This is a genomic window from Bacteroides clarus, from assembly GCF_015555825.1.
Lineage (GTDB): Bacteria > Bacteroidota > Bacteroidia > Bacteroidales > Bacteroidaceae > Bacteroides > Bacteroides clarus.
Map to the genome: position 1 here is coordinate 54,553 of NZ_JADNLF010000009.1, position 57,671 is coordinate 112,223.

At 52.0% G+C, this 57,671-nt stretch carries 44 protein-coding genes and 3 riboswitches (2 of these 47 only partly in view); of the genes, 26 read left to right on the top strand and 18 right to left on the bottom strand.

The window, feature by feature from the left end; all coding sequences use genetic code 11:
* The 5 genes from I2F54_RS11055 to I2F54_RS11075 all read left to right on the top strand — a co-directional run.
* On the top strand, window positions 1-1,014 hold the 3' portion of the coding sequence (locus I2F54_RS11055) for a TolC family protein (RefSeq protein ID WP_195501227.1). 387 nt of this gene lie to the left of the window's left edge; the window shows 1,014 of its 1,401 coding nt (coding positions 388-1,401); its start codon lies beyond the left edge, outside the window; its stop codon occupies window positions 1,012-1,014.
* Window positions 1,015-1,092: 78 nt separating this feature from the next.
* On the top strand, window positions 1,093-2,088 hold the full coding sequence (locus I2F54_RS11060; protein ID WP_087426487.1) for an HlyD family secretion protein: 996 nt from the start codon (window positions 1,093-1,095) through the stop codon (window positions 2,086-2,088).
* A gap of 30 nt (window positions 2,089-2,118) precedes the next feature.
* Complete coding sequence (locus I2F54_RS11065) at window positions 2,119-4,521, top strand: ABC transporter permease (protein ID WP_195501228.1); 2,403 nt, start codon at window positions 2,119-2,121, stop codon at window positions 4,519-4,521.
* Between the two features lie 239 nt (window positions 4,522-4,760).
* Window positions 4,761-5,924, top strand: coding sequence for a nicotinate phosphoribosyltransferase (gene pncB, locus I2F54_RS11070; RefSeq protein ID WP_022218954.1), 1,164 nt, complete (start codon window positions 4,761-4,763; stop codon window positions 5,922-5,924).
* A 33-nt stretch (window positions 5,925-5,957) separates the two neighbouring features.
* A complete protein-coding gene (locus I2F54_RS11075; protein WP_129618405.1) occupies window positions 5,958-6,665 on the top strand; it encodes a TapB family protein in 708 nt (235 codons plus the stop codon).
* Here the strand turns inward: I2F54_RS11075 and I2F54_RS11080 are convergent.
* Together I2F54_RS11080 and I2F54_RS11085 are read right to left on the bottom strand one after the other, a co-directional pair.
* Window positions 6,660-7,229, bottom strand: coding sequence for a cob(I)yrinic acid a,c-diamide adenosyltransferase (locus tag I2F54_RS11080; RefSeq protein ID WP_195501229.1), 570 nt, complete (start codon window positions 7,227-7,229; stop codon window positions 6,660-6,662). The two genes, I2F54_RS11075 and I2F54_RS11080, sit on opposite strands and share 6 nt — an antisense overlap.
* A 3-nt stretch (window positions 7,230-7,232) precedes the next feature.
* Window positions 7,233-8,609, bottom strand: a complete 1,377-nt coding sequence (locus I2F54_RS11085; RefSeq protein ID WP_195501230.1) for a cobyrinate a,c-diamide synthase — start codon at window positions 8,607-8,609, stop codon at window positions 7,233-7,235.
* Between the two features lie 137 nt (window positions 8,610-8,746).
* Here I2F54_RS11085 and I2F54_RS11090 point away from each other — a divergent pair, with 137 nt between their 5' ends.
* On the top strand, window positions 8,747-10,177 hold the full coding sequence (locus I2F54_RS11090; protein ID WP_195501231.1) for a RapZ C-terminal domain-containing protein: 1,431 nt from the start codon (window positions 8,747-8,749) through the stop codon (window positions 10,175-10,177).
* A gap of 3 nt (window positions 10,178-10,180) precedes the next feature.
* Window positions 10,181-10,942, top strand: coding sequence for a sugar phosphate nucleotidyltransferase (locus I2F54_RS11095; protein ID WP_195501232.1), 762 nt, complete (start codon window positions 10,181-10,183; stop codon window positions 10,940-10,942).
* Here the strand turns inward: I2F54_RS11095 and I2F54_RS11100 are convergent.
* The 5 genes from I2F54_RS11100 to I2F54_RS11120 all read right to left on the bottom strand — a co-directional run bounded on the left by I2F54_RS11100 (window position 10,939) and on the right by I2F54_RS11120 (window position 16,510).
* Window positions 10,939-12,624, bottom strand: a complete 1,686-nt coding sequence (locus tag I2F54_RS11100) for a putative transporter (RefSeq protein ID WP_009120856.1) — start codon at window positions 12,622-12,624, stop codon at window positions 10,939-10,941. The genes I2F54_RS11095 and I2F54_RS11100 overlap by 4 nt on opposite strands.
* Before the next feature lie 106 nt (window positions 12,625-12,730).
* On the bottom strand, window positions 12,731-14,263 hold the full coding sequence (locus tag I2F54_RS11105; protein ID WP_009120855.1) for an acyl-CoA carboxylase subunit beta: 1,533 nt from the start codon (window positions 14,261-14,263) through the stop codon (window positions 12,731-12,733).
* A gap of 2 nt (window positions 14,264-14,265) precedes the next feature.
* Window positions 14,266-14,781 carry an acyl-CoA carboxylase biotin carboxyl carrier protein subunit gene (locus I2F54_RS11110; protein ID WP_009120854.1) on the bottom strand — a complete coding sequence of 172 codons (516 nt, stop codon included), beginning with the start codon at window positions 14,779-14,781 and terminating at the stop codon, window positions 14,266-14,268.
* Window positions 14,782-14,793: 12 nt separating this feature from the next.
* Window positions 14,794-16,305 carry an acetyl-CoA carboxylase biotin carboxylase subunit gene (gene accC, locus I2F54_RS11115; RefSeq protein ID WP_148359728.1) on the bottom strand — a complete coding sequence of 504 codons (1,512 nt, stop codon included), beginning with the start codon at window positions 16,303-16,305 and terminating at the stop codon, window positions 14,794-14,796.
* Window positions 16,271-16,510 (bottom strand): cysteine-rich CWC family protein, encoded by a 240-nt coding sequence (locus tag I2F54_RS11120; protein ID WP_073212646.1) that lies wholly within the window; start codon window positions 16,508-16,510, stop codon window positions 16,271-16,273. Before I2F54_RS11120 ends, accC begins: the two co-directional genes overlap by 35 nt.
* 62 nt (window positions 16,511-16,572) lie before the next feature.
* Window positions 16,573-16,782, bottom strand: a riboswitch (cobalamin riboswitch).
* A gap of 54 nt (window positions 16,783-16,836) precedes the next feature.
* A riboswitch (cobalamin riboswitch) is annotated at window positions 16,837-17,040 on the top strand.
* 140 nt (window positions 17,041-17,180) lie between these two features.
* Here I2F54_RS11120 and I2F54_RS11125 point away from each other — a divergent pair.
* From I2F54_RS11125 to I2F54_RS11165, 9 genes are all read left to right on the top strand, one after another.
* Window positions 17,181-19,241, top strand: coding sequence for a TonB-dependent receptor plug domain-containing protein (locus tag I2F54_RS11125; RefSeq protein WP_009120851.1), 2,061 nt, complete (start codon window positions 17,181-17,183; stop codon window positions 19,239-19,241).
* 74 nt (window positions 19,242-19,315) lie between these two features.
* Entirely contained in the window at window positions 19,316-20,515 is a 1,200-nt protein-coding gene (locus I2F54_RS11130; RefSeq protein WP_195501233.1) for a sirohydrochlorin cobaltochelatase, read from the top strand.
* 779 nt (window positions 20,516-21,294) lie between these two features.
* Window positions 21,295-21,578, top strand: a riboswitch (cobalamin riboswitch).
* A 52-nt stretch (window positions 21,579-21,630) separates the two neighbouring features.
* On the top strand, window positions 21,631-23,865 hold the full coding sequence (locus tag I2F54_RS11135; RefSeq protein WP_195501234.1) for a TonB-dependent receptor: 2,235 nt from the start codon (window positions 21,631-21,633) through the stop codon (window positions 23,863-23,865).
* A 40-nt stretch (window positions 23,866-23,905) separates the two neighbouring features.
* Window positions 23,906-24,856, top strand: coding sequence for a sirohydrochlorin cobaltochelatase (locus I2F54_RS11140; protein ID WP_195501235.1), 951 nt, complete (start codon window positions 23,906-23,908; stop codon window positions 24,854-24,856).
* Window positions 24,857-24,966: 110 nt separating this feature from the next.
* A complete protein-coding gene (gene cobJ, locus I2F54_RS11145) occupies window positions 24,967-26,391 on the top strand; it encodes a precorrin-3B C(17)-methyltransferase (protein WP_195501236.1) in 1,425 nt (474 codons plus the stop codon).
* Between the two features lie 42 nt (window positions 26,392-26,433).
* Entirely contained in the window at window positions 26,434-27,666 is a 1,233-nt protein-coding gene (gene cbiE, locus I2F54_RS11150) for a precorrin-6y C5,15-methyltransferase (decarboxylating) subunit CbiE (RefSeq protein ID WP_195501237.1), read from the top strand.
* A gap of 67 nt (window positions 27,667-27,733) precedes the next feature.
* Window positions 27,734-29,587, top strand: coding sequence for a precorrin-4 C(11)-methyltransferase (gene cobM / locus I2F54_RS11155; protein WP_195501284.1), 1,854 nt, complete (start codon window positions 27,734-27,736; stop codon window positions 29,585-29,587).
* A gap of 4 nt (window positions 29,588-29,591) precedes the next feature.
* Complete coding sequence (gene cbiD / locus I2F54_RS11160) at window positions 29,592-31,487, top strand: cobalt-precorrin-5B (C(1))-methyltransferase CbiD (RefSeq protein WP_195501238.1); 1,896 nt, start codon at window positions 29,592-29,594, stop codon at window positions 31,485-31,487.
* Window positions 31,484-32,158 (top strand): outer membrane beta-barrel protein, encoded by a 675-nt coding sequence (locus I2F54_RS11165; RefSeq protein ID WP_195501239.1) that lies wholly within the window; start codon window positions 31,484-31,486, stop codon window positions 32,156-32,158. Before cbiD ends, I2F54_RS11165 begins: the two co-directional genes overlap by 4 nt.
* 14 nt (window positions 32,159-32,172) lie before the next feature.
* On the opposite strand, the gene I2F54_RS11170 is transcribed toward I2F54_RS11165, so the two are convergent.
* The 6 genes from I2F54_RS11170 to I2F54_RS11195 form a co-directional block, all read right to left on the bottom strand.
* Window positions 32,173-33,195, bottom strand: coding sequence for an ABC transporter ATP-binding protein (locus I2F54_RS11170; RefSeq protein ID WP_195501240.1), 1,023 nt, complete (start codon window positions 33,193-33,195; stop codon window positions 32,173-32,175).
* Window positions 33,196-33,297: 102 nt separating this feature from the next.
* Entirely contained in the window at window positions 33,298-34,362 is a 1,065-nt protein-coding gene (locus tag I2F54_RS11175) for an iron ABC transporter permease (protein ID WP_009120841.1), read from the bottom strand.
* Window positions 34,359-35,528 carry an ABC transporter substrate-binding protein gene (locus tag I2F54_RS11180; protein ID WP_195501241.1) on the bottom strand — a complete coding sequence of 390 codons (1,170 nt, stop codon included), beginning with the start codon at window positions 35,526-35,528 and terminating at the stop codon, window positions 34,359-34,361. Before I2F54_RS11180 ends, I2F54_RS11175 begins: the two co-directional genes overlap by 4 nt.
* A gap of 92 nt (window positions 35,529-35,620) precedes the next feature.
* The gene (locus I2F54_RS11185) at window positions 35,621-36,976 is read right to left on the bottom strand and encodes an FAD-dependent oxidoreductase (protein WP_195501242.1); all 1,356 of its coding nucleotides are present in this window, start codon (window positions 36,974-36,976) and stop codon (window positions 35,621-35,623) included.
* Between the two features lie 4 nt (window positions 36,977-36,980).
* The gene (locus tag I2F54_RS11190; protein WP_195501243.1) at window positions 36,981-37,571 is read right to left on the bottom strand and encodes a DUF417 family protein; all 591 of its coding nucleotides are present in this window, start codon (window positions 37,569-37,571) and stop codon (window positions 36,981-36,983) included.
* Between the two features lie 94 nt (window positions 37,572-37,665).
* Complete coding sequence (locus I2F54_RS11195) at window positions 37,666-38,523, bottom strand: AraC family transcriptional regulator (protein ID WP_195501244.1); 858 nt, start codon at window positions 38,521-38,523, stop codon at window positions 37,666-37,668.
* A 122-nt stretch (window positions 38,524-38,645) separates the two neighbouring features.
* Here I2F54_RS11195 and I2F54_RS11200 point away from each other — a divergent pair, with 122 nt between their 5' ends.
* From I2F54_RS11200 to I2F54_RS11225, 6 genes are all read left to right on the top strand, one after another.
* Complete coding sequence (locus tag I2F54_RS11200; RefSeq protein ID WP_195501245.1) at window positions 38,646-39,353, top strand: precorrin-2 C(20)-methyltransferase; 708 nt, start codon at window positions 38,646-38,648, stop codon at window positions 39,351-39,353.
* A 91-nt stretch (window positions 39,354-39,444) separates the two neighbouring features.
* Window positions 39,445-39,840 carry a DUF1573 domain-containing protein gene (locus tag I2F54_RS11205; protein ID WP_009120834.1) on the top strand — a complete coding sequence of 132 codons (396 nt, stop codon included), beginning with the start codon at window positions 39,445-39,447 and terminating at the stop codon, window positions 39,838-39,840.
* 251 nt (window positions 39,841-40,091) lie between these two features.
* Complete coding sequence (locus I2F54_RS11210; RefSeq protein WP_195501246.1) at window positions 40,092-42,083, top strand: OPT family oligopeptide transporter; 1,992 nt, start codon at window positions 40,092-40,094, stop codon at window positions 42,081-42,083.
* Between the two features lie 109 nt (window positions 42,084-42,192).
* Window positions 42,193-43,059 carry an alpha/beta hydrolase gene (locus tag I2F54_RS11215; protein ID WP_009120832.1) on the top strand — a complete coding sequence of 289 codons (867 nt, stop codon included), beginning with the start codon at window positions 42,193-42,195 and terminating at the stop codon, window positions 43,057-43,059.
* Between the two features lie 67 nt (window positions 43,060-43,126).
* Entirely contained in the window at window positions 43,127-46,342 is a 3,216-nt protein-coding gene (locus I2F54_RS11220; protein WP_195501247.1) for a glycoside hydrolase family 2 TIM barrel-domain containing protein, read from the top strand.
* A gap of 11 nt (window positions 46,343-46,353) precedes the next feature.
* Entirely contained in the window at window positions 46,354-47,181 is an 828-nt protein-coding gene (locus I2F54_RS11225) for an N-acetylmuramoyl-L-alanine amidase-like domain-containing protein (RefSeq protein ID WP_410518267.1), read from the top strand.
* Between the two features lie 90 nt (window positions 47,182-47,271).
* Here the strand turns inward: I2F54_RS11225 and dnaB are convergent, their stop codons facing one another.
* On the bottom strand, window positions 47,272-48,846 hold the full coding sequence (dnaB, locus tag I2F54_RS11230; protein ID WP_009120828.1) for a replicative DNA helicase: 1,575 nt from the start codon (window positions 48,844-48,846) through the stop codon (window positions 47,272-47,274).
* Window positions 48,847-49,061: 215 nt separating this feature from the next.
* Here dnaB and ispE point away from each other — a divergent pair, with 215 nt between their 5' ends.
* Entirely contained in the window at window positions 49,062-49,892 is an 831-nt protein-coding gene (ispE, locus tag I2F54_RS11235; RefSeq protein WP_195501248.1) for a 4-(cytidine 5'-diphospho)-2-C-methyl-D-erythritol kinase, read from the top strand.
* Between the two features lie 102 nt (window positions 49,893-49,994).
* Window positions 49,995-50,480 carry a PepSY-like domain-containing protein gene (locus I2F54_RS11240; RefSeq protein ID WP_195501249.1) on the top strand — a complete coding sequence of 162 codons (486 nt, stop codon included), beginning with the start codon at window positions 49,995-49,997 and terminating at the stop codon, window positions 50,478-50,480.
* An 84-nt stretch (window positions 50,481-50,564) separates the two neighbouring features.
* Here the strand turns inward: I2F54_RS11240 and purT are convergent, their stop codons facing one another.
* Together purT and I2F54_RS11250 are read right to left on the bottom strand one after the other, a co-directional pair.
* Window positions 50,565-51,731 (bottom strand): formate-dependent phosphoribosylglycinamide formyltransferase, encoded by a 1,167-nt coding sequence (purT, locus tag I2F54_RS11245; RefSeq protein ID WP_009120825.1) that lies wholly within the window; start codon window positions 51,729-51,731, stop codon window positions 50,565-50,567.
* A 182-nt stretch (window positions 51,732-51,913) separates the two neighbouring features.
* Window positions 51,914-53,431, bottom strand: coding sequence for a DUF4301 family protein (locus I2F54_RS11250; RefSeq protein WP_009120824.1), 1,518 nt, complete (start codon window positions 53,429-53,431; stop codon window positions 51,914-51,916).
* 105 nt (window positions 53,432-53,536) lie between these two features.
* Here I2F54_RS11250 and I2F54_RS11255 point away from each other — a divergent pair, with 105 nt between their 5' ends.
* A complete protein-coding gene (locus tag I2F54_RS11255; RefSeq protein WP_087426341.1) occupies window positions 53,537-55,759 on the top strand; it encodes a RelA/SpoT family protein in 2,223 nt (740 codons plus the stop codon).
* Window positions 55,760-55,893: 134 nt separating this feature from the next.
* On the top strand, window positions 55,894-56,259 hold the full coding sequence (locus tag I2F54_RS11260; protein WP_195501250.1) for a diacylglycerol kinase family protein: 366 nt from the start codon (window positions 55,894-55,896) through the stop codon (window positions 56,257-56,259).
* 22 nt (window positions 56,260-56,281) lie between these two features.
* Here the strand turns inward: I2F54_RS11260 and I2F54_RS11265 are convergent, their stop codons facing one another.
* Both I2F54_RS11265 and panB read right to left on the bottom strand, forming a co-directional pair.
* Window positions 56,282-57,259: an MFS transporter gene (locus tag I2F54_RS11265; protein WP_195501251.1), complete on the bottom strand. Its 978-nt coding sequence runs from the start codon at window positions 57,257-57,259 to the stop codon at window positions 56,282-56,284.
* On the bottom strand, window positions 57,240-57,671 hold the 3' portion of the coding sequence (gene panB, locus I2F54_RS11270) for a 3-methyl-2-oxobutanoate hydroxymethyltransferase (RefSeq protein ID WP_009120820.1). 390 nt of this gene lie beyond the right edge of the window; 432 of the gene's 822 nt are visible here — the last part of the coding sequence; its start codon lies off the right edge, out of view — the gene reads right to left on this strand; it ends in the stop codon at window positions 57,240-57,242. Before panB ends, I2F54_RS11265 begins: the two co-directional genes overlap by 20 nt.

Here is a 57,671-nt window from a genome sequence, read left to right on the forward strand (position 1 = left end):
CTGACAGCCGAATGGATTGTCTTCTCCGGTGGAAAACGTATCCGTGCCGGTAAAATAGGAAACACGATGATTGACATGGCACGCGAAAACCGTGAGCAAACCGACGCCACCCAACGTACCCTTTTAGCGGAGAGTTATTTCGGACTGCGTCTGGCACAAGAAGTGGCGCACGTGCGCCAAGATACCTACCGCAGCCTGCAACGCCATTACGAGAATGCACTGAAACTGGAATCCGCCGGAATGATAGACAAAGCCGGACGGCTCTTTGCGCAAGTAAACATGGACGAAGCGCAACGCTCGTTGGAAGCCTCGCAAAAAGAAGTCGCTGTTTTGCAAAACGCATTGCGCACATTGCTCAATATGGACGACACCTGCGACATACAGCCTACTTCCCCACTCTTCATAAATGCCGTCCTACCCGCCAAGGAAGAGTTCCTGCAAACCATGCGAACCGAGAACTACACCGTCAACCAATTGCAATTACAGTCGCACATCGCCAAGCAACAGCTCCGTATCGACCAAAGCGGATACCTGCCCGACATCGCCGTATTCGGCAAACAGACATTGTACGCCCACGGCATCCAAAGCAACCTCGTCCCCCGCACCATGATAGGAGTAGGATTCACCTGGAATCTTTTTGACGGCTTGGCACGGGAGAAACGGATACGCCAATCCAAGATAGCCCAACAAACCCTTACCATAGGACAAGAAAAAGCCAAAGACGATTTAAGCGTGGGCATCGACAAGCTCTACACGCAGATGCAGAAATCCCAGGACAATGTACGTGCACTGAATACCACTATCGAACTGAGTGAAGAGCTGGTGCGTATCCGCAAGAAATCGTTCACCGAAGGCATGGCTACGAGTACCGAAGTAATAGATGCCGAAACGATGCTGGCTACCGTACGTGTCGCCCGTTTGGCTGCCTATTACGAGTATGACGTGGCGCTGATGAACCTTCTGGCGCTATGCGGCATACCGGAACAGTTTGATAAATTGAGAATTGAGAATTAAAAATTGAGAAACAGGCTGCGCAATGGGAGTTTTAATTCCTTGGGCAATCCTATGTTATACTTTATAATTGTAATAAAAATGAATATCAACAATAAAACCATCAGCATTACATTCATCGTCATATTAGCCGTTACCGTAGCAGTGTCGGCCATTGGAATGTTACTTATGAGCCGGCAGCCCATGGTGCTGCAAGGGCAGATAGAGGCCACCGAGATACGTATCAGCGGAAAGCTTCCGGGACGCATCGACTCCTTTCTTGTAGAGGAAGGCAAATGGGTAAAAGCCGGTGACACGCTCGTTGTCATCAACAGCCCCGTCATCGAAGCCAAGTACCGCCAAGTCAATGCGCTGGAACAGGTGGCCCAAGAACAGAACAAAAAGATTGACGCCGGTACACGACGGCAGATTGTCGCCACAGCCCGGCAGCTATGGAACAAAACGCAAAGCGACCTCACTCTTGCCCAAACCACCTATCAGCGTATCCTCACCCTCTACAAGGACAGTGTCGTCACCTCGCAGCGCAAGGATGAAGTAGAGGCCATGTACAAAGCCGCTCAAGCTGCCGAACGCGCCGCCTACCAACAGTATCAAATGGCAGTAGACGGTGCGCAGAGTGAAGACCGTGCCGCCGCCCGCAGTCTTGTAGATGCCGCCCGCAGTACTGTCGATGAAGTCTCCGCCCTCTTGGTAGACTCCAGACTCACCGCTCCCGAAGACGGGCAAATAGCCACTATCTTTCCCAAACGCGGCGAACTGGTCGCTCCGGGTACCCCTATTATGAGTTTGGTTGTGATGAATGATGTACACGTAGTCCTGAATATCCGGGAAGACCTGATGCCCCGATTCAAAATGGGCGGTACATTCAAGGCCGACGTTCCCGCCCTCGACCGAAAAGGTATCGAATTCCGCATCTATTACATCAGTCCTTTGGGCAGTTTTGCCACCTGGAAGTCCACTAAACAAACAGGCAGCTACGATATGCAAACCTTTGAAATACACGCACGCCCTGTACAAACGGTAGAAGGATTGCGACCGGGAATGTCCGTACTGCTGGCAATCGACGCAAAGCAGTAGTCGTCCGTCTCACCATACAAACCCCTTATTATGAATTTATTATATAATACTTTCTTCCGCGAATATCACCGTATCACCTCACGCCGTCTTTATCTCGGCGTGTGCATTATCCTGCCCTTGTTCTGTCTGTTCTTCATGGCCACCATTTTCGGCAACGGACAAATGGAAAACATCCCCATAGGCATTGTAGACCAGGACAACACAGCCACTTCACGCAACATCTCCCGCCGCATATCGGCAACCCCCACATTCAGCGTTACGGAGCATTTTACCGATGAAGCCTCTGCACGCCAGGCATTGCAGCGGAAAGAAATATACGGCTACCTGTCCATCCCGCCCCGGTTCGAGCAGAAAGCCGTCAGCGGAACGGATGCGTCACTGACCTATTACTACCACTACGCCCTGCTTTCGGTAGGAAGCGAACTAATGGCTGCCTTTGAAACCACGCTTGCCCCCGTAGCCCTATCTCCTATCATCGTCCAGGCAGAAGCGTTGGGAGTGGGACAAGAACAAATGCAGACCTTCCTTCTTCCGGTAGAAGCCAGTACGCATCCGCTCTATAACCCGGATATGGATTACTCTATCTATCTGAGCCAGCCATTTTTCTTCGTCCTGTTCCAAATACTGATTTTGCTTGTAACCGTCTATGCCATAGGCAGCGAATTCAAGTTCGGTACAACCCGGGACTGGCTTCGGGCTGCCATACCCGCAGGAAAAGACCCCGACAATCCGCAAAATGCCGACATCCTGACTGCTGTTGCAGGAAAGCTGTTGCCCTACACCCTTATATTCTCAATCATAGGTATACTGGCAAACTACGTTCTGTTCGGCCCTTTGCATATCCCCTTTCACGGCAGCCTGTGGGTGATGAACGTCGTAACAATACTGTTTATCATGGCTACGCAGGCATTGGCAGTGCTGATATTCTCTATCTTCCCTAAAATAGCTTATATCATCAGTGTCGTTTCAATGGTAGGTTCATTGGGAGCTACCCTGTCCGGGGTCACCTTTCCGGTAACGGCCATGTACGCGCCTGTCCATGCCGCATCCTATCTGTTTCCGGTACGCCATTTCACCGAAGCGGCACAAGCCATGATTTATTTCAATGCAGGCTTTGCTTATTTCTGGCAATCGGTAGCCATACTACTGATATTCCTACTGCTGGCGATACTGATTCTGCCTTTATTGAAATGGTGGATAAAGAGAACGGTAGAGAGCGAAGAAACCCTTCATGTCAGTGAAGAAGATAATGTAATCCACCGCGAATGGAAAGCCATCTCCACCAATCCCGCCATCCTGTTGGTATTGGCGGGCGGTATATTCCTCTACGGCTTGCTCTACAACTATATGTATGCTCCCAATCTGGTGCGTAAAGCCCCCGTTGCCGTAGCAGACCTCTCCCACTCCGCGCTCAGCCGGGAGTATGTGCGCTGGCTGGATGCCGCCCCGCAGACATCGGTCTATGCCCAAACGTCCAATATCCTCGAAGCCCGCGAATGGATGAAGAAAGGCGAAGTTGCCGGCATACTCTATATTCCTGCCGACTTCGAGATGCGTGTGGCACGCGGCGAAACGTCCGTATTCACCCTTTACGCCTCTACCGCCGCATTTCTCAACTTCAAGGGATTGCAAGAAGCAAGTTCACGCGTCATGCTTGCCGTAAACGACGCCCACCGACCTGCCGGAGCTGTTTTCCTGCCACCGCAAGGGTTGCTGGCCGTTGCATCATCCGCTCCCGTCAGCGTATCGGGAACAGCTCTCTACAATTACACCGAAGGGTATGGCTCTTATCTGATTCCTGCCGTAATGATTGTCATCATCTTCCAGACGATGCTGATGGTGATTGCCATGCTTACAGGCGAAGAGGCGGAAAAAAGACGAAAAGGGATCTTTCCCATGAACGCCCGTTCTTTGGGAAATGCTCTGTGCATCGTGTCGGGAAGAACTTTCGTATATGTCATGCTGTATGTTGTGTTCTCCATATTCCTGTTGGGACTTCTTCCGCATATTTTCAGCATACCCAACATAGGAAACGGTTGGGACATTGCCACTATGATGATTCCTTTCCTGCTTGCCACAAGTTTCTTTGCGCTTGCCGTATCCCGCTGGTTTACCGACTCCGAAGCCCCGCTGCTGATGATAGCTTTCTTTTCAGTGGGCTACATCTTCCTTTCCGGCGTTTCCTATCCGTTGGAGTTGATGCCCTGGTATTGGCAAGCGGCGCATTACGTCTTCCCTGTGGCTCCCGCAGTACTCGCTTTCGTAAAATTAAATTCAATGGGTGCCGACCTTGCCGACATCTGGCCTCAGATGCTGACGCTATGGATACAAGTAATCGTATACGGCGCATGGGCGGTGCACACAACAAGGCGGGTTTATAAACGAAGTAACATCAAGACAGGTAACATAAAGACAGGTAACATAAAGGCATAAAAAAAGGCTATCTATCCCAGACAGCCAATCTTTTTGTTAACCTTAAATCTAATACTATGAAAAACACATTGCAAATATACGGACATTTCGGGAATCTCCAAATTATTCGGGGGCTGCAGCCCGACTTATAACATGGTTTAATAGGAATACGCTGTTGTTAACAAATTGATACCCGAAAATTAAGAAAAAGTTACTATCTTCACCCCCAATTTAAATGCAGTGACTAAAAAAGCAATACAATGATTCATACCATCCTCGATACAGACCTCTACAAGTTTACAACGTCATACGCCTACATCAAGTTGTTTCCTTATGCTTTGGGAACCTTCAGCTTCAAAGACAGGGACGAGACAGCGTATACGGACGAGTTTCTGCGGCGACTGAAAGAAGCGGTTGCCAGGCTGTCCGAAGTGACGCTGACCCGTGAAGAACTGGAATACATGACGAAGCATTGCCGCTTCCTGCCCGGAGTTTACTGGGAATGGCTGTCCTCTTTCCGTTTCCGGCCGGACAAGATTGATATCTCTCTGGACAAAGACCGCCATCTGAGCATCGAAATTACCGATTATCTATACAAAGCAACCCTCTACGAAGTACCCCTTCTTGCCATTGTATCTGAAATCAAGAATCAGGTTCTCGGCAACGTCGCGGATATGGACGACATTATCTGCAAACTGTCGGAAAAGGTCACGCTGTCCAACGAGCACCGGCTTTCTTTCTCGGAGTTCGGCACACGCAGGCGTTTCTCATTCGATGTACAAGACAAGGTTATCGACTGCCTGAAACAGACCGCCCATTATTGCACAGGAACATCCAACTGCCACTTCGCCATGAAATACGGTCTGAAGACAATGGGAACGCACCCGCACGAATGGTTTATGTTTCATGGAGCGCAGTTTGGTTACAAACACGCCAACTACATGGCTTTGGAGAACTGGGTAAACGTGTACGACGGAGATTTGGGCATCGCCCTGTCCGACACCTATACATCCGGTGTGTTCCTGACCAATTTAAGCCGCAAGCAGGCAAAGCTCTTCGACGGTGTGCGCTGTGACTCCGGAGATGAGTTCGAGTTTACCGACAAGCTGGTTGCCCGCTATCGCGAACTGGGCATAGACTCCACTACCAAGACAATCGTATTCAGCAATGCTCTGGACTTCGGCAAAGCCCTCGACATACAGGAACACTGCCGCGGCAAAATTCGCTGCGCTTTCGGCATCGGTACCAACCTGACCAACGACACCGGCTTCAAGCCCTCGAACATCGTGATGAAGCTGACGCAATGCAAAATGAACGTCAACCAGGAATGGCGCGAATGTGTAAAGCTGTCCGACGATAAAGGAAAACATATCGGCAGCAAAGAAGAAGTACGCGCCTGCCTGTACGATTTACGGCTGCTATAAAACTGTTTCCGGCACCATTCAAAACATAATACCATGAAAAAAGCCCTGTTCATCTTCCTATCGGCAGCATTGGGAAATATCCTCGCCGCAAACGCCCAGTATTATAATACCACCGGCAAACACCTGTACTATGAAACCCACAACAGCCGGAACAACATCACACGTCAGTCCCTGTCCTTCGTCAAGCAGACCGAAGCCGGAAATGATACGCTGCACATCACGCTGGCGGATTCCGTCCTTCCTCTCAACGAAGAAAAGAAAGGCTTCATGTCCCGACAAAAGATAGCCTATACCCAAGACAACACCATTGTGTATATGATGGATGAAACATCCATGAGCGATGACATGAAAATCATCATGGACAACAAGGAAAAGGAAGAGGAAATCATGAAAAAGCTCAGTTCCGAAGGATGTATCTATATTGTGCTGCACAACCGCGTCAGGAAAGGCGAGAAGATGAAGAAAAGCAAATACACCTTCAAGGCCGGACCAATCAAGATGACAACCACCCTAAACGGAGAATACCAGGGTTTTGAACGGCTCAAAACGCCTGCCGGAGAATTCGACTGCATAAAGCTGACCTATACCATGAAAGCGAACATGCTCCTTTTCTTCTCCGAAACGGTTAATATCACCGAATGGTATGCCCAAGGCATCGGCTTGGTAAAGAGCGAGGAGTACGAAAACAAAGAAAAGACAAAGACAGTCAAGACCTTAATCGATATAAAGGAACCGTTATAGCCTCTTCCTCTTATAAGCAAACTCCTGCCATTTCTCTTCCGGCCAGTCCTGTCGCTGCATCTCCGTGCGTGCCATGACAAAGAAGAGATCCGACAGGCGATTCACGAAGCTCAAAATATCCTCATTCAGCGGAGATTGGCGGTGAAGCGTCCATAAGCGTCTTTCGGCACGCCTTGCCACCGTGCGGGCAAAATGCAGTTGCGCCGAAACGGGCGTACCGCCCGGCAGAAGGAAATAACCGTTCTCTGTCAGCCCGGCAGTCATGGCATCCATTTCCTGTTCGCAGCGTATGGTCAGTCCGGCGGCAGAAAGAAGATTAGGATTCAATACATCATCGGGAGTAGCCACATGGCTCATCACTACCATCAGTTCCTTCTGAATAGTGTGCAGCAATTCCTGCCGGTCATCCCCGGCAGAGAGCATGGAACGCACAATGCCTATCACAGCATTCAGCTCGTCCAGGCAACCGTTTGCCTCGATGCGAATATCATCTTTGGGGACACGTGCTCCGCCATGAATTCCGGTTGTCCCCTTGTCTCCCGTACGGGTATATACTTTTTTCATCTTTTATTCAAATAACTTCATTATATCCGTCTCTCCCCAATAAAGGTGCGTATAACTCGCTATCGTGTTCTTATAACGGAATACGGGCGTGCTCACCGGCTGCCCTTTGGCGTTATACACCTGCGCGACGGTAGGCGGCATATACAGCTCTTTCCGGCTGTCATCGGGAGCCGTCCCCGGCTTTCCAAACTGCGTATAATGAAACTCGTGTCCCCGCAAACGCTGCCCCTTATAGTCGAAGCTGCGATACCCCAATGTCAGTTTCCGGTATGCACTCTCATTGGAAATATAAAAAGGAAATACACCCGCCATTCTGTCGAACCCGCAACCGCCACCCTCATGTTCCCGTTTGTCATAACCTATGGCATACGAAAGGTAAATCAGTCCGCCACACTCCGCCAGTGTCCTGCCACCGGACTCTATATACTCCCGAACGGATTCTTTCACCTGACGGGCTCCGGCGAGCGTCACGGAATGCTTTTCAGGATACCCGCCCGGCAAGTACAACAAATCGATATCCCGCGATATGGGAACATCCTTTTCAGGATCGAAGAAAGAGACACTCCCCATTTCGCGCAATATCTCCAAATGTTCCTCATAAATGAAAGAGAAAGATTCCTCATTACGCGCCACCGATATACGCAGACCGCCCGGTTTCCGACCGCCGACCCTATCCTGCCCCTTTCCCCTCATTTCCCGCAACGGAAGCGCCGTCTTTTCCAGCAACAGTTTCCAATCCACGTATTGCTCCAGCAACCCTGTCAGAGTACCGATGGCATCCGTACCTTCGGATCGGCTGAAATCAAGCCCCAAATAACGCGATTCCTGCTCCAGCGCTTTCGTCTTCGGAAGGTAGCCCAAACAGGCAACGCCCACCTCGTCACACACTTCCCGAAGCATTTCATAATGCCGGGGCGACCCCACACGATTGAATATCACCCCCGCAATCCGTATCTCCGGACGAAAATGAATGAATCCCGACAGCAAAGGAGCCATCGAATAAGCGGCAGACTTGGCATCCACCACCAGCACGACAGGAAGCTGCAACAACCGCGCTATCTCCGCCGAAGACCCCCGGTCGCGATCGTACCCGTCGAACATCCCCATCATCCCTTCCACAATGCAGGCGTCCGCAGAAGCGGCGCGGCGCGCATAAAGCTCGCGCACATGTTCACCGGAAGCCATAAACGTGTCCAGATTAACGGACGCGCGTCCGCATACAGCCGTATGGTACTTGGTATCGATATAATCCGGTCCGCATTTAAAAGGCTGTACCGCCAACCCTTTTTGCGTCAGCAGAGCCATCAGGCCGCGGCTTACGGTAGTCTTTCCACTACCCGATGTAGGGGCTGCTATGAGAAATTGAGGAATGTGGCGCATGTCGCTTGAATTTAAATATAAGGTATAAAGTATAAGCAGGCTCTCCGTTACAGACTGACTTACGGATTTTATTCGGCAAAGGTAAAAATATCTCCGACAAAAACCTTATCTTAGCTGCCAAATATAAAAAAACCGCTATGATAACCGAAGAACTTAAAAAACTCTACATCGCGCATACCGGGCACGAACCCGAAGCCATCGACGAACTTCCCTCTTCCGGCTCCAACCGCCGTTATTTCCGCCTCACAGGCACGCCTACACTGATAGGCGTCAGCGGCGAATCCGTCGAGGAAAACCGTGCCTTTCTCTATATGGCAGAGCATTTCCGCCAAAAGGGCTTACCCGTACCCCAAGTATTTATCCGTTCCGAAGACGACGTGTACTACCTTCAGGAAGATTTGGGAGACACTCTCCTGTTCAATGCCATCGAGAAAGGGCGCAAGACGAGCGTATTCGGAGAAGAGGAGAAGCAATTGCTGCGTAAAACCATCCGCCTGCTGCCCGCCGTACAGTTTGCCGGAGCCGACGGCATGGACTTCTCCTATTGCTATCCGCAGGCGGAGTTCAACAGCCGCAGTATCCTGTGGGACTTGAACTACTTTAAATACTGTTTCCTCAAGGCAACCGGCATGGATTTCCAGGAAGACCGTCTGGAAGATGATTTCCAGAAGATGGCGGACGTACTCCTTCGCAGCAGTTCCGCCACTTTCATGTATCGCGACTTCCAGAGCCGCAACGTAATGATTAAGGACGGCAAACCCTGGCTTATCGACTTCCAAGGCGGACGCAAAGGCCCTGTCTACTATGACGTGGCTTCGTTCCTGTGGCAAGCCAAAGCCAACTATCCCGACAGTCTGCGCCAAGAGCTCCTGAAAGAGTACATCGAAGCCTTGCGCAAATACCAGCCGGTGGATGAGAACTACTTCTATGCCCAGCTCCGTCATTTCGTACTGTTCCGCACCATGCAGGTGTTAGGCGCCTACGGTTTCCGCGGTTACTTCGAGAAGAAGCCCCACTTCATCCAAAGCGTGCCTTTCGCCATTGAAAACCTGCGCCAGCTGTTGCAAGAACCTTACCCCGAATATCCGTATCTCTGCAAAGTGCTGCACGAACTGACCGAGCTGAAACAATTCACCGACGACCTGCAAAAACGCCGTCTGGTGGTAAAAGTCACCAGCTTTGCCTATAAAAAAGGCATCCCCGAAGATTCTTCCGGCAATGGCGGCGGCTTCGTATTCGACTGTCGCGCCGTGAACAACCCCGGTAAATACGAACGTTACAAGCCTTTCACCGGCCTCGACGAACCCGTTATCCGCTTTCTTGAAGAGGACGGAGAAATCGCCGTCTTCCTCGAGCACGTATACGCCCTGGTGGATGCATCCGTAAAACGGTATATGGAACGCGGTTTCACCAGCCTGTCCGTATGTTTCGGCTGTACAGGCGGTCAGCACCGTTCCGTATATTCGGCACAGCATCTTGCCGAGCACCTGAACAAGAAATTCGGCGTGCAAGTGAACCTGATGCATAGAGAACAGAACATAGAACAAAGCTTTAGCGCAAAAAAGTAAACAGTGAAAGCAATGATATTCGCTGCCGGACTGGGTACCCGCCTTCGTCCGCTGACAGACCACACCCCGAAAGCGCTCGTCTCCGTAGCCGGAAAGCCGATGTTGGAACGGGTGATTCTACGACTGAAAGAGGCCGGATTCAATGACATTACGGTCAACATCCACCACTTCGGAGAACAGATTATCGGGTTTCTCCGCGCCAATAACAATTTCGGCGTCACTATCCACATCAGTGATGAGCGGGATATGCTGCTCGACACCGGTGGCGGGATAAAGAAAGCCCGTCCTTTTCTGGACGGCGACGAGCCGTTCTTAGTACACAACGCCGACATCCTTTCCGATATAAATCTCGCAGAGTTTTACAGGCATCACCGGGAGAGCGATGCGGAAGCTACACTGCTCGTCAGCCGGCGGCAGACATCCCGTTACCTGTTACTGGATGACGCCAACCGTCTGCATGGCTGGATTAATAAATCCACAGGCGAAACCAAGCCCGAGGGGTTCTCTTTCCGGGAAGACCGATACAAGGAAATGGCTTTCGGCGGTATTCACGTCATATCCCCTTCCCTTTTCCGCTATATGGAAAGGGGACAATGGAAAGAAAAGTTCTCCATTATCCCCTTCTACCTGTCTGTCTGCGAAACAGCCCGTATACAGGGCTATCCGCTTCAAGACCGCCATTGGTTCGACATCGGCAAACCGGAAACACTGGCTAAAGCCGAAGCGTACTATTCGTCAGACCGGCAAGCGTCCCCTTCTTTTTAAGCCAATGCCAATATCAGAAGTTGTGCGGTCAGCACCCGTAGGAACATAGCCAGCGGATAAACCGTAGCATATCCCACGGCGGGCGCATCGCACGAAGTCAGTTCCGAAGAATAAGCCAGTGCCGGCGGATTGGTATTCGTTCCTGAAAGTACGCCTATCAGTGTATAGTAGTTCAGTTTCCAGGCATAGCGTCCTATCAGTCCGCCCACCAGCAACGGAACTATCGTTATAATCGCGCCGTATGCTATCCACACATAGCCGCCCTCGTGGATAATGGTATCTACGAAGCCTTTACCCGCTCCCAATCCCACACATGCAAGGAAGAGGGAGATACCTATTTCACGTATCATCAGATTGGCGCTCATGGTGGTATACGTTATCAGTTTATACTGGGGGCCGAAACGGCTGATAAGTATGGATACAATCAGCGGACCGCCTGCAAGCCCCAGCTTGACCGGTTGCGGAATGCCCGGAAACATGAAAGGCAGACTTCCCAAAATACATCCCAACGCTATGCCCAGGAAGATGGGAATCAGGTTCGGATGGTTCAAACGTTTCAAGGAGTTGCCCAGTACCTTTTCCGTATGGCTTACAGCCAGTTCGCTACCCACAATCGTTACCCGGTCGCCCATTTGCAACTGCAGGTGAGGAGTTGCCACCAAATCCACTCCCGAACGGTTGATACGGGTGATGCTTGCACCGAAGTTATTACGGATTTTCAGCTGCGCCAGCGATTTCCCATTCAGTTCCGGCTTGGTAATCAAGATACGGCGGGAAATCAGTTTCTTGTCCTGCTCCCACTCCGCGCTGATCTGCCTGCCGAAAAAGGCGATGATGGCTTCCATATCTTTCGGGTTGGAGATGAACAGAATTTGGTCTTGCAGATGCAATACCGTATCGGCATTCACCAATTCCACCTCGTTTTCCGAATCACGGTGACGGATACGCGAGATGACAAACGCACGGTTCAACAACGGTTTTATCTCCTTTATCGTCTTGCCGTCCACCGCCTCGTTTCGTATCTCCACGGAAACGGGGCGTACGGTCAGCTCCTGCAGATGCCCCAGCCCCTGTTCGGCTTCCGCCTCTTCTTTCCGGGTATTGATATGGAGCAGATATTTCAACGCCAGCAAAGCCAGAATACATCCGATAACACCCAAAGGATACGCCACCGCATAGCCCAATGCTATCTCCGGCGCGTCAATCCCGTTCAAATCGCTGTTGGCCTGCTGCGCAGCGCCCAGTCCCGGAGTGTTGGTCACCGCTCCCGACAAGATGCCGACCATTGTAGTAATAGGTATTCCCGTTATGAAATGAAGCGCCACCGTAATCAGGACACTGATAAACACAACCAGTACCGCCAGCACGTTCAGCGTAAATCCCCCTTTCTTAAAGGCGGAGAAAAAGCCGGGCCCCACCTGCAGACCGATAGAATAAACAAACAGAATCAATCCGAACTCTTTCAGGAAGTGGAGTAAGTGTTCATCCAGATTCAGGTCGAAATGACCGAATACGATACCTACGAACAATATCCAGGTAACGCCCAGCGATATTCCGGCAACCTTTATCTTGCCAAGCATAATGCCGAACGCGATGACAAGCGACAAAATAAGTACGGAGTGCGCCACCCCGCCACCCCACAGATTGGGGTATCCCTCAAAGAGATTTCTTAATAATTCCATAGTTTCAACGTATAATAACAGGGTAATCGGTAATCAAGTAAAAAAAGTACCCCCACAGAAATCACTTCTCCGGGGATACAAGTTTTCACACATTAAAAATAACTATTTATAAAGGCATATTGCCGTGTTTCTTCGGCGGATTGCTCTGGTTCTTGTTATGAGCCATTTCCAATGCCTGTACCAGCTTATAGCGGGTGTTGCGGGGCATGATTATCTCATCGATGAAGCCTCGTTCGGCAGCACGGTAAGGATTGGAGAACTTCTCCTCGTATTCCTTGATAATCTCTTCCTTCTCTTCGGGAGAGGACTTTCTGTACAAGATATTCACGGCTCCTTCCGCGCCCATTACGGCAATCTCGGCCTGCGGATAGGCAAGATTCACGTCAGAGCCGGTAGGCTTGCTGGACATTACGATGTACGCGCCGCCATAAGCCTTGCGGGTTATCAGCGTTATCTTGGGCACGGTAGCCTCTGCATAGGCATAGACAATCTTGGCTCCATGACGGATGATGCCGTTGTGCTCCTGTACCGTGCCGGGCAAGAATCCCGGAACGTCCTCAAACGTTATCAGCGGAATATTGAAACAGTCGCAGAAACGTATAAAGCGGGCCGCCTTGTCCGAAGCGTCGATGTCGAGCACGCCTGCCAGATAAGCCGGCTGGTTGGCTACAATACCCACCGAACGTCCGTTCAGCCGTCCGAAGCCCACCACCACGTTCTTGGCGAAGTGAGGCATCACCTCAAAGAAATACTGGTTATCCAGTACCGGTTCGATAATGTCCTTGATGTCATAAGGCATATTCGGGTCTTCCGGTATGATGGTCTGCAACGCTTCCGTCTGGCGATGAATATCATCCGTACAAGCTGCGAACGGAGCGTCTTCCATATTGTTGGACGGCAGGAAACTCAGCAGTTCACGGATGCTCATCAGCGTCTCCTCTTCCGTATTGCACATAAAGTGGGTGACGCCGCTCTTGCTGCTATGCGTATAGGCGCCGCCCAGTTCTTCCTTGTCCACTTCCTCGTGCGTAACGGTCTTTACCACGTCCGGACCCGTGATGAACATATGGCTCTGCTCCTTCACCATGAAGATAAAGTCCGTCAGTGCCGGCGAATAGCATGCGCCACCCGCACAAGGGCCCAGGATAGCCGAAATCTGCGGGATTACTCCCGAAGCTATCGTATTCTGATAAAAGATGGAAGCATATCCCGCCAGGCTGTTCACGCCCTCTTGTATGCGTGCGCCGCCGGAATCATTCAGGGCGATGACGGGAGCGCCGTTTTTCAATGCCAACTGCTGCACTTTTACAATCTTGGCCGCATTCGTCTCGCTCAGCGAACCGCCATGCGCCGTAAAGTCGTAGGCGTATACAAACACCTGACGTCCGTCAATCTTTCCGTAACCGGTCACCATGCCGTCGCCCGCTATCTGTTTCTTCTCCATGCCGAAGTTCGTGCAACGGTGGGTAACGAACTTATCCAATTCATTGAAAGTGCCCTTGTCCAGCAGCATGTCGATGCGTTCGCGCGCCGTCATGCGCCCGGAGGCGTGTTGCTTCTCTATCTTGTCTACTCCGCCACCCAGCGAGGCGCGTTTATCCAGTTCCTCAAAACGCGCGTATATTTCTTCTCTATTCATGATTATTCTTCTTTAATAAGTTCCAATTCTACCAATACCTGATTCGCGTTTACCGGCTCGCCTTCGTTCACCAATATGTTTTTCACGACGCAGTCCGCATTAACCTTGTAATTGCTCTGCATCTTCATGGCTTCCAGCACTACGGCAATGTCTCCGGCCGCCAGGCGGTCGCCCGCCTTCACGGGAATGCTCACTACCTTACCCGGCATCGGGGCGATAATCTTGTCACCCTGTTTCTCGTCCGCCCCTTTCTTCATGTGCAGATACTTGGCTTGCGTATCCACGATATCCACATGATACGAACGGTAGAACATACTCACGTCATAGCTCTTTCCGCCTTCTCCACGCACCAGTCCCGCGTTGAACGAGTTCCCGTCGTGCAGAATGGAGCAGCTTCCGTTTTCCGCCATTACGATATCCACTTCGTACGGCTTCCCGTCGATGGTGAGCTGTACCTTATTTCCCTCTTTACTGACCAGCGTAACGTCCGCCACACGGTCTCCGATATGTATTTCCATAAACAATTTCCTTTAAATTCTCAGCACACCCTTCTGCAATCCGAACTCGCGCCAGCGGCTGATAGGACGGCCGTCGGGCAACTGTGTCGAAGCGTTCTCTTCCAGGTTCACCAGATAATCCATATAAGCCGCAATCATGGCGACGTTCTCTATCTCTTCGTTGCTGCCGTTGGAGCGTACCAGCATGCGCGCGTTCTTCTCGATGAACAGCGTGTTGTACTCGCCCTTCACAAAATCGGGCACGTGCATGATACGTTTCAGATAGGCAAGGTTGGTTTTCAGTCCGGTTATCTTATACTCGTACAGCACACGGCGCATACGCTCGATGGCGTATTGGCGGGTGGTGGCCCATACGATGAGCTTACCTATCATCGGGTCGTAGTAGACGGGGATTTCGTATCCCTCGTACACGTTACTGTCAATGCGCACGCCGATACCGTTCGGTTCGGTCAGTTGCCTGATGATACCCGGCGAAGGCATGAAGTTGTTCTCCGTATCTTCGGCGCAGATACGGCACTCTATGGCATGACCGCGCTGGAAGATGTCTTCCTGGCGGAGATGCAGCGGCTGGTTGTCGGCTACAAAAATCTGCTCTTTCACCAAGTCCACGCCCACCACTTCTTCCGTGATGGGATGCTCCACCTGCAAACGCGTATTCATTTCGAGGAAGTAGAAGTTCCTGTTCTTGTCCACCAGAAATTCGATGGTACCCGCACCCGAATAGTTTACGGCCTTGGCGGCGGCAACCGCCTTCTCTCCCATCTCCTTGCGCAGCTCTGGCGTCAGGAACGGTGACGGGCTTTCTTCCACAATCTTCTGGTTGCGGCGTTGCACCGAACACTCGCGGTCGAACAGATGAATCACATTGCCGTGGTTATCACCCAAAATCTGGAACTCTATGTGATGCGGTTCTTCCACAAACTTCTCCAGATACACCGTGTCGTCGCCGAATGAGGACATCGACTCCGAACGCGCCGTATTATACGCTTCCACCACTTCTTCTTCCTTGTGAATAAGGCGCATGCCTTTGCCGCCACCGCCCATAGACGCTTTCAGCATCACCGGATAACCGATTTCGTTACAGATGCGTACGGCCTCTTCGGCACTTTGCAAAGGCTGTTCCGTACCCGGCACTACGGGTACGCCGGCCGCAATCATCCGCTTGCGGGCGGCTATCTTGTCGCCCATGGCTTCCATGGTTTCCGCCGAAGGGCCGATGAAGATAATGCCTTCTTCCTTGCAACGGCGGGCAAACTCCGAATTCTCCGACAAGAAGCCGTAGCCCGGATGAATAGCATCCGCACCGCAATGCTTCGCCACTCCGATTACTTTCTCTATGTTCAGATAACTCTCTTTGGCCGCGGCCGCTCCTATCGGATAGGCTTCGTCGGCGTACGCTACATGATGCGAAGTACGGTCGGCTTCGGAAAATATAGCCACGGTCAGTATTCCCATTTCCTTGCAGGAGCGCATCACGCGCAGGGCAATCTCACCTCTGTTCGCTATCAATACTTTCTTTATCATTTTCTCTTGATTTATTTATATAAGGAATATTTCCGGCCGCCAATTGCGTCAGACAAGCATGACACAAGCAATCCGGATAGGTTTCTTTCAAATAAGCGTGTTGCTCCGGGCTCAGCCGGACGGACGCGCAATGACACTGTAATATATCATTGTGCATGCACTCGAATGTTGCACCACAACGCGGACATACCTTTTGCATAGGCATCTCTTTTTTTATAGTTAAACGTTAACTTGGGCTTCGTACTGCTTTCCTATCCCACGAGAAAAGACAGACTTTAATGAATGGCAGGTCTTCTGACTGACTCCTTATCTTGATGCCTTCCCGATATATAAACGCATATCAGTGGCAAAGGTTCTTATCAAGACTTCGTTTGACGGAGCTTCACAGCAGCGGGACTGTCCGGGATTTACACCCGGTTCCCTTTTAATCCGAACGGCAGATACGTCCGTCCGGAACCGATTCGGGGGGCAAAGATAAAGAAAAACTAAAATAATTAGGAATAAAAGACAAAATAATGTATAAAAGTCTTTATCTTTGCTCCCGGAATTGGCAATCGGGAAGGCATATCCGCCTGCCGATGTAAGGGAATCCGGTGCAAAACCGGAGCTGTACCTGCAGCTGTAATCCTCAGTAAAAGACGCTTGTATCCGCAAAAGCCACTGTCGCAGCAATGCGATGGGAAGGCAATACAAGCAGAGGAGAGCCAGAATACCTACCAGTTTCCGTAACTTGAGCACTGAGCTTCCAGGATTAGAAGCGATGTCCCCCATACTGATACGATAGGATTCCTATTTTACTCTTTCGGGCCATTATCCCTTTCGCACACAGAAGCGACGTGCCGTTTTATTTTATTCAACGTAAAAATCGGTAGACGATGAAGCACAAGTATTGGCTTGAAGCGGTACTGCTGTGCGGTGTGATGCAATCAGCCACAGCGCAAAGTATCCTTAAAAACAAAGATGAGAAAGAACTCTCGTTACTGCTCAACGAAGTAGTGGTAACAGGTACGGGAACCGAACACTACCTGAAAGACGCCCCCGTGCAGACAGAAGTGCTCACAGGAAAAGCATTGGAGCAATACCAGGCGCGCAGCATCGACGACCTTCTCAGCGGTCTCAGCCCTTCCCTCACCTTCCATGACGGCGATATGGGCAGTCACATTCAGCTCAACGGACTGAACAACGACTATATCCTCATCATGATAAACGGCAAACGCATGAACGGGGACATCGGCGGACAGAACGACCTCAACCAACTGAATCCCGCCAACATAGAGCGCATCGAGATTGTGAAAGGCGCCGCCTCTTCGCTCTACGGCAGCGATGCCATCGCCGGAGTCATCAATATCATCACCAAGCAGAGCAGGGAGAAGATGGAACTCACCAATACCACTCGTGTGGGCGAGCATGGCGACGTACGGCAGAGCACCAGTTTCGGCTTCAGCTACGGCAAACTGAAATCGGTGACCGGCATCAACTTCCGCCATACCGACGGCTGGCGCAATACGGACATGCAATGGGACCAGAACCAACTGAAGTCCGGCTCTACCATGCTTACCGTCAACCGTTCCAGCAACTACACCCTCTCCGAGAATCTGGAGTGGCAGGTAAACAAGAGACTGAACCTCACCGCCGAAGGAACGTACTACGAACGCTGGGTGATGCGTACGCACGGCCCGTGGAAGTACCTGCCCAACGACTTCTACTACCGCAACTACACCTTTGCCGCCGGAAGCAGGTACAAGCTGAACGGGCGCAACTACCTCACCGCCGACCTCTCATACGGCCGCTACGGTTACTTCTACGACTATAAGCTGAAAGACATCACCGACTACTTCAAAGACGGCGACCGCATCACCTACTACCCCGGCCAGCGCATCAAACAGAGCATACAGCAACAAGTGCTGGCGCAGGTGAAAGGCATCTTCTACTTCGGCGACCGGCACATCCTCAATACCGGTATAGAGTACCAGTACAACCGCCTGGAATCGCCCCACCACATAGCGGGCGACCTCGCTTCCGTCTATACGCTCGCCGCCTACGCGCAGGAAGAATGGACTGCCACGGACAGCTTTATACTGACCGCCGGCGTGCGCGGCACGCAGCACAAGGAAACCGGACTGAACCTCAGCCCCAAAGTATCCGCGCTCTACAAGGCCGGCGACTTCAACCTGCGCGCTTCCTACGCCATGGGCTTCAAAGCGCCTACCATCAAAGAGCTCTACTACGAATACACAGGCAGCATCGGCGGCGGCTCTCTCACCGCCTATCATGGCAATACCGGCCTCAAGGCGCAAACCTCACAATACGCTTCCGTCAGCGTGGAATACGTGGGGAGCAAGTTCCAGGCGAGCCTGACAGGTTACGCCAACTTCATCCGCAACATGATAGAGCTGGTAGAGATAAAAGTCACCCCCGAAGAGAAACTCCTCGAGATAGAGAAAAGCAAGAGATACACCAACCTCACGAAAGCCCGCATCTACGGAATGGACTTCACCTTCAACTACCGCCCCGTAAAAGACATCATGCTGGGCGGCGGGTACAGCTATGCCGATCCGAAAGCGCAGTATGCCGCCGATAAGGGCGACAACTACATGAAATATCTCTACATCGACGCCACATCCAACCATAACGCCACGCTCAACGCCACCTGGCAGCACACGTGGAACCGTTACCGCCTCGGCTTGGGAGTGTACGGCCGATACCAGTCAACCCGCCACTACGTCAACGACAACAATGCCGACGGCTTCCAGACATGGCGCGTCAACACCGCCCATACCCTGATGAAAATGCGGTTCTGGACGCTGACGATGAACATAGGCGTAGACAACCTCTTCGACTACGTAGACCGCACTCCTTTCGGACGCAACCGGGCTACCAGCACGCCGGGAAGGAATTTCTACGCATCGGCGCTCATAAAGTTCAAGAATAAGTAAGGAAGTCCGCTTCATTAACTCCTGAATTCCCAATAACAAAATATCTTTTTTATTAATCAATTTACAAACAAAGTATGAAAAGTTTCAAGTTTTATCTGATGGCGGCTCTCGTAGCGGCCGCAACTTGCGCGGGATTCACTTCCTGCAGTGACGACGACGATGCGGAAAGTACCGTAAATCCCGCAACCAGGGTAGTAGCCGAAACCAAGAAGCATGATACCGCTATCCTGCTCTGTACGTTCGGAAGCACTTATAACGAGTCGTTGGATGTATACAACGACATCATCGCCGATTTTCAGAAGCAGTTCCCTCAAACAGACATCTACATGTCGTTCACCTCACGTACCTGTATCGGCCGTGCAGAGGCTTCTACCGGCGAGGCGCGCTACAAACTGGACCAATGGCTGAAAGCTATCGGCGATGCGGGATATGCACGCGTAGCCGTACAGTCGCTTCACGTTATCCCCGGTGAGGAATACCTCTCGCTGATGAATACCGATATCAAGAAAAACTTTATGATTGACTGGTACCCGCACATCGACGTACTGAAAGGCGCCAACCTGCTCTCTACCGATGACGATACGGAAGAAGTGGCACGGGTTCTTTACACTCATTACAAGGACAAACTGGCCGACAAGAAGAACATCGTTCTCCTGATGGGACACGGTAACCCCGATGTGAACTACAATGCCAACATCAAGTACTCCGAAACCCAAACCGCCTTGCAAGCCCTCGCCGCGAACAAGAATATCTTCGTAGGTACCGTAGACTACGGCGAAATGCTTTTCTGGCCGAAAGAAGAGGAAGAGAAAGCCGCAGACCGCATACCGGTAGCCTCTCCCGACCAAATGATAAGCAGCTATCCCGGCTGCATCTACTCACAAGTGATGAAGTATTGCAAAGACAATAACCTGCAACCCGCAGACGTAACCGTTTACCTCGCTCCTTTCATGTCCATCGCCGGCGACCACGCCCACAATGACCTTTGGGGTATCGAAGCGATAGCCGAAAACAAAGGCTCGGACGAAGTGGAACTCAACACCAACGAATACAGTTGGCGCGAACGTCTGGAAAAAGCAGGTTTCAAGGTAGACAGAGCGTTTGAAGCCCACCCCGTAGGCCAGGCCGATGCCGACCACGGTATCAAAGACGGTTGCGGTATCAAAGCTTTGGGCAGCTATCCCGAAATACGTGCAATCTGGGTGAACCACCTGAAAGAGCAATGGGATACCGACGCTTGGGAAAACGGTGAAGGGTATCAACCGGAAGCATAACGTTCTTCCTTTTACCGACAGATGTCCGGCTAAGAAAGAACATCTTTGTCCCACTGCCGGAAAACGACAAATATTTTCTTAATTCAATAAGGAAGAAAAGGAGAAAAAAGGCAGAGGCAGAGAGAAAAAGCGGGTATTTCTCATTTCGGGAGAGATGCCCGCTTATTATATTAATAATCAAACCATTAAATCAAAATTTTAAAGAATATCCAAACTTTTTCAGGTTCATTCCAAGGGTCGTTTCCTATATGACCCTCTTTGGCCGCCATAAAACAAATCATCCCAACGCCGAATGACAACATTTTTCTATAAAAAGACAAGATAAGCACAACCCTCTTTCACAAGCAGCTCCTCTCATTTGCAAACCATCCGGAAACCCTAAAAATCATCTGTGCCGAATGGACACATCAACCAGGCAACACTCTTCTTTTTTATTTTACAAAATAAGATTCCGATTCACAATGACGATTAATATTGCCCAAGCATCCTATTTTTCACAATCATCTATAAATCAAATAAATACCTTAAAAATAGGCGGCTAAATAGGGGCAATAAGGAAATGAGCCTAAAAACGACCCTTTCCTTAAGAGCCCATCAAGTAAAAATAACCGACAGCACCCCCTTTCTCATCCGTCTTACAAGCTAAAAATATTCATCCCATGAGACCAAACCAACCGTCTCACGAGATGAAAACATTCATCCCCCGAGACAAAGCGAATCATCCCGTAAGACCGATTGCATTATCCCGCCCTTTCCTTCATCAATTAAAAATAAACCCCTATCTTTGTCACCGCTTAGGTGATACACCCGTTGTTCCAACGAGTTGTATAAAAGGGAATCCGGTGCGAAGCCGGAACAGTGCCCGCTACTGTAAAGCCACTTTGCCCCGTCCGCTTACCGCGGCAACGGAGCATACGGAAAACATTCTTCAAAACGATGCCACTGTCTTACAGACGGCTGCCGATAGCAAGCGCCGGTTCGGGCGCATCGCAGTCCGGGGGACGGGAAGGTGTGGTTTTCCGCAGGGCTGAGTCAGGAAACCTGCCTTGGCGATTACACAGTCAACGCCTTCCCGGGGTCAGGAAGACAAGTATTAATCTTACATTTTTCAATAAATGAGAACCAAATGTTTATTGGCAGCCATGCTGTGCTGCCTGACACTCCTGCTCCATGCCCAGACCGCATTGAGCGGAAAAGTGGTGAGTGCCGGCACCAACGAGCCCCTCGTAGGGGTAAATATCCGCGTAGACAACAGTCTGACGGGATGCACCACCAACGGAAGAGGAGAATTTACCATCGACAACCTGCCCGGCGGACAGCACACGCTGCGCTTCTCCTACATCGGCTTCACCCCCGGGAAATACACTACGGACGGACAGGAGACTGACATCCTCGTAAAGCTGGAAGAGAGTTACAGCAACCTCAGCCAGGTGGTAGTGACCGGAACCGGTACGCACCGCCGCATGACGGACAGCCCCGTTCCCGTCTCCGTAATCACGGCCAAAGAAATAGGCGGCGCCAACGTATCCACGCTGGAAGAAGCGCTGGTGAAACTGACGCCCAACATATCTTCCTACACCAACGGCATGGGCACTACCATGAGCCTGAACGGCATCAACGAGGACTACATACTGATACTGGAAAACGGCAAGCGTCTGGCAGGCGAAGACCGCTACACGCGCATCAACGTGGCCAACATCAAGCGCATCGAGATACTGAACGGCGCAGCATCCGCCCTGTACGGAAGCGATGCCATAGGCGGCGTTATCAACATCATCACGGACGATGCCCGGAACACCGTAAACGTATCCAGCTACACCCACTACTCCGGCGAAGGACGCCTGACGGAAAGCGTCAATGCCGATGTCAATGCGGGCAAGTTCTCCTCTTACACTTCCTACCAGCGCCGTCAGGCAGGAAGCTGGCAGAACAACAACATCGACGAGAACGGCTACGAAACCGGACGTCCTACTTCCGTAGGTTTCTACTCCAACACCGTAAACCAGCGTTTCGTGTTCAATGCCACAGATAAACTGTCGTTCTACGCGCGCGGTACTTATTATGATAATAAAACCCGCCGTCCGCAGGATGCCACCTACTATGCCAAAAGCAAAGGCCAGTTCGTGCAGAAAGACGCCTATACCTACAACCTGAGACACGAGACCTATACCTATGGCGCCGGCATGAAGTACATGATAAACCGTTCGGCCTACATCGACGCGGAATTCTACTCGGACAATTTCTCGTCGGACTATATGTACTTCAAGAAATCGGGCAGCTATCTGCCGGGCGACCAAGTAACCCGCAAGCAAGTGCGCTACTACAACGGAAACATCAAAGGTATCTTCCGCCTGGGCAGCCGCAACAAGCTGTCCGCCGGAGTGGAATACGTAAACGAGGGGCTTGAGAGCGAATCGGACAACATCGACTCCCGCCACATGTACACCCTCGCTTTCTATGCGCAGGATGAAATAAAACTGCCCCTGAACCTGCAAGCCGTACTGGGCATACGCTACATCTACAACGAGAACTTCAAGAATTATGCCACTCCCAACGTATCGCTGATGTACAAGCTCGGCGGACTGAACCTGCGCGCCGCCTATGCGGCAGGCTTCCGTACGCCTACCCTGTCGCAACTCTACGCCACCGACGAGTCCAAGACCAGCAACCGCTACACCACGGGCAACGTCGGTTTGAAACCGGAAAAGAACAACTTCTACTCGCTGAATGCGGAGTACAACTACCGCCGGCTCTCCGTGTCCGTCACCGGGTTCATCAACGACATCCGCGACATGATAAACTACCGCACCCTCTCCGACCAGGAAATACACGACATGGGACTGGACGACAAGCACGCCACCTTCGACGAGATACGCCAGCGCGACAACGTGGACAAAGCTAAGACCAAAGGCATCAGCCTGAACGCCAGCCTGAACCTGGGCGCGGGCTTCAGGGCAGGCGGCGGATACACGTACATGGACACCGAAGCCAAGCAGTTGCAAGCCGACGGCAGCTACGAAGTGTCGCCCATAGACAAAAGCGTCAGGCACATGGGGAACATCAACGGCCAGTGGGAACACGCCTGGAGCTTCTACCGCCTGAACGTAAACGTGCACGGACACCTGCAAGGCGAACGCTACTCGCAAACGTACGGTTATGCTCCCAAATTCCAGCAATGGGATTTGAACACCCGCCATACCTTCAACCTGCAATCCGTGATTCTGGAACCGGGCATAGGCATCGAAAACATCTTCGACAAGACAGACGACCGCCCCTGGAACAACAACTTCTCCACGCTCAACCCGGGACGCTCGGTGTATGTGAGCCTGTCGGTACGATTCAAGAAATAAAACAGTAACCATTTTTATAAAACAGCAATCACTTTCGTTTATGAAAACCTCTCTTCTCTCCCTGCTCCTTGCCGTTTCTCTCTTCTGCGCCGCGCACGAAGGGGGAAACTTCGTGTCGAGCGATATGCTCGCAAGTATGAAACCCGGCGAAAAGGCCGCGTTGCTTATGGTACACTTCGGCACGACGCACGACGATACGCGCGCGCAGACGATTGACGCCGTCAATGCCCAGGCGCGCAAGGCTTTTCCCGACCTGGAATTTCGCGAAGCCTACACTTCGCGTATCATCATACGCCGCCTCAAGGCGCGCGGCGTCGACAAACCCACCCCGCTGGACGCGCTGCTCCAACTGCGTGGAGAGGGCTATACGCACATTATCGTGCAAAGCACCAATATCATCGACGGCGTGGAAATGGAGTCGCTCCGCCGTGATGTGGAAAGCGTGCTGCCTTTCTTCAAGGAGATACGCGTAGGCACTCCCCTGCTCTATTCGGTGGAAGACGCGGAAAAAGTAGCCGGTATTCTGGGACGACGCCTCGATGCTTCGGTACGGCAGGGCGCCAAGAAGAAGTCCCAAGAACACTTCGTATTGGTGGGACACGGCACTTATACGCCCGGTACCGCTGCGTACAGTCAAATGGACTATATGCTGAAAGCGGCCGGATTCGGCAACTTCCATGTGGGGACCATCGAAGGCTATCCCACCTTTGAGACCATGCTGGCGCAACTGAAAGCGGCCCAGGCAAAGAGCGTGACGCTCGTCCCTTTTATGTTTGTAGCCGGCGACCACGCCAAGAACGATATTGCCGGAGAATGGCGGGAGATGCTTGAGAAAGAAGGCTATACCGTTCATGTGCGTATGGAAGGTTTGGGGCAAATACCTGAAATACAGGAGATATTCGCAGACCATATCCGTTTCGGGCTGAAGCACCGCATGCAGGGCATCATGGAAAAGAAAGCGGCCTATGCGGCAGGAGAAAAAAACGAGTGAGAAAGTTGCATTTTCATGCCTTAATGTGATAAATAGAATGTATCTTTGTAGACTGTAAGCGCAACGCTTACCATGCTCTGCAAGAACAGAAGCGATAAGCCAGATAGCAAATGAAACAATCCAAAATAATCATTGCCGGCATCGGTCCGGGCAATGAGCAAGACATAACACCCGCCGTAATTACCGCTTTGCAGGAAGCCGATGCAGTAGTGGGATATAAATACTACTTCCGTTTTGTCACTCCACACTTACGTCCCGGTACGGAATGTATCGATACGGGGATGAAGCGGGAACGCGTCCGCGCCGAACAGGCTTTTGAACTGGCGGAACAGGGAAAAACGGTGTGCGTCATCAGTTCGGGCGATGCCGGGATTTACGGTATGACGCCCCTTGTGCATGAGATGAAGCGGGAACGGAACAGCGACGTAGAGATTGTTTCCCTGCCGGGTATCAGCGCGTTTCAGAAAGCGGCTTCCCTGCTGGGAGCTCCTGTGGGACATGACTTCTGCGTTATCTCCCTCTCAGACCTGATGACACCGTGGGAACGCATCGAGAAACGCATCATTGCCGCTGCCGCAGCCGATTTCGTGACAGCCGTCTACAATCCCAAAAGCGATGGCCGCTACTGGCAACTTTACCGGCTGAAAGAGCTGTTCCTGCTGGAAGGGCGCTCACCGCAGACGCCCGTAGGATATGTGCGCCAGGCGGGACGTCCCGAACAGGAAGTGCACATAACGACGCTGGAAGCGTTCGACCCCGAAGAGACGGATATGTTTACCGTTGTACTGATAGGCAATTCGCAGTCGTACGAATGGAACGGAGCGATGATTACTCCGCGGGGATATTACCGGGAAGAGGCGGAAACCCACCCTCGGCAACTCCCGACCAACAAAGGACAGGATATTATGATACGGAGTTTCCGCACCATCGAGAAAGAGCTCAAGAACGGGAACATTCCTCTCGACCATAAATGGGCGTTGCTGCATGCCATCCATACCACCGCGGACTTTGAAATGGAAAAGCTGCTGCACACAGACGACAAAGCAGTGGAAACATTATATCAAGGCATCACCGGAAAGCGTATACGGACTATCGTCACAGATGTGACAATGGCCGCCAGCGGTATTCGCAAAGGGGCTTTGGAGCGTTTGGGCATAGAGGTGAAATGCTACCTCGGCGACCCTCGCACCGCAGCGATGGCAACGGAGAAAGGAATCACCCGCACACAGGCCGGCACACGCCTCGCCGTCGAAGACCATCCCGACGCCCTCTTTGTATTCGGCAACGCTCCGACAGCCTTAATGGAACTCTGCGACCTTATACGCAAAGGGAAAGCGCATCCGGCAGGGATTATCGCCGCTCCGGTGGGCTTTGTGCACGTACAGGAGTCCAAGCACATGATAAAGCCTTTCACCGCCATCCCGAAGATAATCGTGGAAGGGCGCAAAGGCGGAAGCAACCTCGCCGCGACATTGGTAAACGCCATTTTGTGCTACAATGACGCGGAGCAACTGCGACCGGGACGGGACGTGTGAAACAACGGTTAAGGATTAACGATTAGTGGTGAGCGATTGGTTATGCAACGGAAATTTATCATTATAGGAACGGACGATAACCGGACGCCTTTCTTTCCGCCGGAAGTATTGGAACACATACGGCGCGGGAAGGTCTTTTCGGGGGGAGTACGGCATAAAGAGATTGTCGGGAACTTGCTACCGGATGATGCGGAATGGATTTCCATTACCGTACCGTTGGAGAATGTATTCGCGCGATATGAGAGGGTGTTCGGCGGTGACGAATGCGGGCAAACGGATGCCGGCCACAGGCAAATCGTGGTCTTCGCTTCGGGCGACCCGCTGTTTTTCGGCTTTGCCAATACGGTGAAACGGAAATTGCCGGATGCCGAAATCAAGCTCTACCCCTCTTTCAACTCTCTCCAGACATTGGCGCACCGCCTCGTAATGCCTTATGACGATATGCGCACCGTTTCGCTGACGGGACGTCCCTGGCACGAGTTCGACCGTGCCCTGATAGAGCGCGCTCCCAAGATAGGCATCCTTACCGACCGGGAACATACACCCGCCGCTATCGCGTCCCGCATGCTGGAATACGGGTATGACCGTTACACCATGTATGTAGGGGAGCATCTCGGCAACCCCGAAAAAGAACGTATCCGCCACATGACGCTACGGGAAGCGGCGCAAGGCGGTTTCGAGCATCCCAACAACCTGTTGCTTTGCGCCACCGCTTCCTTAGAAGCCCGTCCTTTCGGCATTCCCGACGAACGGTTCGCGCACTTGAACGGACGCGCCCGCATGATAACCAAAGCGCCCGTCCGCCTGCTTACCTTACAGGCGCTGGAGCTGAACCGGCGTCGTGTATTCTGGGATGTCGGTTTCTGCACCGGGTCGGTATCCATCGAAGCCCGGCTGCAATTTCCCCACCTCACGGTCGTTTCCTTCGAGGTACGCGCCGAGGGCGAAGAACTGATGAATATCAACAGCCGCCGCTTCGGTACGCCGGGCATCACGGCAATCACAGGCGATTTCCTGCAAACGGCGACCGATGCTCTCCCCCGCCCCGACGCCGTCTTTATAGGCGGACACGGCGGACGGCTGCCGGAAATGCTGGCGAAGATAAAGGAAAACTTACAGCCCGGCGGATGTATCGTCTTCAACTCCGTATCGGCAGACAGTAAAAACGCGTTCACGGAAGGAGCCGAAGCCGCCGGCCTGATACCGCATCCGTCCGTACGCATCGCGCTGAATAATTATAACCCCATCGAAATTATGAAAGCGACGCTTTCATAAAACAATAAGACAAGATATATCCATTATGAAAACAGACATACCTGTTATGAAAGCGGACGCTCCCCGCATGAAGACGGCCATCATGCTCGTCTCGGAAGCGGGACTGGCTTCTGCGCGGCTGTTGCTCAAGGAGTTTCCCGAAGCGGAGATTTTCACCCCGCGCCATGAAGACGGATGTACGCACATCGAATCGACCGGCAGCTTCACTGCCGAGAACTTCAACCGTTACGACACATTTATCTTCATCGGAGCCATGGGCATCTGCGTACGCTCCATCGCCCCCTGCGTGAAGAACAAGTACACCGACCCCGCCGTAATCTGCGTGGACAGTACGGGCAGATACGCCATCTCCGTCCTGTCCGGACATATCGGCGGAGCCAACGAACTGACCGCAGCGATAGCTGGCGCATTGGGAGCCGAGCCCGTGATAACCACCCAAAGCGACCTTACCGGACTGTGGGCGTTGGACAAACTGCCCGGGCGTTTCGGCTGGTTCCCGATACTCAATGTGGATGCTTCCGCCCTGCGGCTGGCGGAGCTCGCCCAAACTCGCGAGGAGAAGATGAAGGCGTGCATGAACGAGCCTATCCGCCTCTTCGTAAGCGGAAAGCCCACCGCGCTGCTGCTGGAAGTCCGCGACAAGGGTACCGACTGGCTGGAAGCGCATCTTCCCCCTCATGTAGAGGTGTTCTATCGTCTGAAAGACATTGAGGTATCCCGCTTCCAACTGGTGCTGTGCGTCTCGCCGCAGGTGCATTACATAGAGGGTACGCCGTCTATCTGCTATGTGCCGCGAATGGTGCACGTCGGCATCGGACTTGCCCGCCAGGCCGGGCCTGTGAAGGAAGTGACGGAAGAGATTCTGGACAGGCTGAAAGAATACGGCATTCCCCGGCAGGCCATCGCATCCATCGCTACGATTGACGCCAAGCGTGACGAGCCGGTGGTGAAGTCGCTCCAAAAGGAATACGACGTCTGTTTCTACACGGCCGAAGAGCTGGCGGCGACAGACGTGCCGCATCCCAGCAAAACCGTGATGAAGCACATGGGTACGCCCAGCGTGAGCGAGGCGGCAGCGTTGCTGTCTTCCGGCAACAGTGAGCTGATAATGCCGAAACGTAAAGGCGGGAACTATACGGTAGCCGCCGCTATAAATATCCGCGCCTTGCGCCGGGGACACATCGAGATTGTAGGCGCAGGCCCCGGTGACCCCGACCTTATCTCCGTACGGGGACGGGAGATGCTGGAAAAGGCCGACCTCATCCTCTATGCAGGCAGCCTCGTGCCCCGTGAGCTGACGCTTTGCGCCAAACCGGGCGCAACGGTGCGCAGCTCCGCTTCCATGGATTTGGAAGAACAGTTCGCGCTGATGAAAGATTTCTACGACAAAGGAAAGTTCATCGTGCGCCTGCATACGGGCGACCCCTGCATCTACGGAGCGATACAGGAACAGATGAACTACTTCGACCGATACGGCATGAGCTATCACATCACGCCGGGCATATCTTCTTTCCAGGCAGCGGCGGCGGCTCTGAAGTCGCAATTCACCATTCCGGAGAAAGTACAGAGCATCATACTGACCCGCGGCGAAGGACGGACTCCTATGCCCGAACGGGAGAAACTGCACCTCATGGCACGCTCGCAAAGCACCATGTGCATCTTCCTCAGCGCAGGCATCGCGGAACAGGTACAGGCGGAACTTCTGCAAGAGTACCCGGAAACAACCCCCGTAGCCGTATGCTATCACCTCACCTGGCCGGACGAACGCATCTTCCGGGGAGAGCTGAAAGACCTTGCACGGATAGTAAAAGAGAATAACCTGACCCTGACAACCATGATTGTCGTAGGCGAGGCTATCGGCAATCGCGAAGGACTGTCGCGACTGTATGCACACGAATTCAAACACTTATTTAGAAAATAAAAAAATGATATTAGTATTAGGCGGTACAACCGAAGGACGCATAGCCGTCCAAACACTTGAGGAAGCTGGAAAGCCCTTCTATTATTCAACCAAGGGTTACGAACAAGACATTCCTCTGCATAACGGCATCCGCCTGCAAGGTGGCATGGATAAAGACGCTATGGAATCTTTCTGCCGTAAAGAGAACATTTCACTGTTGATAGATGCCGCGCATCCTTTTGCCGAGGAGCTGCACAGGAACGTCAACGACGTATCCGACAAGCTTCAGATTCCGGCCATCCTCTACGACCGCATTTACCCCCGCATAGAAAAGCATGACGGTATCGTATGGTGCGACAGTTTTGAAGACGCCGTCCAAAAGATAAAGAAGGAAGAGGTCTACATACTACTGGCGCTGACAGGAGTAAAGAGTATAGGCAAACTGAAAGCGCTCTGGCAGGAAAGCTGCCGCTGCTATTTCCGTATCCTCGACCGTGAGAGTTCACGCGAATTGGCGAGAAGCGAGGCATTCCCCGAAGAATATTTGCGTTACTACCATGCCGGAGAAGACGAACGCCTGCTGATACGGCAGATACGTCCCGATGCTATCGTAATCAAAGAAAGCGGCGCTTCCGGCGGGTTTTCCGAGAAGGTGGAAGCAGCCCAGGAACTGGGCATCCGCATCTTCATCATAAAGCGTCCGCCGCTCCAACCCAATCTCCTGCCCGTAAACGGGCGACACGGTCTGCGAAGAATGGTAGAGCTGTACCATCCCGGATTCTATGACCTGCGCAGCGGGTTCACCACGGGAACATGCGCGGCCGCAGCGGCCGCAGCAGCCATATGGGATATATTCAACCTCGACGGAACTCTCCGTCCCCCGGAGTTTATAGTAACCCTACCCAATGGGGAGATGATAGGAGTTCCCGTAGAGCCTCAGAAGCAACGTCCCCGTTCCAGTTCCGTCAACGACAACTGGATGGTGGAATCGGAAGCCTGCGTCATAAAAGACGCGGGAGACGACCCCGACATTACCAACGGAATGCAGATTAAGGTGAATATCGCCCTGCCGTTCAATATGGACGAGGTGAACAGTGGAAAGCAGCAAGACGATTATAACATCATCATCGCCGGCGGAGAAGGGATAGGTATCGTCACCATGCCGGGATTAGGACTGGAACTGGGAGCGCCCGCCATTAATTCCACGCCACGCAAGATGATAGAAGAGAATGTAAGGATGTACCTCAGCTATGTCGGCGTGCCTAAAATGAGCAATCCCATCGTTGTGACCATCTCCGTACCCGGCGGCGAGGAAATAGCCAAGCGTACCTTCAATCCCCGTCTGGGCATAGAAGGGGGACTATCCATCATCGGTACGTCGGGTATCGTGAAGCCGTTCTCCAGCGAGGCGTTCGTAAGCTCTATCCGCAAGTCGATGGAAGTGGCGCGCGCCACGGACAGCCCGCGTGTGGTTATCAGTTCCGGGGCAAAGAGCGAACGGTACATCAAGGCCTACTATCCCGGGTTGCCGGTACAGGCCTTTGTACATTACGGCAACTTCATCGGCGAGACGCTGAAGATAGCCGACGAGCTGAAACTGCCCCGTGTCACGCTGGGAGTAATGATAGGCAAAGCCGTGAAACTGGCGGAAGGCCACCTTGATACCCATAGCAAGAAGGTTGTGATGAACAAGGACTTCATTCAGGACATAGCCAGCCGGGCGGAATGCGGCGAAGACGTATTGGCCGCTATCCGGAAGATGAATCTGGCGCGGGAGTTATGGGACATCATTCCCGCGGAAAAGCTGGAAACATTCGCCAAGCTATTGATAGAGCTTTGCAGGCAGTGCTGCGCTCCCCTGTTACCCGACGGAGAGCTCACGATTTTATTAATCGGCGAAGACGGAAAGATATATGTATGAAAAAGGCATTGATGATAATGTGCATGGCGGTTGCCACATCGGCCGTCCGGGCGCAGTCACCTATCTCCTTTTATGCAGAGGCGGGAATCGGAACTTCCCGCCTTTACGGAAAGCACTCCGGCAGTGATACGCAAATAGCCTGCAAAGCGGGGATAGGCGCGGAATACGCGTTGAATAAGACCTGGACGCTGCGATCCGCGTTGGAATTTGTATCCATAGGCGGCAGGGATGATATGGACTACGTGCGGAACGCCGGGATGAACGAGCTGTACTTGCAGATACCCGTCAGGGTGGCCGCAAGGCTGCCGTTGGGAAAGGATTACCACGCCTCGCTGAATGTCGGCCCGTACATCGCCTGCGGTGTGGGCGGAAAGACATCCGGCAGCATCCCGTATTATTACAGCGGCAGCTCCGCCGACGGAAACAGGCGGTTCAAGATGGATACGTTTGGTTGCGTCCTGGAGAATAATGCCGGAAACAGGCGGTTGGACGGCGGTATCGTCGTGGGAATCGCTTTGGAATACCGCAGGTTCGTCATCGGTGCAGAGGCGCAGGTGGGGCTGGTAAAGGTCAATCAGCAACTGAGGCAGGTAATAGATACGGAAGAGTTCCATAACTACCTGCCCCGAAACTTCGCTTCATTCTTTACCGTAGGATATAAATTCCGATAACGGCCGGATGATTGCTATTTACAATGCGAGCGCTCATGGAGCTTCGCCAATAAATCCTCGATACTGGTAAGGCGCACCGGTTCTTCACCGGGACGATGCAGGACAAAAGTGCCGTCTCCCTTCAAATCGCCTGTCTCGATACAGGTGTCCGACTCTACGTTGCGGTTGGCGAGGACGCCGTTGCGCTGCAAGGCTTTGCGTACCATGGCGTATCTCTGCCCATGACCCGACAGACGTATCTGAGAGGTATATTCATTGTCTACACGGAACAATCCGGTTTCCAAGTCGAACACGATGCCCTTGCGGGCGAAGAAGCTGCTAAGGCTGCCGTTCAGCGACAGGTCTTCGGGAGTACCGATAGTGACACCGTTCGCCTTGTCCATGAGCCAGATTTTGTCGGCTATTTGCAGAGCCAGTTCGAGGTCGTGCGTGGAGAGGAAAATGGTCTTGTCCGTCTGCCGGCTGAGGTGGTGCAGCAGTTGCATCATTTCCACCTTGCTGGGAAAGTCGAGAAAGGCGGTAGGTTCGTCCAGGTAAATCACAGGAGTTTCCTGCGCAAGCGCTTTGGCTATCATGACTTTCTGACGCTCGCCGTCGCTCAGCGTATGCACCATCCGATGCGCAAGGTGAGAAATACCGACCAGGGAAACGGAGTGCTCCACTATATGCCTGTCCTCTTTGGTAAGCGTCCCCCAAAAGCCTGTATAAGGGCTGCGTCCCAGTCCTATCAGCTCCGTAACGGACATGTTGCGGATGTCGCATTTCTCCGTCAGCACTACGCTGATAACGCGCGACAGTTGCTTGTCGGTATAGGATTCAATCTCTTTTCCTTGGATATGTATCTCTCCACCCAGTTTGGGCTGGAAAGCGGACAGGGTACGGAGTAATGTGGACTTACCCACTCCGTTGGCACCCAGCAGGCAGGTCAGCTCGCCGCTGTTGATGCCGGCGCAGATGCCGTCCGCCACTACCTTCACATCACTCTTACCGGGATAACCGATAGAGAGATTCTCGATATGTATAGTCTCGTTCTTCAATATATATGATATTACAGTTTGATATACTTGATATGGTCGTTTGACGTACTTGATACGCCTGTTTGACATACTTGATACACCCGTTTTGACAGACCTGACATTTCATTCGTTCAGCTCCCCTTTTCTCTTTCTGAAAAGTACGGACGCAACCACCGGAGCGCCTACCAGCGCAGTCACCGAATTGACGGGCAACGCCCCCTCGAATCCCGGCATACGGGCAATCAGATTGCACACCAACGCCAATGCGGCGCCTACCAGCAAGGTGGCGGGCATCAGGATGCGATGGTCGGACGTATGGAAGATGGCGCGGCACAAATGAGGCACTGCCAGCCCGATAAACATAATAGGCCCGCAGTAGGCGGTGACAATGGCCACCAGCACTCCGGAACAGGATATGACGAGCAGGCGCGCCCGCTTGATGTTCAGTCCCAGGTTGCGTGCATAGCCGTCGCCCAGCAGCAACAGGTTCATGGTCTTTATCAGCAGGAACGACAAGGGCAGCAACACTGCCATAATGCAGACAAACAGCAGCATCTGGTCGCCGGAGACGCGCGCAAAGCTGCCCAGCCCCCAGATGACGTATGCCCGGATATCCTCTTCCACGCTGAAGTATTTCAGTACGCCGATAATGGCGCTTGCCACATAGCCTATCATCACGCCGATAATCAGCAGCGTCACATTTCCCTTTACCTTCTGGGAGACGTAGACTATCAGCGCCATCACGGACAATGCCCCGATAATGGCGGCGACGGACAGCGCTACCTCTCCCATATATCCCAGACGGCTCAGCGCCACACCGCCCATAGCACCGGACAGCAGCACCACGCAGGCTACTCCCAGGCTCGCTCCCGAACTGATGCCCAGCACCGAAGGTCCTGCCAGCGGATTACGGAACACCGTCTGCATCTGCAAACCGCTGACCGAAAGCCCCGCTCCCGCCACCAACGCCGTAAGAGCCTGCGGCACACGGCTTTTCCAAAGGATATTGCTCCAGATAACTTCCTGATTGCTCATCATATCGGGGGTGGAAGCCGCTCCCGTCCCCCACAGCAATTCCCATATCTTGCCAAACGGGATATGGACGGAGCCCAGCAACAGGTTCAGCAAAAAGAACAGGAAGATGGATGCCAGTATAAGGAGCATCAACGGCAGCGCAGGTCTTTTCATCGGTTCAGTCGCTCGTAATAAGTGGGTTTGTAATCGGGCAGCAGGTCGGGATGAAAAGCATGAATCAAATCTTCCAAGACTACCTCGGGCTGCATGGGCATACTCTCATAGAAGGGCTTCTCACGCATATTGCAGTAGATTACCCCTTGCTCACGGAAAGCGCGAAAGTCGGCATAGCGAGGGTCTAAGGACTTCAAGGCGTCGTAAGAGAATGTTCCGTCATAGCTGTTGACGATGCGCCAGTAGTCGGCGCTCTCCGCCTGACTGTACACCGTCTCGAAATCCAGTGTCACGCCCCCCGAACGAGGGTCGTCTTTCAGGAAATAGTCCGCCCCGGCATCACGAAACAGCTCGGCGAGGAAACTCTTTCCGCCTACCGCATACCAGTTGCCGCCACGCATTTCACCGCTGAACACCACAGGACGTCTTTTCACACCGGCCACCAGCTCTTTCAGCTCGTTATACCGTTTCTCTATCCCGGCAAACCCGGCATTCGCCTCTGCTTCCCGGCCGATGAACATGCCGATGAACTTTATCCATTCCGCCTGTCCCAGCGGAGTCATCTCCTTATATCCCAAATGCGGAACCAGCGGAATGCCTGTCTCACGCATGGCATCATATCCGCCCCGCTTGAAAGGAGAGATAAAGATGACATCGGGGTTTATGCTCATAATCACCTCATTATCGAAGTTTCCCTCAATCCCTATTTTGGATGTCTTCCCCGATTTCAGACGCTCTTTCATCTCCTTGTTGAACAGGTGGCGGGTACTGGTGATGCCCGCCACGTAGTCGCAGGCATCCAAACGGATGAAGTTGGACAGTTGCAGGGAAGTCATGCAGATGGCATGCTTCACCGGAGTTTCTATCACGGTATAGCCGTCGGGGATACCGGCAGGCTTCGCGCCCTTCGGAACCAAGGCATACCGGAAAGTATTCCCCTCTTCTTTCTGAGGGTCGCGTATGTCCACCAAGCGTACATTTCCCGGCAGATATTTCACCGTATAGCCTTTGGCGTAGACGGGAACAATTGCGGAAACGGTGTCCGTAACGGAGACCGCAACAGCCGCGGAACCGGAATCACCGGACGCTTGCCGGGACTTCGCGCCGCAAGAAGTCATAGACAATGCACACGCGAATGCAATACCCATGAGAGGTAATCTGGTCATGATTATTCGGTTTTATATTTCAGAGCACAATATTCGGCAATTTTGGGGAGATACGCAAACTCTCCCCGCACAAATCGTCAAAGAAAAAGAGTCTACAAGTTCATCAAATCGTTCAACGCCTCGCTCATGCTGGGATGCGTGAAGATGAAATCGCGCAGGAAAGTATATTCCTGCCCCGTCTTCATGGCCATTGCCACCAGATTGATGACTTCGCCCGACTCCGCTCCGAACAGGGTACAGCCCAGTATCTTATCGGTATCGGCATCCACCACCACCTTGAACAGCCCGTCCGTATTGCCCAATGTACGGGCACGGGGAATGGCGGCGACGGGGAGTCTGTTTACTTTGATGTTCAAGCCTTTCTTGCGGGCTTCGTCCTCGTTCATGCCGATGCGTGAAAGCGGCGGGTCTATAAATACCGAATAGCTCACCGGCTCACGGTCGGACACCTTACGCTCGCCCGCTCCAAACAAATCCTCGCGGAGAATGCGATAATCGTCCAGCGAAATGTAGGTGAACTGTAAACCGCCTTTCACATCGCCGATGGCGCGGATATTGGGATTGGTGGTCTGCAAATGCTCGTTCACGATGATAGCGCCCCGCTCGTTCACCTCCACCCCAGCTGCGGACAGGTTCAATCCTGCGGTATTGGGGCGGCGTCCGGTAGCCAGAAGAACGGCATCCGCATCCAGCCGCATCACCTCGCCCGTCACGGCATCCCGGCAGACAACCACCGTACCGTCCACGGACTGCACACGGGCATTCAGACGGAACGTTACGCCTTTCTTCTCCAGCACCTCTTGCACACTGGCGGCAATGTCACGGTCTTCGCGGGCTATCAGTTCGGAAGAGCTTTCCAGCACCGTCACCTGCGAACCGAAAGAAGCGTACATCGAGGCGAACTCCAAGCCGATGTATCCGCCGCCCACGATGACGAGACGCTTGGGCAGTTCCGTCAGTTCCATGATGGAAGTGCTGGTGTACACCTTCGGATTGTCCTTTATCCCCTCGATAGGCGGAATGACGGTTTCGGCTCCCGTATTGACAAATATCCGCGGCGCCTGAAGCCGGATTGTTTCTTCCGCCATGCGTACCTCCACCGCATCGGGGGCGATGAAAGAGCCCGTACCCGTATATACCGTTATATTGGGATGGTCTGCCAGATTGCGGTAGTTCTTCTGACGCAGGAAAGAGGTCACTTCCTCTTTCTTTGCCACGGAACGGCGGTAGTACGCCTGTTTCTGTTCCCAGGACGCGCTCTTATCCGCCAGCTCCGCCGAATGTACCAGCGTCTTGGTCGGAATACATCCGATATTGATACACGTACCGCCGTACATCTTATCCGAACGTTCTATCATGGCAACAGTAAAGTTCCGTTTCGCCAGCTCGGCAGCGAGTGTCTTGCCGCCTTTTCCAAAGCCGATAATAATAGCATCATACTTTTTCATACTCTTATTTCTTTAATCGATTCAATACTCTTTTCGCGCTGTCCGCCAGCACCACGATGGCTCCGGCAAGGATGGCGGTATCTTTAATGACCAGTCGTCCGGCTCCGGTCAGCAAGGGGAAGCCATGCTCTCCGCTTCCCAAATCGGGAACCCACACCTCGGGGGTGGTGACGAGGAACGAAAGCGTGCCGACAGTCATTATGAGGGCGAGCGCGGCTCCTGCCAGTCCGATTCCGGGAGAGAATATCCCCAGGAAGGTAAGGATACCGATTGTCATAATCAGTATGCCGAGGCCGCGGGAGAAACCGTAGGTATTGTTCTCCGCGTGCCACCGGTGCTTGGCTTCGTTGAACTCGCCCTCTTTCAGCTTGTATTCCTTGTACTCCGGCGCAGGCTTGTTGTAGAAGAAACTCATGAACGGGCTGTTTGCCACGAACGGTACGATTCCTTCGGCTTCGTAGTTCCAGAATTTCAAACCGCCTATCCATACAAATATCACAAGAATAGCCACACGGATGAGGTTAACACCCAGCTTTTGGGAAGAAGCGGCCAGTGTCAGCGCCGCAAAAAACAGGTTTTGCAATTTCGTTTTCATATCTTTGTTGTTTTAGGTTCACTGAAGAGGCGTTACGTCTCCGGTGAAATGTTTTTGCAAATATCCCTGTTTCCGGCCGGTTGCGGAATAGCAATTATTCCGTAACAGTTGGCAATTCTTCCCGTTGTACCTGTTTTCGGTAGTCCGACACGCTCCCGCCCGTCATTTTCTTGAAGAAACGGCTGAAGGCGGCCACGTCCTCAAAGCCCAGGATAGAGCCGATTTCCTTAGCGCTTTTGCGCGTGTACAGCAACAGCCGCTTGGCTTCCGCCTCTGTCCGCTCGTGGATGACGCGAAGCGGTGAGGGCAATCCGCAGGCCACAAACAGATTGGACAGCGTTTTAGGCGAACGGCAAAGCATATCGGCATAGTCCCGCACTTGCTTCTTCTCGCGGAAGTTACTGTCTACCAACACATAGAACCGGCGGATAACATCGAACGTCTGTTCATTCTCCCGCCCCACACCGAACCGTGTACGGGCAATGCGTGTACACGTGATGATGAAACGTTTCAGCACAATCCGCAGCATCTCTTCCCGGAGATTATCATTAACGGCGGACTCCTGACGGAAAATCCGGACTATGTCGCGCAGGTTGGACGACTGCTCTTCCGACAGCTTCAACCGCATCACCCGGGACGAGCCGTAGAACAGGAATCCGTTGCAGGACACCTCGTCGTCGTGCCCGTAGATGCAGTAGAAGTTACTGTTGAACACAAAAGCCAGATACTCGCCTTCCACCTCTTTGATATCCAGATGATGCAGCGGGGTAAGCGTAATAATCTCGTCCTTTTCCAGCTTCATGGGGATGTGGTCTACCTCGACGGTAAGCGTACCGCCCTGCACCCACAGAAACTTATACAAAGTCTTGTCACGTTGCAGCGGCTTGCTTTCGTGGAAGCGGGATGTCATCGCGATATTGCCGTTCAAGCGTGTATTCAGTTGGTAATCCATACTCGCAGATTATTTGATAGAAATAACAAAGATAAATAATATCTTGTTTACTACCGATTATTTCCCGACTTTTGCATCCCGAAATTCCTTTTTATTTCTAACCGGATTAACAGTAAAACAGAATGTTCCCCATCACCTTCGTATCCCTCGGCCCCGGAGAAGCCGAACTGATTACCCTGAAAGGACTGAAAGCCCTGCAAGCCGCCGATTGCATCTTCTGTCCCGAAACACTCGCCCGCGACGGCCGTCCCCTCTCACGTGCCGCCGACATCATGCTCCGGCTCGACATACCCGCCGGCCATATCCGCCGCTTCTCCCTGCCCATGAGCAAGCAGCGGACGGACGCCCTCAACGCCTACGACCGAGTGTACGCCGAAGCCCTTTCCCTGCATCACGCAGGCAGGAAAGTGGCCGTCGTGGCAGAGGGCGATGCAGGCTTCTACTCCTCTATACATTATATATATGAGAAACTGCAAGCCGCCGGCATCCCCGTGGAACAGATTGCCGGCATCCCCGCCTTCATCGCCGCCGGAGCGCGGGGCGGACTGCACATCGCCAGCCAGGAAGAGAGGCTGACCGTAATTCCCGGCATCACCACCGCCGAAGAGATAGAACGGCTGATACAGTCGGGGAGCACAGTCGTCATCATGAAGCTGTCGCAATGCGCCGGCGAGGTACACCGCTGCATCCGCCTGCATCCCGAATACGACTACCGTTATTTTGAGAACGTAGGCACTCCGCAAGAGAAATACATCAGCGACAGGCAGCAGCTCGAAACGCTCCGTTTCCCTTATTTCTCCCTGCTCATCATCCGTCACAATGGTTTCTGATGCCGATTTAATACAATTTCGCACAGAGTACGAGTGATTTTTGCGGAAATGGCTTACCTTTGCACCTTGTGTAATTAAAAAAGATAAAGACATGAAGAAACTTGCTTTTTATATGTTGATGCTGGTTATGAGCATCGGTTATGCCTGCGCACAAGGCGGGGCGGACATCAAATTCGACAAGACCACCCATAACTTCGGAACATTCTCCGAGAACAATCCGGTGGTAAGCTGCACGTTTACATTCACCAACGTAGGAGACGCTCCGCTGGTAATCCACCAGGCCGTGGCATCTTGCGGATGCACGGTGCCCGAATACACGCAAGAGCCGGTGATGCCCGGAAAGACCGGAACCATCAAGATTACCTACAACGGTACAGGCAAATATCCCGGACACTTCAAAAAGTCCATTACGCTGCGCACCAACGCCAAGACCGAAATGATACGTCTGTTCGTTGAGGGCGACATGACCGCCAAAGACGCCAAATAAACGTTTTTATGATACAGAATAAAGGAGAATTTTTCAATTCTCCTTTTTTTTTGCTTTCTTTGAAGTCTATAACAAATTTGTCTTGCGGGATGAAAATATTTATCCCGCAGGACAAAAAATATTGTCCCGTAAGACGAATAAATCCGTCTCGTGAGACGGTTTATTTCATCCCGCAGGACGGAAATTACACATTCACAAAGCGGATAATCAAGACATATCGCAATCATAACAATAAAAATAAAACAACTATCATGAAACAAGAAGAAGAGAAACTGACCGGCGTGCCGGAAAATGCGTTCCGGGAGCTAAAGCCGGGAGAAGTCTACAACCCCTTGATGAGTCCCGACAGGAAATATCCCGAAGTGAACCTCTGGTCGGTACTGTGGGGTATCGCTATGGCGGTTCTGTTTTCGGCGGCGGCGGCCTATCTGGGACTGAAAGTGGGACAAGTATTCGAGGCGGCCATCCCTATCGCCATCATCGCCGTCGGCGTGTCCGGCGCAGCCAAACGCAAGAACGCGCTGGGCGAAAACGTCATCATCCAATCCATCGGAGCCAGTTCCGGGGTAATCGTGGCAGGCGCCATCTTTACCCTGCCCGCACTGTATATCCTGCAGGAAAGCTATCCGCAGGAAATCACCGTAACGTTCGCGCAAGTATTCATCAGCTCGCTGCTGGGCGGTGTGCTGGGTATTCTTTTCCTTATCCCGTTCCGTAAATATTTCGTAAGCGACATGCACGGCAAATACCCCTTCCCCGAAGCGACCGCAACGACGCAGGTGCTTGTATCGGGCGAGAAAGGCGGCAGCCAGGCGAAACCGTTGCTGATGGCGGGTATCATCGGCGGTCTTTACGACTTCATCGTGGCCACCTTCGGATGGTGGAACGAGAATTTCACCACCCGCGTATGCGGCTTCGGCGAAATGCTGGCGGAGAAAGCCAAGCTGGTATTCAAGGTGAATACCGGAGCGGCCGTACTGGGTCTGGGATATATCGTCGGACTGAAATACGCTTCCATCATCTGCGCCGGTTCGCTGGCCGTGTGGTGGATTATCATTCCGGGCATGTCCCTCATCTGGGGCGACAGCGTGCTCAATCAATGGAACCCGGAGATTACCGCCACCGTAGGCGCCATGTCTCCCGAAGAAATCTTCAAATACTACGCCAAGAGCATCGGTATCGGCGGTATCGCGATGGCGGGCATCATCGGCATCATCAAGTCATGGAGCATCATCAAGAGCGCCGTGGGACTGGCCGCCAAAGAGATGGGCGGCAAGGCCGATGCGGAAGCCGGCGTGAAGCGTACGCAACGCGACCTTTCCATGAAGATTATCGCCATCGGTTCCATCATCACGCTGATACTGGTTACGCTGTTCTTCTACTTCGACGTGATGCAGGGCAATCTGCTGCACACGGTGGTGGCTATCCTGCTCGTTGCGGGCATCTCGTTCCTCTTTACCACCGTAGCGGCCAATGCCATTGCCATTGTGGGTACGAATCCGGTATCGGGCATGACGCTCATGACGCTTATCCTTGCATCGGTAGTAATGGTGGCGGTAGGCTTGAAAGGCCCCGGCGGAATGGTGGCGGCTTTGGTGATGGGCGGCGTGGTGTGTACGGCGCTGTCTATGGCGGGCGGTTTCATCACCGACCTGAAAATCGGTTACTGGCTGGGAAGCACCCCCGTCAAGCAGGAAACGTGGAAGTTCCTCGGAACAATCGTTTCGGCGGCTACCGTAGGCGGTGTGATGATTATCCTGAACAAGACTTACGGATTTACCAGCGGACAACTGGCAGCTCCGCAGGCCAACGCAATGGCGGCGGTTATCGAACCGTTGATGAACGGTGTGGGCGCCCCGTGGTTGCTGTACGGCATCGGTGCGGTGTTGGCTATCGTGCTGAACGCTTGTAAGATACCGGCTCTCGCTTTCGCGCTGGGTATGTTCATCCCGTTGGAACTGAACGTTCCGTTGGTGGTGGGCGGCGCCGTAAACTGGTACGTAACCGGCCGCAGCAAAGATGCAGTCCTCAACGCAGAACGCGGTGAGAAAGGTACGCTGTTGGCATCCGGTTTCATTGCAGGCGGCGCGCTGATGGGCGTGGTAAGTGCGGCAATGCGCTTCGGCGGCGTAAACCTGGTGAACGACGCATGGCTCAACAACACATGGTCTGAAGTGCTGGCGCTGGGCGCTTATGCCATCCTGATATTCTATCTCGTCAAAGCTTCGATGAAAACAAAATAAGCTGCGAGGATACTGAAATAAGCTCGGACAATATAAAACGATATTCATCAAATGAATATGTACAGTCAGGTTATACATATTCATTTGATATAAATTAAAGTTCAACATCATGAGAAAAATACTATTCCTATCCCTTTTATTCGCAGCGACGGCACTGTCCGCGCAGAAACCCGTCGAACTGCTGTTGTGGCCTGACGGTGCGCCCAATACCAACGGGCTGACCGGTGCGCAGGAAGATTTGAAAGGCGGACGCGTCGCCAATGTGGTCAATCCGTCCATTACCGTCTACCGTCCGGCCAAACCCAACGGTATGGCTGTCATCATGTGTCCCGGCGGCGGATACGGCCGTCTCGCCATGAACCACGAAGGGCACGACATGGCAGCCTGGTTTACAACGCAAGGCATCACGTATGCGGTGCTGAAGTACCGCATGCCGAACGGGCACAACGAAGTTCCCCTGTCGGACGCCGAACAAGCCATCCGCCTCGTACGCGGGCATGCCAAAGAATGGGGGCTCAATCCTAACCGTATCGGTATCATGGGAGCATCCGCAGGCGGACATCTGGCAGCCTCTCTTGCCACGCTGTACGGCAGTGACGCCACTCGTCCCGACTTTCAGATTCTGTTCTATCCCGTTATCTCCATGCTGAAAGGCGTCACTCACGGCGGTTCACGCAAGAACCTCATCGGCGAGGCTCCTTCTGACGAACTGGAACAGAAATACTCGCTCGAACGGCAGGTATCTCCCCAAACCCCGCAAGCCTTCATCATGCTGTCCGCCGATGACGCAACCGTACTGCCCATCAACGGCATCGGTTACTTCCTCGCCTTGCGCGAACAAAAAGTACCCGCCACGCTGCATGTCTATCCTACCGGCGGCCACGGCTGGGGCTTCCGTGACAACTTCACGTACAAGCGCCAATGGACCGGCGAGTTGGAAAAATGGTTGAGGGAAGGACTTGCCTTTCCGGAATAACAGCACTTCCGAAAACAACACGATTACAACCATCATCAACCCGTTCAAACCTTAAAACTCCATTATCATGAAAATACAAAGACTACTGATGGCCGCCGCCCTTCTTCCTCTCGCCCTCGCGGCGCAGGAAGACCGGTACGCGCAAATCACCAATCCCCGACTGACGAACATCAACAAAGAACCGCCCCACAGTACCTTTACCTCTTATACGAACGAGGCGGACGCCGTCATCAACGACCGCAAGAACGGAACATTCCGCATCTCCCTCAACGGAAAGTGGAAGTTCGACTACGTAGAGAACTTCGCCGACCGTCCCACCGACTTCATGGATGCCCGGACAGACGTAAGCCGCTGGCCGGACATCGACGTCCCCGGCAACTGGGAAGTGCAGGGTTTCGGCACTCCCATCTACGTCAACCACCCGTACGAATTCTGCTCTTCCGGCTACGTTCCTTACTGGGATAAGCCCAATCCGCCGTACGTGCCCAAGGAATGGAATCCCACGGGAACCTACCGCCGCACTTTCACCCTGCCCGCCGATTGGGAGAGCAAAGAAATCTTCCTGAGCGCCGACGGAGTGCGCGGAGCGGCGTTCTACTACCTCAACGGCAAGTTTGTCGGCATGAACAAAGACGCCAAGACCCCTGCCCGCTTCAACGTTACGTCTTTTGCCCACAGGGGCGAGAACGTGATAGCCATACAGGTACACCGTTTTTCCGACGGCAACTATCTGGAGTGTCAGGACTTTTGGCGCATCAGCGGCATCGAACGGGACATTTACATGTATGCCCGCCCGCAAATACATCTGACGGACTTCAAGGCCGAAACGCCTCTGGACGGAGATTATCGCAACGGAATCCTGAAACTGAAAGTGAAGTTCGCCAACAAAACCGACAAGGAAGTCCCGTTCGTCGTAGGCTATCGCTTGCTGGACAGCAAAGGCAGGCAGGTCGCCCAGTCCTCGACCCGTGTGGGTCACGGTCAGACGGAAGTGGAGTTCACCCCCAAGACAATCGAAGCACCGTTGCAATGGACAGCCGAAACGCCCGACCTCTACACGCTCGTTATCAGCCTGAAGCATATCAACGGCGACGTTATCGAGGCCACCAGCTGCAAAGTCGGTTTCCGTACCGTAGAGATAAAGGACAAGCAACTGATGGTAAACGGCAGACCTATCCTCGTGAAAGGCGTCAACTATCACGAGCATAATGAATACACCGGGCACTACGTTCCCGAAGAGCTCATGCTGAAAGACTTCGAGCTTTGGAAGCAGTACAACATAAACACTATCCGCACCTGCCACTACCCGCAACAGGAACGTTTCTATGAACTGTGCGACCGGTATGGCTTCTACGTCATAGACGAAGCCAATATCGAGAGCCACGGAATGGGCTACAATCTGAGCGTAGGCGGCACGCTGGGAAACAATCCGCTGTTTATGAACGCCCATGTAGACCGCACGCTGAATATGTATGAGCGGGACAAGAATCATCCGAGCATCATCATCTGGTCATTGGGCAACGAAGCGGGAAACGGTCTGAACTTCTACGTCACCTATAACACGCTGAAAGCGCTTGACAGCCGCCCCGTACAATACGAACGCGCCCTGACGGAATGGAATACGGACATCTTCTGCCCCATGTACCACCGCCCCGCCCATATTGAGAAATACGCGCAAGACCCCGAAATGACCCGCCCGCTCATTCTCTGCGAATACGCCCATGCCATGGGGAATAGCCTGGGTAACTTCCAGGATTACTGGAACATCATCGAGAAGTATCCCATCCTGCAAGGCGGTTGCGTCTGGGATTGGGTAGACCAGGGACTTGCCGCCAAGACCGCTGACGGCCGCAAATACTGGACGTACGGCGGCGATTACGGTGAGTACGGCACTCCGTCCGACGGCAACTTCTGCATCAACGGTGTGGTATATCCCGACCGCAGCGTCAAGCCGCAGACCGAGGAAATGAGAAAGGTGTATCAGAACATCAAGTTCTTCGACTTCGACCGTGTAGCCTTTGTCGTAAAGATACGGAACGACTTCTCCTTTACCAATCTCGACAAATTCGACTTTTATTATATCGTCCGCCATCATGGCAAGGAGATTTACAAAGGACGTATCGAGGACATCCAAGCCGAACCGGGACAGACCGTTACCAGTCCGTTCCTGAATGGCATTCCCGTCGTCAATAACTCCACCGGAGACGTACGCATAGAGTTCTATGCCGCCATCCGTACACCCGAGCCGTTTCTTCCGGCAGGTACGGTCATCGCGCGCGAACAAACCTATGTATATACTTTCCACAAGGAAAACGCCCCGAAGCAGGCATTCGCCGATTCGGAAGACAATGGCCGGCAAGTCATTTTCTCCGGTGCAGACTTCAAAGCCACATTCGACAAGCAAAGCGGTCTGTTAGTATCTTATCAATATAAGAAGCAGGAATTCATTCACAACGGACAAGGTCCCCGCCCCTTCTTCTGGCGCGCCCCTACCGACAATGATTACGGAGCCAAGCTTCCCGTACGTTTGAAAGCGTGGAAAGAGGCCAGCTACCAGGAACCGAAAGCCGAAAGCTTCAACGTAGCGCGTGACAAAGATACTACGGCGGTAAAAGTGACCTACCGCTTCCCGCAGACCGACGCCCGCTGGGATATAACGTATAAGGTGTACGGCAACGGCGTCATCAAGGTGGACAATCACTTCGTCGCGGAGAATGCCCAGACACCGATGATACCGCGTGTGGGGCTGCGCATGCAACTGCCCGCCCGCATCACCTCGCTGACCTACTACGGCCGGGGTCCGGAAGAGAATTACCGCGACCGCCGCACTTCACAGTTCATCGGCGAATACACGTCGGGCATCAAAGACATGTACGAGCCTTATGTCCGCCCGCAGGAAAACAACCACCGCACGGACATCTATTGGTGTACCCTCACCGACAAGGCGCAAGAAGGCTTGCTGTTTGTAGCCGACCGCACTTTTGAAATGAACGTGTCCAACTATCCGCTGGAAAGCCTGGATAGCGGCGACTCTCTCGAAAACGGCTCTCCCCGTACCGAAAAGACCAACCACCGTCACCTCACCGATCCGCAACCGGAACATTCGGTAGATTTCTTCTTGGATTACCGCATGATGGGCGTAGGAGGCGACAACAGTTGGGGAGCTTTGGCTCATGAACCTTACCTGATATACTGCGGTAAGTGGAATGCCATCGATTATGGTTTTACGATTGTTCCGTTCGACAAGAAAACGGATTTCAAGAGTTTGATATATAAATACTAAACCGTTTGACAATGAAAGCCTTATCAGGCAGAATCCGTGTTTTATCCGGTATGCTTTCCACTTTACTCGGTATATGCTGTACTTTGGCAATCGCATCGTCCGTCTCTGCACAGGAAGCGGACAATGCCATGCTGAAATACGGATTGAGCTTCCTCAAAACTCCCTATGTGGCGCATACGCTGGAAGTGAACGACGAGGAGAAACTCGTAGTCAACTTCGACGAAGTGGATTGCACTACTTTTGTGGAGTATGTGCTGGCTCTGTCACTGTCCCCCGTCAAGGACGGGGCGATAGATAAGGCCGACTATGCGCGAAACCTGCAAAACATCCGTTACCGTGACGGTAAAATTGACGGTTACACGTCCCGCCTGCATTACATTGCCGATTGGGTTAATAACGGTGTCAGGCATGGCTTCATGGAAGATGTGGCCGCAGCCAACAGCCCTGATACGGTAAGGCTGTCCCTCGATTTCATGTCTACACATGCCAAAGCGTACAAGCACTTGGAGTCATCTCCCGCCAACATCGGTAAGATGGAAGAAATAGAAAAGTCCCTGTCCGGACAAGTCTTTCATTATATCCCCAAGAACAAGCTGCCCGACAATGGTTTCGGTTGGATAAAGAATGGAGATATCATAGCCATCACCACCAATATTCCGGGATTGGATGTTGTCCATCTGGGGCTTGCCTATTATGAGAGAGGAGTGTTGAAGCTGCTTCACGCTTCTTCTACCCGGAAAATGGTGGTTGTTACGCAGAGGCCGTTGGCACAGATGCTGAAAAACAATAAGAAATTTACGGGGATCAGGGTGTTGAGGATGAAAAAGGACGGACAGTAACAAGGCTGGATAACCCTATCACAGGGCTAAAAAACAAATCAAGGATGTACCTCTATCTCGATAACCGGTACATCCTTGATTTGTTTTTTGTTAGAACGGCAACGGCCCGTCCGACCCCACCCCGCCAAACGGATTGTCCGTTTGAGGCATATAGTCGGCGGCAGACGGTGGCGGTGGCGTAGAAGGGCTGCCGATGGGCGCGTTCATACGCGAACCGAACGTAGCTCCCCCGCCACCTTCGGTAGGCGGCGGAATCACCATATCGTCCTCCGGATTCTGGAAGCGGGTGTACTGGCCGATAAAGCGCAGGCGCACATCACCCACGGCACCGTTACGGTGCTTGGCTATGATAATCTCCGCCATACCACGCAAGTCGCTACCGTCGGCGGAAGTATAAATCTTATAATATTCGGGACGATGGATGAAACATACCATATCGGCATCCTGCTCGATGGCTCCGGATTCACGAAGGTCGCTCAACTGCGGGCGCTTGCCCTCTTCCCCTTCACGATTCTCCACACCACGGTTCAACTGCGACAGGGCGATGATAGGGATATTCAACTCCTTGGCCAATCCTTTCAGCGAGCGGGAAATCGTACTCACCTCTTCCTGACGGCTACCGAACGACATACCGCTGGCATTCATCAACTGAAGGTAGTCGATGATAATGACCCTTACCCCATGCTCGCGAACCAGACGACGGGCTTTGGTACGAAGCTCGAATACGGAAAGAGAAGGAGTATCGTCCACATACAGCGGCGCATCCAGCAAGTCACGCAATTTATAGTCCAGCTGTTGCCATTCGTAGTCGGCAAGCTGTCCGCTCTTAATCTTCTCACTCGGAATTTCGCACACATTGGAGATAAGACGGTTCACCAACTGCACGTTACTCATTTCAAGGGAGAACAGGGCGACAGGGTTGCGGAAATTCACGGCGATGTTCTTTGCCATGGAAAGCACGAACGCCGTTTTACCCATGGCAGGACGGGCGGCTATAATGATAAGGTCGGAGTTCTGCCAACCGGAAGTCATCTTGTCCAGCTTCGTAAATCCACTCTCGAGGCCGCTCAAACCGTCGGTACGGGCGGCGGCTTTCTGAATAAGGTCGTACGCTTCGGCAATGACCGGATTGATTTGCGTATAGTCCTTCTTCATGTTCTGTTGGGAAATCTCGAACAGCTTGCCTTCGGCTTCCTGCATCAGGTCGTCCACATCGAGCGTCTCGTCGAACGCTTTGGACTGGATATTGCTGGTGAATGTTATCAGCTCGCGCGCCAACGCCTTTTGGGCGATAATACGGGCGTGATATTCGATGTGCGCAGAAGAGGCTACCTTACTGCTGAGCTGGGTTATATAGAACGGACCGCCCACCTCTTCCAAATCTCCGCGTTTGGCCAGCTGCTCTTTGACCGTAAGGATATCCACCGGTTTCTGATTGACCGCCAAGTCCGTAATAGCGGAATATATCAGCTGATGCCGATGCTCGTAAAAAGATTCCGGACGGAGAATTTCACTCACCAATGAATAAGCGTCTTTCTCAATCATCAATGCACCGAGCACAGCCTCTTCCAGCTCCGGCGCCTGCGGCTGGATACGCCCGTAGTCGTTGACGGGCTGGGGTGCTTTTGATTTCGGAGTACGTGTAGTTCGTCTTTGTTCTGCCACTTTTTGAATTAAAAATTGAAAATTAAAAATTAAGAAATAATAGTCGGCCTTTCAAAAGGGAAAGCAAAGATAAATGATTTTATTGATAGCAATCAATAAATCGTTGTTAAGTTTTCAATCTACTATAAACAGAATTCATTAACTTTGTGTCCGGAGCCGCTTTGGCAGCCCGTTTTTTGTTTTTTAATTTTCAATTCTTAATTCTCGGTTTAACAATGCTTACTTTTCCGAACGCTAAAATAAACTTGGGGCTGAACATTACAGAGAAACGCCCGGACAGTTACCATAATCTGGAAACCATTTTCTACCCTATTCCTATTGAAGATGCGCTGGAAATAAACCCGTTGCATGACGGTGACGGAAAATATTGCCTGCATCAGGCAGGTATCGAAATAGCAGGAGAAGCGGAAAACAATCTGGTAGTAAAGGCTTATAAACTGCTGGATGAGTTGTTCGACCTGCCGCCGGTAGATATTCATCTGTTCAAACGTATCCCCTCGGGAGCCGGATTGGGGGGCGGTTCGGCTGACGCCGCCTTTATGCTGAAATTGCTGAATGAGAAATTCAATCTCGGTTTGAGTCTTGACAAACTGGAAGAACACGCGGCCCGTCTGGGTGCGGATTGCGCTTTCTTTATCCGGAACGCTCCCACTTACGCGGAAGGTATCGGGAATATATTCTCACCTGTTTCTTTGTCGTTGAAGGGGTATCAGCTTTGGTTGGTAAAGCCGGACATATTCGTTTCCACACGGGACGCCTTTTCGCAAATAAAGCCGCGCCGTCCGCAGCGGTCACTAAAGGAGACAATACAGTTGCCCGTTGAAGAATGGAGAGAGTATATGATGAATGACTTTGAAGAGAGCGTGTTTCCTCAATTTCCCGCTATCGGAGAAATAAAGGAAGAGATGTACAGGCAGGGTGCCGTCTATGCATCAATGAGTGGTTCGGGGTCATCCGTTTACGGGTTGTTTGCCGCTGATGCCGTATTGCCGGATATTGATTTCGGGAAGAAAGCATTTTCCTACAAGGGAAGGCTGAATGTGTGAAATACAAAACATAAAGTATAAAATATGAGGTATCAGGTATGAACCATGCGGACGGGGCATTGTTATACCTCATATTTTATACTTTATGTTTTGTATTTTAAGATGAAAAGATTTAGATTTTGTTTCGTAGCAAGTATGCTACTGCTTGTTTCCGCTTCCGCCTTTGCCAAAGAGCTTCCCGCGAAAATACAGGTTGCCTTTGAGAAGATGTACCCGCAAGCCGTTAATGTGGAATGGGAACAGATGGCGGGATGTTATGTGGCGGAGTTCGTTATGGACAATCGGGAGATAGATGTGTGGTTCGATGAAAATGCCCAATGGGTAATGACGGAGAATGACGTGGAGTCGCTGGAGAAAGTTCCCGCTCCCGTTGCCGAAGCGTTTATGGAAAGCATTATGTCTTCCATGAGATTAAAAGATGTGAGAATAATCACTTTCCCCAAACATCCTACAATAATTGTTATCGAAGTGGAAGTTTACAATTCCAATGAAGAATTCCAACTGTTCTATTCGCCGGACGGAAAGTTACAGCAACAACTGAATGTGAGCGAACTGGGTGGAGAGATTTACCCGGGATTGTTTGATTAAACGTTATTTAAGTATGAAGTATAACCATGCGGTTGGGGCACCGTTATACTTCATACTTTATATTTAAATGTACTTAGCTCAGGCTTAGTACACTTCTACTTTCTCGGCTATTCGTTTGGCTTTATCGCGCAGCGTATCAAGGTCGCTGCCCAGCGGCGCATAGCATAATACAACGCCCATACGGCGATTGACACGGGTAGTCGGTTTGCCGAAGATGCGCAAGTAAGTATCTTCTTCTTTGGCCACCTCTTCCATACCGCGATAGTTAGGGCGCTCCTGACTGGCAATGGACGACAGGATAACGGCACTTGCACCGATCCGCTCTTGCTTGATACCCGGAATAGGCAGGCCAAGTACGGCACGGCAATGCAATTCGAATTCATTCAGATTTTGCGTTCCTGCCAGTGTCACCATACCCGTATCGTGCGGACGCGGAGAGAGTTCGGAGAAGTAAACACCGTTCTCATGGCTCAGGAAGAATTCCACTCCCCACAAACCGGCGCCTGTCAGGGCACGGGTTACTTTCTCTGCCATATCCTGCGCTTCCTTTAAATGAGCGGGATCGATATGGGCAGGCTGGAAACTCTCGCGATAGTCACCACCCTTTTGTACGTGGCCGATAGGCGGACAGAACAGAGTGGGACCATTCTTTTGGGTAACTGTCAGCAAGGTTATCTCACTGTCGAACTTAATGAACTCTTCGATGATAAGCTCCTTTATATCGCCACGGCTACCATTACAACCGTATTCCCAGGCATGCTCCAGTTCGTCGGCGCTCTTCACGAGCGATTGTCCCTTACCGGAAGAAGACATCAACGGTTTTACCACACAGGGGAAACCGATTTTTTCGGCAGCGGCTTTCAGTTCGTCCAAAGAAGTGGCATAGAAATATTTGGCGGTCTTCAGTCCCAATTCCTTGGCGGCGAGGTCGCGGATGGCTTTACGGTTCATGGTAAAGTTTACTGCGCGGGCGCTGGGCACAACCTGAATACCTTCTTTCTCAAAATCGTACAAGCGTTCCGTACGGATAGCCTCAATTTCCGGTACAATAATATCCGGCCGGTGTTTGCGTACTACACGTTCCAATGCGTCACCGTCCAGCATACTGAACACTTCGCATTCGTCTGCCACTTGCATGGCGGGTGCTCCGGCATAAGAGTCGCAGGCAATGATGTATTGCCCCTTGCGCTGAGCGGAAATCACGAACTCCTTACCCAGCTCACCGGAACCTAACAGTAAAATCTTTTTCATTTCAGTATCAGTTATTATAGAATTGTCGCAAAGATAGGGAGAAAAAACGATATAAAAAGAAATACGGGAAGTTAACTTCATTCACCGTATCGAGTTAACTTCCCGTAATTATGATATTAACATATTACTACCCACTTGGTTAACTTCACAGAGGCTATGAAGTTAACCAAATGCAGATGCTGTTATTGATGTTGCTCTCTCAACAAGTCGTTCACCGTCTTAACCGGATTGAATGTAGTCAGGGGTACTTCTACAAAGACCGTGTTCCAATCGCTCATCGCACCGTTCCAAAGTCCGGGAAGTTCCAGGGCTTTCAGGTCTTTACCGTTCTTCGACTTATAGGAAATAAAGCCTGTTGCCTTATCCACATACTTCACCAAGTCGAATTTGTGACCTTTATAATCGCGTACGGCACAAACCAAATCTACCGGATTGAAGTGCGTACCCTTTTCAAACATATCTTTCTTCTCCGGATCGTTCATGTCAATCTGTGAGCTTTCGAGGATTTGCAGGGAAATCGTACCGTCACTGTTATATGCAAGGAACGGGCCGCCACCCGGCTCGCCTACGTTCTTCACCATACCGCAAACACGCATCGGGCGGTTCAGCTTTTCTTTCAGGTAAATCACCAGTTCGGCATCTTCCAGGTTCTTCGTTTCCGGATTCTTGCAGAACAGCTTCTTCTGTACAAACTGCAGGATGTCGAGAATCTGTTCGTGCGTATATTTGCCGCTGTCCAGCAGTTGCAGGTAAGCGAATGCCTGCTGCTGCAATGTGATGAGTACGCCCGCAATCAGTTTCTTATATAATACGGTATCGCCCTTCAGCTTATCGGGCACAACGTTATCGATGTTCTTGATGAAGATTACATCGGCATCGAGGTCGTTCAGGTTTTCAATCAATGCGCCGTGGCCGCCCGGACGGAACAGGAGCTTGCCGTTATCGCGGAAAGGTTTGTTTTCCATATCGGCGGCAATGGTATCGGTGCTCGGCTTCTGCTCGGAGAAGCTGATATTGTAATCCACACCGTATTTCTTGGCATAGGCGGCCGCTTTCTCGTCCACCAAAGCCTTGAACAGCGCACGATGTTCGGGAGATACGGTGAAATGCACATTCACCTTGCCGTTCTTGTTGGCCGCATAGAGCGCACCTTCCACCAGATGCTCTTCCAACGGGGTACGGCTGCCGTCTTCGTACTTATGGAACTTCAACAGTCCTTTCGGAAGCGCACCGTAATTCAAGCCCGCCGATTCGAGCAATGCGGCAACCACAGCTTTGTAATTTCCGGCGGCCAGCAACGCGGGAATATCTTTACCGGCTGTTTTTTGGCATGCGGCGTTCAAGTCATCGTAAAAAGCAAACTTCTCGATTTTCTCGAAGAATGTTTTCTCAAAACTTGACTGGGGAGCATCGTATTCCGCTCCGAGGAATTCAAATAAATTCTTAAACATACGGCTTGCCGCGCCCGATGCCGGAACAAACTTCACAACCGTTTTGTCTGTCTGAGTGTATGTTTCCCACGCATTCAGATATTTTTTCTGCTCATCGGCGTCCGGAGCCAGTATACCCTGCTCTACGGAAGCGGCGGCAGATAACTTTAAATATGGAAATCCTTTTTCGAAACAGGCCAGTTGTTCGGCAATCTGCTCTTCTGATATGCCTTTCTTGGCAAGCAGTTCTTTGTCTTGGAGTGTTATCATAATATCTAAATTTATTAATTGATGCCCAAAAATACAAAAAAAGCGGAAGTGCCATCAAGAAAAAGAAGAAAAAAACTACCTTTACAGCAGAAAATACGGACGATTATGGAAACAGATGAATTTTTCACTACCGGAGAGAAGCGTTTGCTCTTCGTACTCTACCGAAAATTATTGCAACTTTCAGGGGAAACACTCCACAAAGGCGATTGCAAAAAGCTGAAAACACATCTTGTAAACTCTATACGGAATAACCGCATACAACGGGACATCTTCGGCCTGAATCCGGTTATCAAGGATATGCAGACCGCCGTTATCGTAGCGGAAGAAATAGGCATGAAGCGCGCCTCCATTCTGGGACTGATGCTTCACGACTCCGTACGCTGCGGCACTTGTACTTCCGAAGAAGTGGAACGGAACTACGGCGAAGATGTAGCGGGCATCATACGAGGATTGATACGGGTAAACGAGCTTTACTCCAAAAGCCCCACTATCGAGTCGGAAAACTTCCGTAACCTGCTGCTGTCCTTTGCGGAAGACATGCGCGTTATCCTCATTATGATTGCCGACCGCGTGAACATCATGCGTCAGATAAAGGATTGTGAGAATGACGAAGCGCGCAAACAGGTGGCCAATGAAGCCGCTTATCTATATGCTCCTCTCGCCCACAAGCTGGGTTTGTACAAACTGAAATCGGAACTGGAAGACCTTTCACTGAAATATACGGAGAAAGACGTTTACTATCACATCAAGGAGAAGCTGAACGCAACCAAAGCTTCACGCGACAAGTATATAGCCGCTTTCATCGCTCCGGTACAGAAAAAGCTGGAAGATGCGGGACTGCACTTCCACATCAAGGGACGCACCAAGTCCATTCACTCCATCTACCAGAAGATGAAAAAGCAGAAGTGTCCTTTCGAGGGCGTGTACGACTTGTTCGCAATCCGTGTGATTCTGGATTCTAAGGTAGAAAAAGAGAAACTGGAATGTTGGCAGGCATATTCCATCGTAACGGATATGTACCAGCCCAACCCGAAGCGTCTGCGCGACTGGCTGTCCGTGCCTAAAAGCAACGGATACGAATCGCTGCACATCACCGTGATGGGTCCCGAGGGCAAGTGGGTGGAAGTGCAGATTCGTACCGAACGCATGGACGAAATAGCCGAACGGGGTCTTGCCGCCCACTGGCGATATAAAGGAATCAAAGGCGAAAGCGGCTTGGACGAATGGCTGACTTCCGTGCGTGAAGCGTTGGAAAACTCCGACAGCAGCGGATTGGAGACCATGGATCAGTTCAAGCTGGACTTATACGAAGACGAGGTATTCGTCTTTACCCCCAAAGGGGATTTGTTCAAACTGGGTAAAGGTTCCACCGTACTCGACTTCGCATTCCACATCCACAGCAAACTGGGCTGTAAATGTATCGGAGCGAAAGTAAACGGCAGGAATGCACAGCTCAAGCAGATATTGAACAGTGGCGATCAGGTGGAAATCATGACTTCCAATACCCAGACGCCCAAGCAAGGCTGGCTGAACATCGTCACTACTTCCAAAGCGCGCACCAAGATACGGCAGGCGCTCAAAGAAATGGCTGCCCGCCAGCACGCATTTGCCAAAGAAACGCTGGAACGTAAATTCAAGAACCGGAAGATAGAATATGACGAGGGTACGATGATGCGCCTCATCAAGCGTCTCGGCTTCAAAGTGGTAACGGATTTTTATCAGAGCATTGCCGACGAAACGCTCGACGTCAACGACATCATAGACAAGTACCTCGAACTGCAAAAGCGGGAGAATGATACGCATGATGACATCGTGTACCGTAGCGCCGAGGGCTATAACCTGCAAGCCGCCACCCTGCCCGAAGAAACAACCGCCAAAGAGGATGTGCTCGTCATCGACCAGAACCTGAAAGGCCTGGACTTTAAGCTGGCACGCTGTTGCAATCCTATCTACGGAGACGAGGTATTCGGTTTTGTCACCGTAAGCGGCGGCATCAAGATACATCGTTGCGACTGTCCGAATGCCAGCGACTTACGCGAACGTTTCGGGTACCGTATCGTCAAGGCGCGTTGGGCGGGTAAGTCACAAGGTACGCAATATCCCATTACGCTACGTGTGGTAGGCCATGACGACATAGGCATCGTAACCAATATCACTTCCATCATCTCCAAAGAGACCGGAATTACGTTGCGAAGTATCGGCATCGATTCTCACGACGGATTATTCTCAGGTACGCTTACCGTCATGGTAGGCGATACCGGACGACTGGAAGCGCTTATCAAAAAGCTGAGGACAATAAAGGGAGTAAAGCAAGTGTCACGAAACTGACAGCGTAATTCTAAAGTTCAACACTGCGTTTCTAAAGTTCAACTTTACCCCCAAGTTAAACCCTATGTTCCCCAAGTCCGACGTCACGGCCTTTATTTTTCAATTTTTAATTCTCAATTCTCAATTTACCAATTATGCAGTACGATTTCAAAAAACAGCTCCGCAGTTTCGGTTACGCCTGGCAGGGTATCCTGAGTTGTGTAGGCAAAGAGCAGAACCTGAGTTTTCATTTGATTGCCACGGTGATCGTAATCATTGCAGGATTTGTTTTGGGGATTACACGTTCCGAATGGACAGTGATAATTCTGTGTATCGGTATAGTGATTGCCGCCGAGCTGTTTAATACCGCCATTGAGAAACTGGTCGATTTAGTATCTCCCGAGCGGCATCCCATTGCGGGACAGGTAAAAGACATTGCCGCCGGAGCAGTGCTGGTATGCGCTGTTGCGGCGGCAATTATAGGATTGATTATCTTTATACCCTACTTTAGTGGATTATAAAATAAGTAAATGGTGAAATCAATCACCTCACCTTTTTTCTTTTATAGTAGGGATACGTCAGCAGGACGAAGAAGAACAATGCAAGCAGGGCGGCTACACCGGCTGCATGATAGAGCAAGTACGCATCCGACAACCGGCAAGCTGTTGCCAGACCCGCCAGAAGTCCAGTTTCCATAGCCAGATAACAAGTCGTATTGCCCGTTCCTCTTTGGCAATGATGCGACAGTTTCACAAACATCCTTGTAAACGGTATCGTAAGAAGCACTAATACACCCAATGTCAAGAATGCGATGTAATCTCCTACATATAGTAAAGGCAGCAATACACCCGGCACAAAAGCAATCAGCAGCATATTCAGTGCAGGCACCCATGCACGCGGTAGCAGGAAGCGGTCTAAACTGCATAGCTTCATCCCGATAGGCGCACGGAAAGCGACATATACCCTTGATGTGAAATACATGCTGAGAACTCCCACTGCAATAGCCAGGTAAACGACTGTACGGAAGCCGTAAAGGTCGTACAGCAAGATACCTATTCCCGCTCCTATCAGCATGCCCAAACGTGCAGACCATGCATATACCATATTGCCCGCGCTGCGCCTCGCCGATGTGGTGATGTCGATGGCTACCGTAATGCCCGCTGTCGTTGCCAGTCCGAAGCAGCCCCCCTGCACCAACGCAAGCAGCAACAGTTTGATATAGCTGTCTGCAAAGGCATAGCCCGCCGTCGCCGCCAGCATGGCAAGGGTGGAATAAAGCAATACGTTCTTCCGCTTGTATTCATCGCACAAATAAGCATGAAACGGGCCTACCGCAAACATTGCCGCCGCAAATACCAGAAACATGCTCCCTGCCTGAGGGAAGGATATGCCCAGTCGCTCCGGCATTACGAACGAAAGTACGGGAAAGAGCATATAGACGGATGCAAACAGTAACAGGTTGGCCGCGCACATCCGCCAGAAGTTGAGCGTCATGAGCCCGTTAGTACTGTTCTTTCTCATTCGGGAAGTCTAAGTTCTTCACATCGGAGATGTAATGACTGATAGCGTCCGTCATTACAGTATGAAGGTCGGCATAGCGACGCAGGAAACGGGGACGGAAACCGTTGTTCATGCCCAGCATATCCTGCACAACCAGTACCTGACCGTCTACACCGCCACCGGCACCGATACCGATGATAGGAATAGTCAGCTCGCTTGCCACACGTTCCGCCAATGCGGCGGGAATCTTTTCCAATACAATGGCGAAGCATCCGGCTTCTTCCAGCAGATGGGCGTCGCGTATCAGCTTTTCCGCTTCCGAATCGTCTTTGGCACGCACCGTATATGTTCCGTATTTGTTGATGGATTGCGGCATCAGTCCGAGGTGTCCCATGATAGGAATACCGGCACTGAGAATACGTTTTACCGTCCC

Excerpts from the sequence above, each read along its gene's own strand:
- I2F54_RS11060 (WP_087426487.1), top strand. The coding sequence starts at position 1,093 with ATGAATATCAACAATAAAACCATCAGCATTACATTCATCGTCATATTA.
- I2F54_RS11065 (WP_195501228.1), top strand. The coding sequence starts at position 2,119 with ATGAATTTATTATATAATACTTTCTTCCGCGAATATCACCGTATCACC.
- pncB (WP_022218954.1), top strand. The coding sequence starts at position 4,761 with ATGATTCATACCATCCTCGATACAGACCTCTACAAGTTTACAACGTCA.
- I2F54_RS11075 (WP_129618405.1), top strand. The coding sequence starts at position 5,958 with ATGAAAAAAGCCCTGTTCATCTTCCTATCGGCAGCATTGGGAAATATC.
- I2F54_RS11080 (WP_195501229.1), bottom strand. The coding sequence starts at position 7,229 with ATGAAAAAAGTATATACCCGTACGGGAGACAAGGGGACAACCGGAATT.
- I2F54_RS11085 (WP_195501230.1), bottom strand. The coding sequence starts at position 8,609 with ATGCGCCACATTCCTCAATTTCTCATAGCAGCCCCTACATCGGGTAGT.
- I2F54_RS11090 (WP_195501231.1), top strand. The coding sequence starts at position 8,747 with ATGATAACCGAAGAACTTAAAAAACTCTACATCGCGCATACCGGGCAC.
- I2F54_RS11100 (WP_009120856.1), bottom strand. The coding sequence starts at position 12,624 with ATGGAATTATTAAGAAATCTCTTTGAGGGATACCCCAATCTGTGGGGT.
- I2F54_RS11105 (WP_009120855.1), bottom strand. The coding sequence starts at position 14,263 with ATGAATAGAGAAGAAATATACGCGCGTTTTGAGGAACTGGATAAACGC.
- I2F54_RS11110 (WP_009120854.1), bottom strand. The coding sequence starts at position 14,781 with ATGGAAATACATATCGGAGACCGTGTGGCGGACGTTACGCTGGTCAGT.
- accC (WP_148359728.1), bottom strand. The coding sequence starts at position 16,305 with ATGATAAAGAAAGTATTGATAGCGAACAGAGGTGAGATTGCCCTGCGC.
- I2F54_RS11120 (WP_073212646.1), bottom strand. The coding sequence starts at position 16,510 with ATGCCTATGCAAAAGGTATGTCCGCGTTGTGGTGCAACATTCGAGTGC.
- I2F54_RS11125 (WP_009120851.1), top strand. The coding sequence starts at position 17,181 with ATGAAGCACAAGTATTGGCTTGAAGCGGTACTGCTGTGCGGTGTGATG.
- I2F54_RS11130 (WP_195501233.1), top strand. The coding sequence starts at position 19,316 with ATGAAAAGTTTCAAGTTTTATCTGATGGCGGCTCTCGTAGCGGCCGCA.
- I2F54_RS11135 (WP_195501234.1), top strand. The coding sequence starts at position 21,631 with ATGAGAACCAAATGTTTATTGGCAGCCATGCTGTGCTGCCTGACACTC.
- I2F54_RS11140 (WP_195501235.1), top strand. The coding sequence starts at position 23,906 with ATGAAAACCTCTCTTCTCTCCCTGCTCCTTGCCGTTTCTCTCTTCTGC.
- cobJ (WP_195501236.1), top strand. The coding sequence starts at position 24,967 with ATGAAACAATCCAAAATAATCATTGCCGGCATCGGTCCGGGCAATGAG.
- cbiE (WP_195501237.1), top strand. The coding sequence starts at position 26,434 with ATGCAACGGAAATTTATCATTATAGGAACGGACGATAACCGGACGCCT.
- cobM (WP_195501284.1), top strand. The coding sequence starts at position 27,734 with ATGAAGACGGCCATCATGCTCGTCTCGGAAGCGGGACTGGCTTCTGCG.
- cbiD (WP_195501238.1), top strand. The coding sequence starts at position 29,592 with ATGATATTAGTATTAGGCGGTACAACCGAAGGACGCATAGCCGTCCAA.
- I2F54_RS11165 (WP_195501239.1), top strand. The coding sequence starts at position 31,484 with ATGAAAAAGGCATTGATGATAATGTGCATGGCGGTTGCCACATCGGCC.
- I2F54_RS11175 (WP_009120841.1), bottom strand. The coding sequence starts at position 34,362 with ATGAAAAGACCTGCGCTGCCGTTGATGCTCCTTATACTGGCATCCATC.
- I2F54_RS11180 (WP_195501241.1), bottom strand. The coding sequence starts at position 35,528 with ATGACCAGATTACCTCTCATGGGTATTGCATTCGCGTGTGCATTGTCT.
- I2F54_RS11185 (WP_195501242.1), bottom strand. The coding sequence starts at position 36,976 with ATGAAAAAGTATGATGCTATTATTATCGGCTTTGGAAAAGGCGGCAAG.
- I2F54_RS11190 (WP_195501243.1), bottom strand. The coding sequence starts at position 37,571 with ATGAAAACGAAATTGCAAAACCTGTTTTTTGCGGCGCTGACACTGGCC.
- I2F54_RS11195 (WP_195501244.1), bottom strand. The coding sequence starts at position 38,523 with ATGGATTACCAACTGAATACACGCTTGAACGGCAATATCGCGATGACA.
- I2F54_RS11200 (WP_195501245.1), top strand. The coding sequence starts at position 38,646 with ATGTTCCCCATCACCTTCGTATCCCTCGGCCCCGGAGAAGCCGAACTG.
- I2F54_RS11205 (WP_009120834.1), top strand. The coding sequence starts at position 39,445 with ATGAAGAAACTTGCTTTTTATATGTTGATGCTGGTTATGAGCATCGGT.
- I2F54_RS11210 (WP_195501246.1), top strand. The coding sequence starts at position 40,092 with ATGAAACAAGAAGAAGAGAAACTGACCGGCGTGCCGGAAAATGCGTTC.
- I2F54_RS11215 (WP_009120832.1), top strand. The coding sequence starts at position 42,193 with ATGAGAAAAATACTATTCCTATCCCTTTTATTCGCAGCGACGGCACTG.
- I2F54_RS11220 (WP_195501247.1), top strand. The coding sequence starts at position 43,127 with ATGAAAATACAAAGACTACTGATGGCCGCCGCCCTTCTTCCTCTCGCC.
- I2F54_RS11225 (WP_410518267.1), top strand. The coding sequence starts at position 46,354 with ATGAAAGCCTTATCAGGCAGAATCCGTGTTTTATCCGGTATGCTTTCC.
- ispE (WP_195501248.1), top strand. The coding sequence starts at position 49,062 with ATGCTTACTTTTCCGAACGCTAAAATAAACTTGGGGCTGAACATTACA.
- I2F54_RS11240 (WP_195501249.1), top strand. The coding sequence starts at position 49,995 with ATGAAAAGATTTAGATTTTGTTTCGTAGCAAGTATGCTACTGCTTGTT.
- purT (WP_009120825.1), bottom strand. The coding sequence starts at position 51,731 with ATGAAAAAGATTTTACTGTTAGGTTCCGGTGAGCTGGGTAAGGAGTTC.
- I2F54_RS11250 (WP_009120824.1), bottom strand. The coding sequence starts at position 53,431 with ATGATAACACTCCAAGACAAAGAACTGCTTGCCAAGAAAGGCATATCA.
- I2F54_RS11255 (WP_087426341.1), top strand. The coding sequence starts at position 53,537 with ATGGAAACAGATGAATTTTTCACTACCGGAGAGAAGCGTTTGCTCTTC.
- I2F54_RS11260 (WP_195501250.1), top strand. The coding sequence starts at position 55,894 with ATGCAGTACGATTTCAAAAAACAGCTCCGCAGTTTCGGTTACGCCTGG.
- I2F54_RS11265 (WP_195501251.1), bottom strand. The coding sequence starts at position 57,259 with ATGAGAAAGAACAGTACTAACGGGCTCATGACGCTCAACTTCTGGCGG.